Origin of the sequence: Thermodesulfobacterium thermophilum DSM 1276 (assembly GCF_000421605.1) — a bacterium.
Lineage (GTDB): Bacteria > Desulfobacterota > Thermodesulfobacteria > Thermodesulfobacteriales > Thermodesulfobacteriaceae > Thermodesulfobacterium > Thermodesulfobacterium thermophilum.
This window is the reverse complement of sequence record NZ_ATXI01000013.1, coordinates 1-57671: the sequence shown is the minus strand read 5'-3', so window position 1 is coordinate 57671 and position 57671 is coordinate 1. Positions and strand designations below refer to the sequence as shown.

Here is a 57671-nt window from a genome sequence, read left to right as displayed (position 1 = left end):
TTGTGGTTTTGATAGACATTACCAGGCAGAAGAGGCTTGAAAACATAGTTTTGATGCTTAAAGAGGTTAACCAGACGATAACCAGTTCTCTAACTGAAGAGGAGGTTTTTGAGAAGATTTGTAAGAACCTGGTGGAGAAGATAGGGCTTAGGTTTGTTTGGGTAGGATTTCCGGATTGGGAGACACTACTTATCAAACCTAAGTATTACTATGGATATGAGGCAGGATATTTAGAAAAAATCAAAGTTTCTATAAGTGCAGAGGTACTTGAAGGAAGAGGACCTGTAGGCACCGCCCTCAGAGAGAATATGGTTACCATGATTTCTGACATAAGAACTGACCCTCGTTTTTATCCTTGGAGGGAAGAGGCTTTGAAGAGGCAGTATCTTTCAGTAGCAGGGATACCTATCTATAAAGATGGTAATCCCTATTGTGTGTTAGGGCTTTATGCCAAGGAGCCCAATTTTTTTACCGATGAGACCTTAGGGCTTTTAGAGGAGCTTAAAGGAGACATAGAGTTTGCGTTAAAGAGGATAGAGGAGATTAGAAACAATGTTATCATCTCTCAAGCTCTTCTTAAGTCTCCGGCAATTGTAATGATTTTAGATGAGAAAGGTAAGATAGTTTTCTGTAACGAGAACGTGTTGAGGGAATGTGGTAGGTCTTTTGATGAGATTGTTGGGCAATCTATAGAGATGTTTGGTTTTAAGTTATCGGATGGTTCTGATTTTTATCCTGTATTTTTGAAGTTTGTATCTCAAGAAGGAGATAAATTTGAGGATGTATTGTTTTGTCCTATAAGAAAAAGCTATATGGAGATGAAGATTTATCCCATAGAGGTTGGAGGAGGGGTAAGAAGGTTTATTTTTTTAGGTAGGGATGTTAGTGAGGAAAGGGGGTTGATAGCCAAGTTAGAGAAGGTTATGTTAGGGGATCTTTTGACAGGTCTTTTGAATGTTGAGGGTTTTGAGAAAGAGGTTAACAAGCTTTTAGGTGAAGTGGTTGAGGGGTGTTTAGTAGTTATAGACATATTTAATTTTACCTACATCAACCGGACTTATGGTTTTGAGGTAGGGAATAGGGTTTTAAAGGAGATTGGTAAGGTTTTACAGGGTATTTTCCCAGAAAGTAAGGATTTGATAGCTCGACTTGGGGCAGATGAGTTTGGATGTTTTCTGAGGAAGGAAGATTATGGAGATGTAAGGGGGTTGATAGATAGGCTTGGTTTGGTTAAGGAGATAAGGGTAGAGGTAGATGGGCAGGAGATAGTGGTTGCTACTAACGTAGGTATTAGTTATTATCCAGGAGACGGAAAAAGTGTAAGGGAGTTGTTGGAGAAGGCTTCATTGGCGTTAAGTGAGGCAAAGAGGGGAGGGGCAGGAGAGTTTAGGTTTTTTGCTTCACATATGGAGTTAAAAGCCCAGGAGATCATCTCTTTAGACCAATTGTTAGAGAAGGCTTTAGAGAACAGGTGGTTTGTGTTTTTTTATCAGCCATATTTTAGGGCAGAGGATTTGAGTTTGGCGGGGATAGAGGCATTGGTGAGGATAAAGGTGGATGGTAAGATTTATAATCCTTCGGAGTTTATAGACTATTTAGAGAGGAGCCGGTTTTTACCTAAGTTTGAGGAGTGGATGTTTGAGGATATATTGGAGAAGGCAAGGAGGTTTAGGGTTCCGATTTCAGTTAATGTATCAGGGAGGTCGTTTAGTAGGAAGGGGTTTGTTGAGAGGTTTTTGAATAAGTTTACTGGTAAAGGAGTGAATTTAGAGATAACGGAAAGGGTGTTTATAGAGGATGTGGGGTATGCAAGTGATGTGATAAGGAGGGTAAGGGGGAGAGGGATAAAGGTTTTTATAGATGATTTTGGGACAGGGTATTGTGCGTTAAGTTATTTAAGGGAATTGGCTGTTGATGTGATAAAGGTGGACAGGAGTTTTATCAAGGATGTGGTTGAGAACAGGAGGGATAGAGATTTGGTAGAGGTGATTGTGTTGCTGGCAAGAAGGTTAGGGATAGAGAGTTTAGCAGAGGGGGTTGAAACAGAGGAGCAGCTTGCTATAATAAGGGAGTTAGGTTTTAATTATGTGCAGGGGTTTTTGTTAGAGAGGCCGTTGCCAGAGGAGGAGCTTCTTTTAAAGTATCCAGAAATATTATCCAGAGATAGTTAGAAAGACATAATCACATTAACCTTGAATTTTCTGTTTTTTTAATTAAATTTTTAGCCAGTCTTTAACAGGTTTAAAGACTAAGATGAACTCTAAAGTGTTTTTATTTAAAAATTTAGAAAAAATTTTTAATAAAAATCAATTTAAACTGTCTTTAAATTCTGATAACATTGGTTTTTTGGCTTGTTTTGTAGCTGAGGCTATAAGAGGTCCTTTCCCTAAGGACCAGGTTGTTTGGGCTATTTTTCCAGAATTTAGTCAAGCAGAAGAGTTTTTTCAAGCCTTTAAAATTTTTTCTGAAGAAAAGATCGGATTATACCCGGAGATAGATTTACTTCCGTTTAAAGACACCTTGTCTTACTCTCAGGAAGAAACCGAAAGATTGGGGATTCTCTGGAACTTTAATCAATATAAAGTGATAGCAGGAGATGTTTGCAGTTTTTTAAAAAGAGTGGTTCCTAAGGAAGTGCTTAAAAAAGAGTATGTCTATCTTATCTTAGGAGAAAAGGTAGATAGAGAAGATCTTCTTTTACGGCTTTTAGACCTTGGATACGAAAGGGTAGGAGTTGTTAGGGAAAAAGGAACCTTTACGGTTAAAGGAGGTGTAGTTGATCTCTGGTCTTCTAACTATGAATATCCAGTAAGACTTGAGTTTTTTGGAGACCAGATAATAGCGTTAAAATATTTTAATCCCGAGACCCAAAAAAGCTTTTTAAACTTAGAAGAAGTAAGTATCATCCCTTGTAAAGAGGTTTTTTTGCCAGAAGACTTAAAATCACTTTATCAGAGAATTTTTAGTTTGAAAGGAAAGATACCAGAGGACTATCTGTCTAAGTTGCTAACCCAAATAGAGCAAAAAAGTTTTACCGAAAATCCCGAGTTTTTGTTGCCTATTTTTTATGCTCAACTATCTTCTTCTTTTGATTATTTAAAAAGAACACCCTGTTTTTTGGTATACGAACCGGAGTTAATAGAAAATAAGATAGAAAGTTTTTGGGAAAAGATTCGTATAAATGCCCTTAAAGCTAAGGAAAAGGGCAAATTTTTTTTTGAACCAGAGGATGTTTATTTAACTACTCAAGAATTTTTTAATTACCTGGAAAAAGGTAGTTTAATCAAGGCTGGCAAACTTTTTTGGGTTTCTTCTGTTAATGAAGAGACTTTAAGCCTTGAGGTAGGGCAAAAGGAAATAGGGATATTAGCTCCTAATGAAAGAATTGAGGCTGGTTTTAACCTTTTAAAGGCCTCTTTAGAAGAGGGAGATAGGGTTTGGTTGGTTGTAGGTGATTCTCAGATCTCTCAAACCATTTTAGAGGGGTTAAAGGTAAGAGGGGTAGAGGATCCTAAAGGGTTAGAGTTTAAACAGGGTTATTTAAAACGAGGATTTTATCTAAAAGACCAAAAGTTTTGGGTCACTTCAGAGGTTGAACTTTTTGGAAGAAGCTATTTTAAAGAAGGGAGTTCTAAGCAAGGTGTTAAAAGGGCCAAAGGTTATTTTAGGAAGTTTGAAGATTTAAAACCAGGAGACTTAGTGGTTCATAGGGTCTATGGTATAGGAAAATACTTAGGGCTAAAAATATTAAACATTGAGGATGTAGAAGGTGAGTTTTTAGAGATTGAATATGAGGGAGGAGATAAACTTTATTTGCCGGTATTTAGGTTAGACGAACTCTATCCTTATGTCAGTTTAACCGAAAAACCTCCTAAGTTAGACGCTTTAGGGAAGAAAGCCTTTCTAATAAAAAAGAAAAAAATAGAAAAAGAGCTTACCGAAGTAGTACAAGAACTGTTATCTCTTTATGCAGAAAGGAAGGCTTTAAAAAGCTATTCTATTCCTTTTCCTGCTTTAGCTTATGAAGAGTTTAGGGCCACCTTTCCTTATGAAGAAACTTCTGACCAGAAGATGGCTATAGAAGAGATTTTACAGGATCTTTGTAGTGATAAACCGATGGAGAGGCTTTTGGTAGGGGATGTGGGTTTTGGAAAGACAGAGGTAGCCTTGAGGGCTATTTTTGTTGCGGCTTATTCAGGAAAACAGGTAGCCTTTCTTGTTCCTACTACCATTTTAGCAGAGCAACATTATCGTAATTTTAAACCAAGGCTTGAACCTTTTGGGATAAAGGTTGGGGTTTTATCAAGGCTAAGAAGCGAAAAAGAACAAAAACAAACTTTAAAAGCTCTGGCTGAAGGTGAAATCAAGGTAGTTATAGGTACCCATAGACTACTTTCCCATGATGTAGAGTTTAAGGATTTAGGGCTTATAGTTATAGATGAAGAACACAAGTTTGGGGTAAGACAAAAAGAAAAATTAAAACAATTGAAGAAAAATGTAAAAGTTCTTTCTCTTTCAGCTACCCCCATACCAAGAAGTTTACAGTTAAGTTTACTTGGGGTTTTTGATCTTTCTGTGATTGAATCTCCTCCTGAAGGGAGAAAACCTATTAAAACTGTTCTGGCAAAATTTGACCCAGAGGTGATAAAATACGCGATAGAAAAAGAACTGGAAAGAGGGGGACAGATTTTTTTGGTAAACCCAAGGATACAAGGTCTAAGTTCTTTGGCCAACTATGTTAAAAAATTATGTCCAGGAGTTAAAGTAGAAATCATTCATGGACAGATGCCGTCAGAACTTATAGAGAAAAACCTTTATAAATTTTTAAACAAAGAGATAGACATGTTGGTTTGTACCCCTATCATAGGAAGTGGGATAGACATCCCTTCGGCTAATACTATCATCATCAACCGGGCTGACATGTTAGGGGTGGCTGACATTTATCAATTAAGGGGCAGAGTTGGACGTTCTCAAGAAACAGCCTATGCTTATCTACTTGTACCATCGTTAAAGAATCTTTCCGAAGACGCACAAAAAAGACTTAAAGCTTTGATGAAATTTACTGATTTAGGTGCAGGTTTTAAGTTAGCTTTGAGTGATTTGAAGATTAGAGGGGCAGGGGAGCTTTTGGGAATAAAACAAGCAGGACATATCAATACGGTAGGATATGAACTATATTTAGAGCTCCTTGAAAATACCATAAAAGCTTTAAAAGGGGAAGATATAGAAGACTGGGAGCCAGAGGTTAACCTAAAGGTGCCTGCCTTTATTCCTAAGGAGTATGTTCCTGAGACTGAAGAAAGATTGAGTTTATACAGAGAGTTGGTGGTAAATAAAACCAAAGAGGATTTGTTAGAGTTTATAGAGCTTTTAAGAGATAAATACGGAGAGATGCCTGAACCTGTAAAAAATTTAGTTAAAATCTATCTTTTAAAAATATACATGAAAGATTTAAAGATACCGTTAGTAGAGTTAAGAGGAAACGAACTAATTTTTCTGGTAAAAAAGAAGGAGATATTGCCTCGATTTAGAGTCCTTAATAAAAAAGGACTTTCTTTTTATACCAAACAAGATAAAAAGGGGACAAAAATTAGTTTTAAACTTCAAGGTAAAAACCCGATAGACCTTGCGGTTGAAGTTTTAGAAAGTTTAAACGAAGGTGGAAAAAGTTAGTAAAGATTTTATCTTTTTCCAAATTTCGTTTTTAAAAGAAAGTAGAAACATAAAATGGAAATAGGTTGAATTTTGTTCGTATCTAAGATTTCTAAGAGAAGAAAGCAATCCAAACTTGATTTTTTTTTCTTTTGAAGGTATTTCAAATTTTAAATAAAACATAAAAAGTTGGTCTAAATCTTCTTTAGAAAAGGATAATAATAAACTGGGGACCTTAACACAAGCCCCTCCACTACTTATGTCTACCAAAACTCCCATCAAGTTATTTTTAGAAATATAATTTTTAAATACAGGGTCAACGTTATTTTGATTATCTATAACCAGGTCATAAAAGTAGATTTCTTGTGTTTCCTCAAAAAATTTAATATCAAAGTTACTTTCTCTTATCAGGTAATAATCTGATTGCAAAAATTGATTACCTATATTTTTTTGCATTATAGACATAAAAACTGGAATGTTCCCGGATATTTTTATCCTTTCGTCATATCTTGGAGGTAAAATTTCGACCTCTAACCGATTGTTTTCTATTTTTTTGACAAGACATTGGAAAATATATCTTATTTGCCCTTCTTGGAGGATTATCAGTATTATTTTTCCTATCTCAAACTTTGAACTATCAAAGACTTGTATTTCGAGGCTGTTACCTGTTATAGGTTTTATGGTAAGATACTCTACTTTGTGTTGAGAATAAAGAAGAATAGCCTTTTTTAAATGAAAATCAAGATTTTGTTTAATATGTGTGGGAAGGTATTCTAAAGATCCTAAAGAAATGTTTCTTTGTAGTACACTTAAAGTAATTTTTTTTGAAAGTTCAACCCGTTCAAGCATAAGTCCTTAGTTTATAACTTTTTCTAACTTTGTGTACTTCAAATTGAGAAGAGTAGGGCCTTTTTGCGTAAAATTTACCCTAATTTTTTCTTCACTAAGGACCTCCATCACCTCTCCTAAACCAAAGTGAGGATGTTTTACCATATCTCCTACCCTAAAACGAATAAATTTTTCTGTAAAGCTGGTTTCACCTATTTTTTTACCGTTCCCCGAGTCTTTGGTATATCCTTTTTGGTCCTCTTTTTTGTGATAAACCCTTATCAATTTAGAGGGCAAATCTTTTACAAATTGAGAAACTCGAGCAAGGGTTTTTCCTTCTCCTCTTACGTATGTGGTTAGAGGGGAGATAAGAAATAGGTTTTCTCTTGCTCGGGTTACCGCTACATAGAAAAGTCTTCTTTCTTCCTCTAATTCTTCTTCGTTTTCTAAACTGTAAACCGAAGGGAACCTACCTTCTATAAGTGAAATAATAAAAACAGTATGCCATTCTAATCCTTTGGCGGAATGTACGGTAGAAAGGATTAAATGGTCGGTAAGACTATCAGTGTTTTTTTCTGCTATTTCTATAGGTTCTAACATTAAGTCTGTTAGAAATTCTTCTAAAGTATCGTATTTTTCTGAAAGGTCTATAAGGGCTTCTATGTCTCTTTCTCTTCGGTGATAATCCTCATAATATAATCTTTGGAACACAGGCTGATAAAACTCCCAAACCTTTAGTAAACACTGAGAAGGTTTTTCTTGAAATCCACTAACTCCAGTTATGAGAGAAATAAGATTTTTAAACTCTAAAAAAGAAAATTTATGCGTAAGTCTTTCTAAAGAAAAGAACAGGTTGTTAGAGGCTTGTTTGATAGCTTCCAATATCTTTTCTGCTGTTCTTGGTCCGATACCTTCAAGCAATAAAAGTACCCTGTTCCAAGACAAAAAGTCCTTAGGATTAACCAATATCCTTAAGATAGAAATGAAATCTTTTATATGAGCTGCCTCTAAAAGTTTTAGTCCTCCATATTTTATAAAAGGTATTCCTCTTTTAGCAAGTTCCATCTCTAAATCAAAGGAATGAGAAGCAGACCTAAAAAGCACTGCCATCTGTGAAAGTTTTATCCCTTTTTCTCTTAGTTCTAAAACTTTTTCTGCAACAAACCTGCTTGAATCTGCTTCATCTTCAGCAAAAAATAAAACAGGTTTTTCTCCGGTTTTTCTTAGAGTAAATAAAGTTTTGGTATATTTTAGTTTAGATTTAGCGATGATATGGTTGGCTAAGTCTAAGATAGGTTGTGTGCTTCGGTAGTTTTGTTCCAGTTTTATGATTCTAGTGTTAGGGAAAAGTTTAGGAAAATCAAAAATATTTCTATAATTAGCTCCTCTAAATCCATAAATACTTTGAGAATCATCCCCCACTACCATTACGTTTTGATGCTTTTCTCCCATATATCTGATGATCTCACCTTGAAGAGTATTGGTGTCTTGGTATTCATCTACCATGATAAACTCAAAACGTTTCCCTACTTCCTCTCTTACTTGAGGAAAGTTTTTAAGTATGGTAAGCCAATTTACTAAAAGGTCGTCGTAATCCATTAAATGATGTTCTTTTTTATAGTTTTGATATTCTATCAAAAGCCTTTCTATCTCGTAATAAAAATCTAAAAACTGGGGATAATGGTTTTTTAAAAGTTCTTCTAAGGTTTTTTGTTGGTTTATCATTTTACTGTAAATGTTGGCTAAAGTCTCTTTTTTAGGAAACCTTTTTTTGGCCTCAGCAAGTCCTAAGCTATTCCGCAAAAGATTTATCAAATCTTCAGAATCTCCTCTATCAATAATGGTAAAGTTAGAAGGATAACCCAGAAGATAGCCGTAAAACCTAAGCATGTATTGAGCTATAGAATGAAAAGTTCCTCCCATGATCTTATCACAGTCTATTTTTAAAAGAAGTCCAGCTCTTTGAATCATCTCTTTCGAAGCTCTTTTTGTAAAGGTTAATAGCAATATTTTTTCTGGAGGAACTCCTTGTGCTACTAAATAGGCCATCCTTGAGGTAAGAGTTTTAGTTTTTCCTGAACCTGCCCCAGCTATTACCAAAAGAGGACCATAAATTGTTTGGACTGCCTCAAGTTGGGCAGGATTTAAGTCTTTTAAAAAGTCTAATTGGGGTGTTTTTAACACTTTCATGGGTGTTATTATAACGCCTTCAAGAGGTTTTTACAAGAAGCCTAAAAGGACCTTAAGAGTACTATAGGATCCACCTTAGAGGCTTTATAAGATGGATAAACCCCTGCAAAAATCCCAAAAATTATCGTTAATCCTGTAGAGGTAAGGATAGGAATGACAGGAAATATCAAAGGATAGTTAAAGACAGGCAACAGGATAAGGGTTAAACCCACCCCTAAAACTACACCCATAATACCTCCTAATAGGGTAACGATTACACTTTCTATCAAAAACTGTAACAATATATCTCGTTCTTTAGCCCCGATAGCCTTTCTTATTCCTATTTCTTTTTTACGTTCATTAACCGCAAGGGTCATGATGGCTGTTACTCCTAAAGCACCAACCACTAAACAAAGAACGGAGATACTTTTTACTAAAGAAGAAAAAAGGTTGGTTGTTTGGGTTTTAGCTTGAAGAATATCTTCAGCCTTAACTATGGTAAAATCTTTGTTTTTTTCCGTAACCTTATGCCTTTTAGACAAGATTGAATCGATTTGTTTTTCGATAAAGGGAAGATTAGAAGGGTCTTCTACTGAGATAAAAATACCTCTTATGTAATCAACGTTGTAAATCGCAGAAATAGCTATGGTATAAGGTATAAGTACCTGATCATCCTGGTCTGCATTGCTAGCATCTATCCCTATAGGACTTAAAACCCCGATAACCTTAAAAGGGAGTTTGTTTATAAGAATGGTCTGTCCTACAGGATTTTCTTTTCCAAAAAGTTGTGCTTTGACCTTATTTCCCAAGATTACCACTTTTTTATAGCTTAAAATCTCGTCTTTCAGAAAGTTTCTACCTTCTTCTAAAGAAAACTTTCTTAGTCTTAGATATTCTTCGTTAACCCCGTTTAAAACGGTACTTACCGTGTTTCCTGCAAACCTTACGATAGCATCTCCGGTAAAATAGGGAGAGATAAAGCGGATACCACCTATCTTTCGTAAAGCCTCTGCATCTTCAGGTTTAAGAGTAGTGGTTACTTCTGTTTGAATGGCTCTTCCTGCAGAAACCCTTACGTTTCCAGCAACTACCATCAAAACCTCTGGACCGAAGGTTTCTATTTCTTTTAAAGTCCTGATTTTAGCCGCTTCTCCAAAGGCGTTCATCAAAAGCAAAGAAGAAACTCCAATGATGATACCGATGATAGACAAAACCAGCCTTAACTTTTTATAAAACAACCCACCCCAAAGTAGTTTATATTTTAACATCATAGGCTTTTTAATAAGATAGAAGGTTCTATTTGGGTGGCTTTATAAGCTGGGATAAGGCTAAAAATGATGGTGGTCAACATAGAAAAACCAAGGCTTATAAAAAAGGTAGTCCAGGAAAAAAGAGGTTTTAAAGGACTAAAAAAGGAGATAAGTTGCATCAGCCCTAAACTTAACCACCATCCGATAAAACCACTTATTAAAGCTACTATTAAGGCCATGGTAAGATAATGTTGAATGATGTTAGAAGGGGTTGCCCCTAAGGCTAATCTTAACGCTATCACCGGGGCACGCTCTTCTATATTAGCATACATCAAGTTCATGATGATCACCCCACTTATCACCAAACTGATTACTGAAATAGCTAATAAAAACACGGTAAGTATCCTAGTGGTTGCTGTAAATCTTTCTATGGCCATATCTGGGGTGATAAGTCTAAAATCATCAGGCTGAATACCATAAAGGTTATGGTTTTGTCTTAGTATGCCACGGATAGTTTCTTTAGCCAGCTCTATGTCTGTGTTTTCTTTAAAAAGAATTTTCATCGCATCCAAATAGTCCTTGTTAAACACCCTTCTCATCGCTGTGGTTAAAGGGATTAAAATCCTTTCATCATGTCTAAAATGTCCAAACGAAGGCTTTGGTTCTAAGATTCCTATAACCTCAAAATATTCTCCACCAATTTTTATTTTTTTACCTATAACCTGTTTAGCTTTAATTTTTTGGGGTACTTCTGCTCCTAAAACGCATACCTTAGCCATGTTCTTTAAATCTTGTTCACTAAAGAACCTTCCTTCTTTGGTATACCAGTTGTTAGCTAAACTATAAGACGGGGTCACACCTTCTATCCTCATTTTTTCAGAAAAACCTTCATAGGAAACTTCAAGGATACCTCTTACCCAAGGAGAGACAAGCTTAACAAACTCAAGTCTTTCTATGTTTTCTACATCCTTCATTTTCATGGTATCTGTTCTTGTGGTAGTAACCCCTATGATTTTTCCCCCTCCAGCAATAACCAGCATGGCATCTTTACCAAACTGAAGGTTGGCTAATACATCTAAGACTTGTTTTTTCGCAGAGGCTCCCAAGGAATAAATGGTGTTTAAAGCCGTTAAACTTATGATCAAAGCTAAAAGCATGAAAACCAGATTTACTTTGTTAGCAAGAAGTTCTTTTAATATGTCCTTTAAAAAGATTTGTTTAAACCTGTTTTTCATCTACAAAAATTCCGTCTGCTATGACTTTTATTCTTTTTCCGTTTTTGGCAATTTCTGGGTCGTGAGTAACCATTATAATAGTAAGTCCTTCGGCGTTTAATTCTTTAAATATGTTCATCACTTCTTTACTGCTTGCACTGTCAAGATTGCCTGTAGGTTCATCTGCTAAAAGTAGTTTAGGATTGGTGATCAAGGCTCGGGCTATTGCCACTCTTTGTTGTTGTCCTCCTGAAAGTTCCTTAGGTTTAGCATGAATTCTTTCTCCTAACCCCAATCTTTCAAGCAAAGAAATAGCTCTTTTTTCATCATCTTTAGAAAATCCTTCCGGTCTATAAAGTAAAGGTAACAACACGTTTTCTAAAGCGGTTGCCCATGGGACTAAGTGAAAGGCCTGAAAGATAAACCCCAGTTTCCTATTCCTTATATAAGCCAATTTTTTACTGTCAAACTTACTGACCTCTTCTCCTTCTAAAAAATACCTGCCTGAGGTAGGTTTATCAAGAAGACCTATGATGTTTAAAAGGGTCGTTTTCCCACTCCCAGAAGTTCCCATGATTACTAAAAATTCTCCTTGTTCTACCTCTAAGTCTATTCCTTTTAGAACTTGATAGGAAACCTTCCCAATTTGATAGATTTTTTGAATATCTTCAAGGATTACTATTTTGTCTCCCACAAACCTACTTCCTCACCTTCTTTCAGCCCTTCTACTACTTCGATTTTTCCTTTGGATTCCCAGCCTATTTTAATTAATCTTTTTTCCCATTTATCCCCTTTTTTTACCATCACAAAATAATTTCCTTGGGGGTCTATCTTTACTGCTTTGGAAGGCACCAAAAGTACGTTTTCTTTTTTCCCGGCTATGATGTTAACCTGGGCTGTCATCTCAGGACGCAGTAGATTTTCATAGGGGTCTAAAATTTCAAGCACCACATCATAAAAAACCACGTTATTTTTGATGATAGCACCAGGGTATATCTTTTTTACTTTAGCCCTAAAAACCTTGTTGGGATAGCTGTCTACGGTAAAAGTAGCCTCTTGACCTACTGAAATTTTTCCTATGTCTGTTTCATCTACATAACATTCTACTTGAAGTCTTGAGAGGTCAACCACCGTAATAAAAGTAGGGGCGTTTAACCCTGCTACCACAGTTTCTCCTTGTTGGGTTGTAACCTCTGAAACCACCCCAGAAATAGGGGAGTAAATAAAGGCATAATTAAGTTTAATCTTAGCTGCATTCCAAACATTTTTAGCAGCCTCTACACTGGCTCTGGCGATGGATAACTGCTTTTCATACTCAGATTTTAAAGCCTCAAGATTAGCTTTTTCATATTCTAAAGTAGATTTTTTTACCTCATAATCTCTTTCTAACCGTTCGAGATCATTTTTTGAAATAAGACCTTCCTGGAAAAGCATCTTGTTTCTTTGAAGTTCTCTTTCTATTTGAAGGAGTTCTGCCATAGATGATTTAACTTTTTTAGTTTGTGCTGAGATCTGATGAGGATAAACCTGTTTTATCTTTTCTAAATTGGCTAAGGCTTCTTTATATTCGTTAAAAGCTCTGTTAACCTCTTCCTGAAGGTCTTGATGTTCTATGATGGCTATAAGTTGACCTGCTTTAACCTTATCTCCTGTGGTAACAAAAAGTTTTTCTACCCTTCCTGAAATCCTTGAGCCTACTTTTACTTGAGCTCCGACCTGAGGTTTTACCGCTCCGGTAGCTGTTACCTCTAAATAAATTGTTCCCCTTTCTACCTTGGTAGAAGAAGAAGGTAAAAGGTTAGCCTTTTTTTCTGATTTTTTCTGACACCCCAAAAAAAACAAACAAACGATCAACCATAAAAACACCCATTTTTTCATAAATCTAACTCCGGAATAACACCAGTCATTCTATAAAGTTCGTAGAAGGAATATATCAAGTTATACTTAGACACTGCTACCTTCGACCTTGCTTCTGAAAGCCGGGCTAAAAGGGTGGTTACATCTACGATGCTTGCTAATCCGGTTTCGTATTTCTTTTGAACTATCCGATAGTCTTCTTCCATACTTTTTAACCAGGCAAGGGCGCTTTCAAAGTTTTCTTTAGCTGTTTGATAGTTTTTATAACTGGTAAAAACTTCCTGTTTTATCTGAAGTTCGGTATTTAACTTTTCTAATTTTTTTTGCTCTAACCCTGTTTTTTCTTTATTTAATTCTGCTATTCGTTGGAAACCTGTAAAAATAGGTAGGGTTATCCGAAAACCTGCCGTAAATTCGTTTTGTTTATCAGGAAAAAATTTACTATCTAACTGATAATAACTACTAAAGAAGTCTACGGTAGGGCCAAACTTTCCTTTTATGCTTTTGACCCGATCTTCTTGAGCTAAAACCTCATTTTCTTTGGCTTTAACCTCTGGCCTTTTTTCGAGAGCGGTTTTAAGATAAAAATTTAAATCTTTTATCTCTATGTTTTTTTCGTCCAAAGGTAAAAATTCTATTTCTTCTGCCTTAAGGACATCATAGTTTATTAAGGTAAGAACCTTAGCTTTGGCTATGTCTGCGGTATACTTATAGTTAGTCACGTTAAACTCTGCCTGTTTAACCTTGGCTTCAGCATCAAGCACATCTGCATAAGGAGAAAGACCAACCTCGTATTTCTTTTTGGCTAACCTTAAAAGGGTTTTAGCGTCTTCCAGGTCAACCAACGCAGCTTCATACAAGGCCTTTTGTTTAAAGTATTCTAAATAAGCCTGGATAATGTTTAAAGATACATCTAAGATGGTTTTTTTTACCATAAAATCTTGGGCTGATATCAATTTTAAGGCCTCTTGATAGGCGTACCAGGTAGAAAAGCTTGAAAAAACATTCCAGTTTAAATAAGGACCAAAAGAATGCACCTCCTGATTAGGAAGCCCCTTACCTGGATCTTGTCTGTCAAACTCGTACTTTAAATATAAAAACGGGAAAAAGCCTGCCCTAACATAGTCTTTATAAAAAACAGAACCTTCCTTACTTTTTATCGCAACCTGTATTTGAGGGTTGTTTTTTAGCCCTATAACAATAAGCTCTTTTAGAGATAATACTTCTTTAGCAAAAACAGAGTTTTGAAAGCTTAACAGCCAAAAAAAGAAAAACAAAAAAAGACCGATTATTTTCTTCATAAAATCCTCTTATTTTTCGGCTCAAAAATATGTAAGTAATCACTTAAATATTTATCCTTAAAATCGATTTTGTCAATCTGATTTTAAGGTTGTTTTAGAGTTGAAATGTTTTTTAAACTTAACCAAGACAACCTATTTCGTTTTAAGGTTCATAGAGCTATTTTTATAGCCATACAAAAAGTAGACTAAAATCCCTAAGAAACTCCATAGAATAAACCTTATCCAGGTATCCATAGGTAACCCGCTCATGATAAAAAGCAAAAACAAAAGGTTAATTGGGATTATTATATGGGCATATGGAATCCTAAAAGCAGGTTGATAATCAGGGCGGTATCTGACTAAATAGATAGCTACACCTACTACAAAATAGGCAAAGAGAGTCCCGATGTTTATAAGCTCTGCCAATATTTTTAAAGGAATAAACCCAGCAAAGAGGCAAAGGATTAATCCACCGGTTATAGATGCTTTATATGGAGTATAAAATTTTTTATGTATTTCGGCAAAAGGCTTAAAGATAAGACCATCTCTTGCTAAAGCGTAAAGAATCCTGGTAAACCCTATGGCCATAACCAACATAACCGAGGTAATCGTAATTACCGCACTTAAAGAAATAAAGTCTGCTACCGGTTTTTCGTTTATCTTGTACATGGCGTAGGCTAAAGCATCAGGTTTTCCTTCATATTCCCAGTAAGGCAAAATTCCTACCAAAACAAAGGCTACTGAGATATACAGGAACGTGATGACTATAAGAGAAAGGATTATACCTTTAGGTAAGTTTTTTTTAACGTCTTTAGTCTCCTCTGCTAAAGTTGCTAACGCATCAAAACCTAAGTAAGCAAAAACAATAAGAGCAGCTCCTCTCCAGACTCCTTCCCATCCAAAAGGCAAGAAGGGTTGAAAGTTTTCCCATTTAACATGTTTTAACCCAAATAATACAAAAAATAACAAGGTTATTATCTTTAACACCACCACCAAGTTATTAAAAAAAGCACTTTTTCTAATCCCTATGGTTACCAAGATGAAGATTACTAAGACCCCTAAAAGGGCAAAAAGGTCCACAAAGGTCCCTTGGTTAGGGTTAAAAGGACCTGAAAGGGCTTTAGGTAAGACCCACCCCAAGTTATTTTCTAAAAAAGCCCTTAGATAACCAGACCAACCGGTAGAAACAGCTGCGGTAGCAATCCCGTATTCTAAAAGTACATTCCAACCAACCAACCAAGCCCAAAATTCTCCTAAAGCAAAATATACATAATTATAGGCTCCTCCAGCTAAAGGAAAGGCTGAACAAAACTCTGCATACACCAAAGCAGTTAATCCTATTCCTATTCCTGCAAGGATAAAAGAAAGCAAAATCCCAGGTCCAGCATAAGAAGCTGCAGCTTGCCCGGTTACCACAAAAATACCTGCCCCAACTACCGCCCCTATCCCTATAAAAACGATGTCTTTTAACGAAAGAGCACGTTTAAGTTTAGAGGTTTGCTGAACAGCATTAAACGGTTTTTTTCTAAAGATATCCATGGTTGTATATTATAAAAAAATTTTTTAGATTGAAAACACCTATTTTACTAAAATTTCGTTAAAAAACTTCTTTTAATCCCTTGAGGATGTATTCTATAGCAATACTTGCCAGAATAAGACCTAAAATCCTCACCACAGCCTTAGTCCCAAGTTCTCCCAGATGTTTGAAAATCTGGGTTGAGGCTTTAAGAATAAGATAGGTGATGACTATCACCAGAAAGATCACCCCTGAAAGGGCTAATTTAGTGGTTAACTCAGGGGTTTCTCCTAAGATGATGGTGGTGGTAATCGCCCCAGGACCTGCTAAGTAAGGAATCCCTAAAGGAACTACAGAAGGGTCTTCTAACTCTCTTACCTGGGTGGTTTCCTGTTCTGAAGTTTTTACCTGAGTAGTTTTACCAAAAAGCATCTCTAAGGCAGTTATGAAAAGTAGAGTCCCTCCTGCTATCCTAAAAGAGGAAAGAGAAATTTGAAATAAAATAAGAATGTATTTACCTAACCAAAAAAATAGTAAAAGGGTAATCAAAGCTGTAACACAGGCTTTTAAGGCTATCCTTTGCCTTTCTTTTTCAGAATAACCGCTGGTTATACTTAAAAAGAAAGGTGCCCCAGCTATCGGGTCTATGATCGTAAAAAGAGCGATAAAACTTTTAAACAAAAGGCTTATTTCCATGAAACCTTTGCCTTTAGATAAAAATATAACCCAGGAAGGGCAGAAATAAGGATTAAACTATACCCTAACATCCCTAATAAAAGACCATGTTCTATGGAAAACCCTAACAAAGAAACAAAATAACTTAAACCTCCCTCCCTTACACCTAAACCTGAAATACTAATAGGCAAGGCAGCAAGAAAACTAATGATAGGGATCATCACAAAATAATATACATAACTTATGTTTAAATGTAAGGCTTTACCCAAAAGAACAAACTGAAGAACAAAAAAAAACTGGATTAATACCCCAAGAAGTATCGGAAATAGATTATAAGGTAAGGAAAGAGGTCTAAAATAGTCCGTAGAATAGATTTTAGTAAAAAATACCGAGATTAAGAAAAAACTTAAAATTGTAGAATAGGTAAGAATGGTAGAAAAATAGTAAAGTTTTTTAGGTAAAAATTGTCCATATAAAGGAAGAGAAATAGAGAGGATAAAAAAAATACCTAAAAGTCCATAAAATCTATCGATCATAACGCTAAAGGTGGCTTTTTTAAAGGGAAGGCCCTGTTTGGTTAAGAGAAAAGTCCTTAAAAGGTCTCCTCCCACTATCCCTGGCATAACCGTATTTAATGAAAATCCCATCAGATAGCTTTTTAAAAAGAAAAGATAGCTTTGTTTAAAACCCCAAGTTTCACAGATTTTCTGCCATCTTAAAGCTACCATAAGCTGAAAACTGTTAAAACAAAGAAGGGCAGTTAGATAAAAAGGAAGCGACAGATTTTTAAAAATCTCTTTTAGCTTAACAAAATCGGTTTTTTTAAAAAGAAAAAACAAAATGCCAAAGGTAATGATAAATCTTAAAGCCAGACTTAAGAGATGTTTTATTCTTTTCATTATGGTTAGTCTTTAAAGACTCGAAAATATTTTATATACTCACTGGAAAGGTTTTTTAACGGATTTTCGATGATAGCAATCAACTTACCTTTTGGGTTTAAAATCCTTATCCAGTCATGACTGGGAGATAAAGTAAGTTTTTGAAATTTTATAAAAGAGATAAAAGAAGAGGTATGCATAGTTCTTCCCTCTTGTATACGTTTAGAAAAATCTTCACTTACAAGTATCTTGGGTAAAAATTCAAGGGCCCTTTCTACAGAGACTATTTTTTTTAATAACTCTTCATAGTTTTCTTCAACAACCTGGGCTATCTCTTCTAAGGTTAAAGCTTCTTCTATTTTAAACACACTTTTTTGTATTCTTCTAAGCTTAGTCAAAGTTGCACCACATTCAAGCTTTTCTCCAAAACTGTTCACTATAGACCTGATATAGGTTCCTTTAGAACAGTGGACCTCAAACCTCACATAGGGTAGGTTGACTTCTAAAATGTCAAACCGAAAAATTTTAATTTTTTTAGGTTCTTTAGGGATAAGAAGACCATCTCTTGCATATTTATAAAGCGGTTTCCCTCTAAACTTGGCAGCAGAAAAAGGAGGGGGAGTCTGGTCTAATTCTCCTAAGAAGGTCTGAGCAACCTTTGTAAGATCTTCTAAAGAAAACTCAGGGACAGGTTTTTTAGCAACCACCTCTCCGGTAATATCAAAAGTAAGGGTGCTAATTCCTAACTGCATCTCCCCCTGGTAAATTTTATCACCTTCTAAGAAGATTTGGGCTACTTTGGTGGCCTTGCCAATTAATATAGGTAAAACTCCTGTAGCTATGGGGTCAAGGGTTCCTCCATGACCAGCCTTTTTAACCTTTAAAATTTTTTTAACCTTTTCTAAGGTTTGGGTAGAGGTTAACCCCTCAGGTTTATCCACTACAAGAATTCCGTTTAATCCTTCATTTTTTTTCATAAAAACCCCGCAAAAACTCCTTTAAATCTGTCAAAAAAGCCTGAAGGTTTTCTATCTTAAGTTTAAAACCACTGGCGTATTTATGTCCGCCACCACCAAAATGTTTAGCAATCCCTAAAACCTCAAAAGGTTCTTTGCCTCTTAAACTTACAGCTATCCTTCCTTTCTCAATTTCTTTTGCGAAAGCTACTATATCAATCTCTTTTAAACTTTTTAAAAAATTGGCTATGTAACTAAGGTCTTCTACAGGACTGTTTTCTAATTCTTCAACGGTAAGGTAAGAAATACCAAAAGAGGGTTTATTTGATATTATTTCTAAACGATCAAGGGCTATTTTTAGAAGGTTGGCTTCCTGTAAAGAAACTTGTTCAAAAAGTTGTTTGGCTATATACGAAGGGTTGGCCCCCTTTTCGCACAGTTCTTTGGCCACTTCAAAGGTATAGGCTTTTGTATTTTCATATTTAAAACCACCTGTGTCAAAATAAAGTCCAGCTAAAAGATTTTCAGCCATCTCTGAAGTAATCTCAGCTTCTAATTTTTTTAAAATTTCAAAAATAATGGCTGAGGTAGAAGGTGAGTTAGGGTCTACGATAAATAAAGTTTCTCCTTCAAAGGTATTTTCTTCTTTTTGATGATGGTCTATGATTACATATTCCTTAAAAGGTTTCAATCTTTCAGCTATGTTAGGAGCAATCCTTTTCGGAGAAGAAGCATCAAACAATACAATCAAAGCTTTGTCCAGTTGAGGTAATTTTTCTGGTAGGATAAACCATTGATAACCCTTTAAAAATTTACTATTTTGGGGTATACGTTCTACCAAAGGGTAAAAACTTTTTCCTTTTTGTTTTAAAAAAAATCCAAAGGACAGCATAGAAGAAAGGCCATCTATGTCTGGGTTTACGTGAGTTACTAAGATAAAATGTTGGTTTTCTTCAATTTTTTGAAGAAGGGTTGTTAAATTAAACATCTTCTTTTGTTTTAGAGATTTTAGCAAACAACATGTCAAGTTGTTTTTCTTTTTCTTCTCTGTCGTCTAATCTAAATTCAAGGTCTGGCATGTATTTTATGGTAATTTTTTCTCCTATTAATTTCTTGATATAACCTTTGGCACGATTAAGAGCCTCCTGAACCTCATCAGGGGCAGTATCTCCGTATACCCTAAAAAAAACTGTCGCTTTTCTTAAATCTCCACCTATTTTAACCTCGGTGACGGTAATAAACTGTTTGAAAATTGGATCGTTTAGTTCATACATCAAAATTTCTGTTATAACCTGTTGTAAAAGACTGCCTACCTTTTCTGGTCTGTATGACATTGGTTTAAACCTTAATAGTTAATGAAATCTATCTCAGCTTTTATAATTTCTAACCTACCATCTTTTTGAATAAAAGTAAGGATGTCATTTATTTTACTATCAACTAATTTTTGGTCTTTTCCTACTACACTTAACCCTAAAACAGCTTTTTGCCAGAGGTCATGCTCGTCTACCTCGGCCAAAGACACCTTTCTGAACCTAGATTCTATCTTTTGAGTTAAGGCCTTTAATACTTGCCTCTTGGCTTTTAAAGAATTAGGTTCAGGAATAAAAAGTTCTATTTTTGCTATTCCAACTACCATTTAGAAAACCCTTTTAATTTAACTAGTTACTAGTTAAAGCTCCTGAGAAACCTTTTTCAACTCAAAGGTTTCCAGAAGATCTCCTTCCTTTATGTCATTAAAACCTTCTATTCTAACCCCGCACTCATATCCAGCAGCTACTTCTTTGACATCTTCTTTAAATCTTCTAAGAGAAGCTATTTTACCTGTATAAATCACAACTCCATCTCTTATTACCCTTACATTGTGGTTTCTGTTGATAACACCTTCTTTGACATAACAACCAGCAACGACTCCTACCTTAGGTACCTTAAAGATAGCTCTTACTTCCACCAAACCTTTAATCTCTTCTACGATTTCAGGTTCAAGTAATCCAGCCATTGCTTTCTTTACATCATCAGTAAGCTGATATATCACATCATAAAACTTAATATCTACTCGTTCTTTTTTAGCTAAATCTCGTGCTTGAGAGCTGGGTTTTACGTTAAAACCGATGACAATAGCATTTGAGGCTGAGGCTAACATTACATCACTTTCAGAAATAGCCCCTATGCCTGCACGGATGATGTTAACCTTTACTTTATCAGTAGAGAGTTTAAGTAAAGAGGCTTGTAAGGCTTCTAAAGTACCTTGGGTGTCGGCTTTTAAAACTATGTTTAATTCTTTAAGCTCACCTTCTTTTAGTTTTTCAAAAAGCTTTTCAAGAGAAATTTTGGCTTCTTTAGCTGTTTCAGCTTCTCTTGCCTTTCTTTGTCTATATTCTGCTATCTTTTTTGCTTTTTCTTCACTGTCTAGAACTATAAAGTCATCCCCAGCCTGAGGTAACTCTTCAAAACCTAAGACCTCTACAGGCATAGAAGGAGTAACTTCTTTAACCCTTTTCCCATAGCTATCAAACATTGCTCTTACTCTTCCATAGGTAAGCCCGGCTACAAAAATATCCCCTTCTTTGAGGGTTCCTTCTTGAACAAGAACCGTAGCCACCGGTCCTCTTCCTTTATCTAATTTACTTTCTATGATCCTGCCTCTTGCAGGTCTATCGTAGGCAGCCTTGAGCTCTAACATTTCAGCTTGGAGAAGTACCAATTCTAACAACTCATTGATACCTATCTTGTTTCTTGCTGAAATGTTGGCCATCAAAGTGTCGCCACCCCATTCTTCCGGAATCAACCCTAACTCAGCTAACTGCGATTTAACTCTTTCAGGGTTAGCCTCAGGTTTATCTATTTTATTGATAGCTACCACTATAGGAACTTTGGCTGCTTTAGCATGTTCTATAGCTTCTCTGGTTTGCTCCATCACCCCATCATCTGCGGCTACTACCAAAATTACTATATCGGTAACCTGAGCTCCCCTTGCTCTCATCGAGGTAAAAGCCTCATGCCCCGGTGTGTCTATAAAGGTGATAAATCTTCCATCCTCTAATTTAACCGTATAGGCCCCGATGTGCTGAGTGATCCCTCCTGCTTCTCTACTGGCTACGTCTGTTTTTCTTATAGCGTCTAAGAGACTGGTTTTCCCATGGTCTACGTGCCCCATAACCGTGATAACCGGAGGACGGGGTTTTAGTTCTTCTGGTGAAGGTGGAATATACTGTAAAAGAATTTCTTCTTCTATAGGAGCCCTTTCTATCTGATAGCCAAATTCATCAGCCAGTATGGCCGCTGTATCTGCATCTATAGACTGATTGGCGGTAACAGGCATACCCATCTGTAAAGCCTTTTTGATGAGCTCGCCAACTTTAACTCCCATCATTTTAGCAAGTTCGCTAACCTGAATCGTTTCAAAGATCTTTATTTTTCTTTCTTTAGGAGGTAAAGTAGGTGGTCTATCAGAAACCTTTTCTTTTTTTTCTTTTTCCTTAGGTTTTACTACCTCTACTTCAGGTTTTTCCTCAAAAAGGGTTGCTGGCTCCTCTTCTATAAAGAACTCGTCAATCTTCTCTTTTTCTCTTTTACCAAAACCACCTTTTTTCTTTGCTTTTTTCTTTTCTTCTCTAAAATCTTTTTCTTTCTTTTTCTTTCTGAAATCTTCTTTTTCTCCTATCTTAGGTTCTTCAGGCAAGACAATTTCTTCTTTAGGAGGAGAGATCACTGGTTGTTCTTTACCTTTAAATCCTCTTTCTTTTCTTGGCTTAAACTCAGTAACCACTCTTTTTCCATAGGAGGGTTGGGCAGTTTCTGTTTGAGAAGGCTCTGTAGAGGGCGTTTCAGTTTGAGAAGGTTCAAACTGAGAAGCTTCTTGAATAGATGTTTCCAAACTTTCTACCTTTTTCTCTTCTAAATCTTCAACCTCTAAAGAGGCTTTACTGACTTCTTCGGTAGGCGGTTCTTCTATTAAAGAAGGTTTTTCTTCTTTGGTTTCTGAAATGGTTTCTTCCACTTTAGGTTGTTCTTCGATTTTAAGCTCTTCTGAGGTTTTTTTCTTCTTTAAGACAAGCTTTTTCTTTTTGGGTTGCTCCAGAGGTTGCTCTATACTTTCTACTTTAGGTTCTTCTGGTGTAATTTCTTCTTTGTTTTTTTCTTCAATCTCCTCTTTTCTAAACACGATTATTTCGTGTTTTTTACCATAAAGATTTCTTACCTTTTCGGCGTCTTCCTCCGACAAAGAGGAAAGAGTAGTTTTAACCGGAAAACCTTCGGCTTTAAGTTTTTTAACTAACTCTTTAGGTTCTATATGAAGCTCTTCTGCTAGTTCGGTAAGTTTAATCCTTTTTGTCATAATAACCCCTGTTTAAGTTTAAAGATACTTTTGGCTAAGGTTAAAGTTAACCAATTTAATTATATTATAAAAGATGACTTAAGTTTAATATCAAAGCACGAAAATTCAAGCCCTTCTTTTATTTTTATAAATTTAGATTAATATTATGAAACATGAAACAGGTGATCATCATCCCGGCACGTTATGGTTCTACACGTTTCCCAGGAAAGCCCTTGATCCTCATAGACGGAAAACCGATGATACAACATGTTTATGAAAGGGCTTTAAGCTCAAAAGCAGAAGAAATATGGGTAGCTACTGATGACGAAAGGATTTTTAAGGAGGTTTTAAGGTTTGGAGGTAAGGCCTTGATGACTGCTAAGACCCATATCTGTGGTACAGATCGAGTAGCTGAAGCCACCGAACTTCTTGGACTATCTCCAGAAGATATAGTAGTTAATCTTCAAGGAGACCAACCTTTTTTCCCTTCAGAATATTTTCAACTCTTGATAGAGCCTTTGCTCTCTGGAAAGGCTAAAATGGCTACCCTTGCTACTCCTATAAATACTGAAGAAGACCTCTATAATCCTAATAAAGTTAAGGTGGTTTTAGACTGTCAAGGCTATGCCCTTTATTTTTCAAGAAGCCTTATTCCTTATTTTAGAACTCCAGGAGACCCCCCTTTATACCTAAAACATATTGGTGTTTATGCCTATACAAAGGAATTTTTAGACCTATTTGTTAGACTTTCTCCAGGAACCCTCGAACTCACAGAAAAGTTAGAGCAATTGAGAGCCCTTGAACATGGGTATAAAATAGCTGTAAACATAGTGCCCGAAGATGTACCTGAAGTAGACACCCCAGAAGATTTAGAAAAACTTATAAAACTAAGAGGGATATCGTTATGAAGAGAGAACCCGCAGTAGCAGGATATTTTTATAGTAATAACCCTAAAGAATTAAAAGCGCATCTTGCCGAACTGATAAAGTTTTCAGAACCCAAGATATCTGCTAAAGGGATAGTGGTTCCTCATGCAGGATATTTTTACTCAGGGGCTGTTGCTGGAGCTGTTTATGGTAAGATAGTCTCCCCTGATATCGCTGTTATCCTTGGTCCTAATCATACAGGTATGGGAAAACCAATCGCTATCTTTAACGGAACCTCCTTCATCACCCCTTTAGGAGAGGCTAAAGTAAATAAAACCTTTGTTTCTCGTTTGTTAGAAATTTGTCCTTTGGTCTCAGAAGACCTTTTAGCCCATGCCCATGAACATTCTATAGAAGTTCAGGTACCTTTTTTACAGTATCTAAACCCTGAGATAGAAATCGTAGCGATTTGTTTAAGATGGATTTCACTTAAGGAAATAAGAGAAGTTGGAGAGGCGTTGGCTAAAACCATACAGCTTTTTCCAGAAAAGAAAATTTTAATCGTAGCAAGCTCAGATTTTAGTCATTATGTGCCCCATGGCACAGCCAAACATAAAGATTCTATGGCTATAAACGAAATCTTATCCTTGTCTGAAGAAGGTCTTATAAAGACGGTAAAAGAAAACAACATATCTATGTGTGGAGTCATTCCGGTAGCAATAGCCATAGTTGCTTGTAAAAAGCTCGGAGCCACTCATGGAGAACTTATTGCTTATGCCACCTCTGGAGATATAATCAGAGATTACTCCTCAGTGGTAGGTTACGGAGGAATAATTTTATATTAAATCTAAAGGGGGACTGTTGATGGCTGAGATAGTTACACGTTTCCCACCAAGTCCAACAGGACATTTACATTTAGGGGGAGCAAGGACTGCACTTTTTAACTGGCTTTATGCAAGGCATCACCAAGGGAAGTTTGTACTAAGATTAGAAGATACAGATAGAGAAAGGTCTAAAGAAGAATATGTTGTTTCTATCTTAGAGGCCTTAAAATGGTTAGGTCTTGACTGGGATGGAGGTCCTTATTTTCAAAGTCAAAGGGTTGAACTTTATCAACAATATGCTCAAAGGCTTTTTGAGGAAGGCAAGGCGTATTACTGTGAATGCCCTAAAGAGGTTTTAGAAGAAAAAAAGAAAAAAATGTTAGAAACCGGGCAAAAACCAAGGTATGACAAAACCTGCCTAAATAAAAATTTGGGTCCAGGGGAAGGGAGAGCCTTAAGAATTAAGGCTCCAGAATTTGGTGAAATCGTCTTTGAAGACCTTTTAAGAGGTAAGATTGTTTTCCCTGCCGAAGAGGTGGATGACTTTGTGATTTTACGCTCAGATGGGACCCCTACTTATCAGTTTGCGGTGGTGATTGATGATATCACTATGGGGATAACCCATGTAATAAGAGGAGATGATCATATTTCTAATACCCCAAAGCAGTTGATTATCTATGAAGCCCTTGGAGTTGAACCTCCTAAATTTGCCCATATTCCTATGGTCCTTGGCCCTGATGGGGCTAAACTTTCAAAAAGACATGGGGCTAAATCCATCCTTGAATACAAAGAAGCAGGGTTCTTACCTAATGCTTTGATAAACTATCTGGCAAGGCTTGGTTGGGGTTTTGGAGATCAGGAATATTTTACTGTAGAAGAACTTATAGAAAAATTTGACATAAAAGACGTAAACCTATCTCCTGCGCGTTTTGACCCAGATAAGCTTTTAGCGGTTAATGCCTACTGGATAAAAAATAGCGATAACCGTTTTTTACTTGACCATCTTAAACCTTTTCTATCTAAGAAATATAATCTTGATCAATTTTCTGAAAAATATTTGTTAGAGGCTATCGAGACCGTAAAAACAAGGGGTAAAACTTTAGTAGAACTTGTAGAAATGATGGATTTTTATCTCATAGAAGAGGTTATTTATGATCCAAATGGTGCAAAGAAGTTTCTCACACCTCAGATAGCTCCGGTATTAGAAAAGGTCTGCGAAGATTTAAAAACGTTAACTTTAGAAGATAAGGTTTTAGAGGATTATTTTCGAAATTTGGCTGAAACCCACGGTTTTAAACTAAAAGACATAGCCCAGGCCATAAGAATAGCCCTTACCGGAAAAACCGTTAGCCCCGGACTTTTTGAAATTATAAGGGTTTTAGGTAGAGAAAAAACTATTTATCGTATTAAGAAGGCGTTAGCTTATATTTTTGAAAATAGTTTTTAGATTATTTTACCACTTCCTTAAGTTTTCCGGTTAAGCTACCTATAAGGGGGAGTTTCCCCCTTATTTCTATAGGATATTTTTCTTTTTTAAGTAGATACACGGTAACCTTTCTGTTTCTGCTTAAAAGTTCACTGGTTTCTGGAAGTGTTATGTTGAGCTCTAAACAGGGTTCCTCTTTACCTTCATACATGCACGAGGTTTCTTTACTTAAGGCTATTTTGACAAATTTTCTACTTTCTTTTATATACACAGGAAACTCTACTTTAGGTTGGTTTAGATAGTCAACCAACCACGAATTTATAAAAGAAGTAAGTTCATCGTAGATAGGGTAGGTTACATTAAAAGTTTCTCCTAAATTTTTTTCTATATCGCCTTTTTTTATATTTACTACTTGTCTTTCTTTATCAAAAAATATGGATTTCTTCCTTTCTTTTTCTCTGTCCTTTGAATAGATGTTTGTTTTAAAAGGATTTCCTTGGTTATCTAACCAGGTTTCCCATTTAGCATAATAGGGATAAACTACATTACCCAAGCCTGTGGTGTAAACTATGGCTGAATATTTTGAATTTTCTATCAATATTATCGTTTCTCCCAGCTTAAAAGGTCCGTAAAAAATTTCATATACAAGTTTTTTAGGTAAACTTACGATATCCTTAGACAATGTCGGTTCAGAAGCTTTTGTTTTTTCAGAAGCTTTCCAAAGCTCTGCTTTTTCGGTTAAGGTATCTTTTTTTTCTTGAGGGATGTTCTCTGTTTCTGAAACCGTTTTAGGTGTATCGATATCAGGTTGAGTAGAAGGCTGTTCTGAAGGTTGGGAGTTGTCTTTATTAAAAGGTTGAGGTCCAGAAGATGGAACCTCTTCTTTAAGGTTTTTCGTTTCAGATTCTTGAGAGGTTTCTTTTTTTGAGATGATTTTTGAGGGTTGAGATATAGTTTCTATTTCTTTTAAGTTTAAGTCTAAAAAATCTTCTGTGTAAGATATTAAGAAATGTTTGAAGGTGGGTAGAGCAAACATACCGAGGAATAGAGAAATATGTATAATTAAAGAAAAAATGAGAGAAGAAAGAAAAGGATGAATTTTATCTTTGACATCGGTTTTCATGATATAATTTTAGCAAAAGTTTTTAGTTAAACCTTGACAAAACTATAACTTACTATAAATTTTAATCCAAAACTAAACAAAGGAAAGGGAGGGTAGTGAAGTGCCACATCACAAGTCTGCCAAAAAAGAGTTAAGACAAAGCGAAAAGAGAAGGTTAAGAAATCGAGCCTTCAAAAGTAGGGTGAAAACTGAGATTAAAAAGTTTTTAAATTATTTAAACGCTCATGACTTAGAAAAAGCTGAAGCCCAATTAAGAATCGTCCAAAGTTTGCTTCATAAAGGGGTTTCTAAAGGCATTTTCCATTGGAAAAAGGCTGCTAATAAAATCTCTAAACTTTTTAAAAAGTTCGAATCAGCCAAAAACAAAGCTACCACCCATTAAAAATTAAAGGGGATGTAGCTCAGCCTGGGAGAGCGCCGGAATCGCACTCCGGAGGTCGGGGGTTCGAATCCCCTCATCTCCATTAGGTGGATCTAATTTTTTATTTTTTCAGTTGTTACCAATTCTATTGGTAGTCATTTTTAAATTTTCTATCGATTAAAGTTACCTTCTATGCTTTTTAGTTTATCATTTTTTTTTATTAAACTAAAAAATTTTTGACAATTCAAAAAATTTTGGTATATTTATAAAAACTTTATAAGGTGCTTTATGTTTGATTTTTTAAGAAAAGGCGCTACTTCAGTCTTTGCTAAAATCTTTTTAGCGGTAATTATTATAGTTTTTATCTTTTGGGGTATCGGAAGCTTTGTTACTTCAGAAAAAGACCTCGTTGCTAAGGTAAACGGGATCTCTATCACAGCCAAAGAATTTCAAGAGTTTTACAACTTTCAGTTGCTTCGTTTAAAGCAAACCTTTGGCGAAATTAGCGAAGAAGACCTTAAAAAACTTAATCTCAAAAAAGAAGTCCTCGATGAACTTATAAAACTAAAACTTTTAGAAGATTATGCCAATAAAATAGGTGTTAAGGTTTTACCAGAAGAGGTAAGCCTTAGCATAGCTCAAATTCCATCTTTCCAAGAAAATGGAAGGTTTAGTCCCCAAAAATATCAGATGGTATTAAGAGAGTTAGGTACTACCCCAAAGTTTTTTGAAAAACTTGTTTACTATGACATTTTGCAACAACGATTAAAACTTCTTTTGACAACTCCTATTGTGGTTTCAGACGAAGAAGTTAAAGATTATTTGAGGTTTGCAAAGCAGGAAATTGAGTTGTTAGAAGGTGTTTTACCCTTTAAAGCTTGTATAGAAAAGATTAATTATACAGAAAAAGACTTGGAAAATTATTATCTTGCCCATAGAGATATTTATAAAGAAGAAGAAAAGGTTAAACTTGCTTATATAGTTATTCCTTATGAAACTTCTTTGGAAGTAACAGAGGTTGAGCTTAAAAGGTTTTATGAACAAAATTTAGATCGTTTTAAGAGGCCTTTTAGGGCTAAGATTAAAACTCTGTTGGTCGAAGGCACAGATGATACTTCCTTAAAAAAAGCTCAAAAAATCAAAGAAGAAACCAAACATGTCAAGGACCTTAAGGTTCCTGCTAAATGGGTAGAAGAAGGGGTACTGTCAGAAGAAATAAAAACTGCACTTAAACAAAGTAAGGAAGGTCAAGTTTTAGGACCTTTTAAGGTTTCTTCTGGATATTTAATCATAGGAGTTGAGGCTATCAAGCCAGAAGGAATAGCTTCCTTTGACGAAGTAAGAGAGGATATTTATAAATTTTTAAAAACAGAAAAAACAAGAAAGGTTACCCAGGAAAAGGCTAACAAGATTTATTCTGAAATTATGAAAGAAAACGATTTAAAAATATGGGCAGAAAAAAATAAAATCAAACTTTTTGAAACCAATTGGTTAACTAAAAAAGAATTTTTAGACCAGTTTCAAAATCCTCAACTTGCCAAAAAGGTTTTTGAAGCCCCAAAAAGAGAATTTTTTGCTCCTTTTGAAACCTCTAAAGGGTTTGTGATCTTAGAAATTATTGATAAAAAACCTGCAAGGTCTTTAGATTTTGCTGAAGCAAAAGAAAAGGTTATGCAGGACTATCTTAACAGCAAAGGAAAAGAGTTGTGTGAGCAAAAAGCTAAAGCCCTTTTAGAAAAATTAAAATCAAAAACAGATCTAATCAAAGAAGTTTTTGAAAACGAAGGATTCCAGACCAAGGAATATCGTTTGAGCCGGATGGAGATTCCTCAAACATTTTCTTCTAACATAGCCCAATTGATTGCTAACACAGGTTCTTCTAAAGTAATAGACAATATCGTGTGGGACAGAGGGGATCTTAAAATTTTTGTCATAAAAAGCATTAAAGACTTTAACGGCACGATTGAAGATGCAGAAATTCAACAGGCATCTTCGGTTCTTCTAAATCAAAAAAGAGATAAGTGGTTTAAGGAATGGTATCAAAACCTATTTAAAAAATCTAAGATAAAAACTTATACTTTATTTGAAAAGTTTTAGCTGATACTTTTTATGAAAAATTTTAAAAATAGATAAACAGGGGTTTTTTATGCCTAAAAGGACAGACATAAAAAAGATTTTAATCATAGGTTCAGGGCCTATTGTTATAGGGCAGGCTTGTGAGTTTGATTATTCTGGAAGTCAGGCTTGCAAGGCTTTAAAAGAAGAGGGTTATGAAATAGTGTTAGTTAATTCTAATCCAGCTACCATCATGACCGATCCTGAGATGGCAGATCACACATATATAGAACCTCTGACTCCTGAGGTAGTGGAATACATTATAAAGGAAGAACGGACTGATGCTTTACTTCCTACCTTAGGAGGTCAAACAGGTTTAAACATAGCCTTTGCTTTAGCTAAAAAAGGAGTTCTTGAAAAGTTTAACGTTGAACTGATAGGAGCAAACGCTAAAGCTATAGAAAAGGCTGAAAGTAGAGAGCATTTTAGAAAAGCGATGGAAAATATAGGATTAAAAATACCAAAGAGTTTCATAATCACTTCTTTAAACGAAATAGAAAAGGCTGCCAAAGAACTTGGTTTTCCTATTATAGTCAGACCAAGTTTTACGTTAGGCGGAACAGGAGGAGGGGTAGCCTATAACATAGAAGAGTTAAGAGAAATTACAGAAAAAGGTTTAGAGATGTCTCTTATCCATCAAGTAATGTTAGAGGAGTCAGTTCTTGGATGGAAAGAATTTGAGCTTGAGGTGATGAGAGACTTTAAAGATAATGTGGTTATCATCTGTTCTATAGAAAACTTTGACCCTATGGGAGTTCATACCGGAGATTCTATTACTGTAGCCCCGGCGCAGACCTTATCTGATGTAGAATATCAGAGGATGAGGACAGCTGCACAGGCTATCATCAGAGAGATAGGGGTAGAAACTGGAGGGTCAAACATCCAGTTTGCGGTTAACCCTAAAAACGGGGAAATGGTTGTAATAGAGATGAACCCCAGGGTTTCCAGGTCTTCGGCTTTGGCAAGTAAAGCTACAGGATACCCTATAGCCAAAATTGCCGCCAAACTGGCTGTAGGTTATACCTTAGATGAGTTACCTAACGACATCACTAAAGAGACAAAAGCCGCCTTTGAACCTACGATCGACTACGTGGTGGTAAAGATACCCAGGTTTACCTTTGAAAAATTTCCAGAATCCCCAGACGAGCTTACTACTTCTATGCGTTCTGTCGGAGAGACGATGGCTATAGGCAGGACTTTTAAAGAGGCTTTACAAAAGGCTATAGCAGGGCTTGAGATAGGAAGGTTTGGATTTGGGGCTGATGGAAAATCTCCTTCAGACAACGATGTAATACTTCCTAAAGAGATCATCAAGGAAAAGTTAGTCAAACCTAACAGTCAAAGATTGTTTTACATAAGAGAGGCCTTTAAGTCAGGATTTAGCATAGAGGAAATCTACAATCTTACTTACATCGATCCTTGGTTTTTATACCATCTAAAAGAAATTTTTGATAAAAGCGAAGAAATAAAAGGGAGATCTTTAGAAAGTTTAACCGCAGAGGAGCTAAGGGAACTCAAACAGATGGGATTTACTGATTACCAAATCGGATTTCTTACTAATACCAATCCTCAAAAAGTAAGAGAATACAGAAAATCTTTAGGGGTAAAACCTACCTTTAAACTTATAGATACCTGTGCAGCTGAGTTTGAAGCCTATACCCCTTATTTTTATTCTACATATGAAGTTGAAAATGAAAGCCGGGCTACAAAAAATCGAAAAGTTCTTATCATAGGTGGAGGGCCTAACAGGATAGGGCAAGGTATTGAGTTTGACTATTGTTGTGTTCATGCTTCTTTAGCTTTAAGGGAAAAAGGTATCGAAGCTATCATGGTTAACTCAAACCCTGAAACAGTCTCTACCGATTATGACATTTCAACCAGGCTGTATTTTGAACCTTTAACCTTAGAGCATATCCTGAACATCTATGAAGAAGAAAATCCAGACGGGGTAATAGTTCAGTTTGGAGGGCAAACCCCTCTTAACCTTGCGTTACCGCTTTACAAAGCAGGAGTAAAGATACTGGGTACATCTCCTGAAAACATAGACAGGGCAGAAAACAGAGAAAAGTTTGAACAACTTCTTGAAAAATTAAACCTTAGAAGGCCTAAAGCAGGGACTGCTTATAGTGAAGAAGAGGCTATTAAAGTAGCTAATCAAATCGGTTATCCCTTGCTTGTCCGTCCTTCTTATGTGTTAGGTGGAAGGGCGATGAGAATAGTCTATTCAGAAAAAGAGTTGAAAGAGTTTATAGCTACAGCTGTTAAGGTAAACCCAGAACATCCGATTTTAATCGACAAGTTTTTAGAGGATGCCATAGAAATCGACGTAGATGCTATCTCCGACGGAGAAACGGTGGTAGTAGCAGGTATTATGGAGCACATAGAAGAAGCAGGTATTCACTCTGGAGATTCTGCTTGTATCTTACCTCCTCTTCATATCTCACCTAAACTTTTAAACGAAATCAAAGAAGCTACAAAATTGCTTGCTAAAGAATTGGAGGTAAAAGGTTTAATAAATATTCAATTTGCTATCAAAGACAACGAACTCTATGTGTTAGAGGTGAATCCAAGGGCTTCAAGAACTGTACCTTTTGTGTCCAAGGCTATCGGGGTACCTTTGGCTAAACTTGCTACCTGGATTATGTTAGGCTATTCACTAAAAGAAATAGGTTTTACGAAAGAAGTGGTACCTCCTTATTACTGCGTAAAAGAAGTGGTCTTTCCTTTTAAAAGATTCCCTAAGGTAGACGTAATCCTTGGCCCTGAAATGAAGTCTACAGGGGAAGTTATGGGGATAGATTGGGACCCAGCTTTAGCTTATGCTAAAGCACAACTTGCTGCAGGTATGAAGCTTCCTACTTCTGGGACGGTGTTTATTTCAGTAAAAGACGAAGATAAACCTCTTACGATACCTATAGCTAAAACCCTACAAGAATTAGGATTTAACTTGGTAGGTACAGAGGGAACCTGTAAATTTCTCTCCTCTTTTGGAATAAAAATAAAAGAAGTACCCAAGATCTCAGACTTAAAAAGACCTAATATTTTAGACCTTATCAAGAATAAAGAGATAGTGCTTGCGATAAATACAGCTAAAGGTAAAGAAAGCAAAGAAGATGCCTACCTTATAAGAAGGTATACGATGGAATTAGATATTCCCTATGCTACTACTTTGTCTTGTGCCAGGGCTATGGTTGAAAGTATTAAACGGCTAACGATGAAATCCTTCTCTTTTTCTTCTCTACAAAAATATTATAGCTACCTTGATTATAGTTTTTATAAAAGATAAAGGATTTCTCCAGTTGAAACCTCGATAAGACCTTCCTCAGAATTTAGGATTAAACTCCCATAGGGAGTAATTTCAGTTACTTGAGCTATGAGGTAATCATCTAGATCTATATTGTATCCGTAGCCTACACACCTTCCTAAGGTATCTGTAAATTGTTTGAAATCTTCTATTACCAGATTAGTTACTGGCTCTTCATCCCGGATTTTTTGTTCAAACCATCTTAAAAATCCAAAATAATATCTCAGCCAATAGACTAAAACTTCTAACAGTTCTAAGATAGAAACTTCTTTTTTTAGTAAGTTGCCAAAACTTTCCGAGGGTATATCTTTAGGAAGAGGGTTGTTAACGTTTATACCTAATCCTATAACATACCATTCATTATACCTTTCGATCAAAACTCCACCCAGTTTTTTTCCGTTTATATGAAGGTCGTTTATCCATTTAACCTTAGCTTTAGCAATCCCCAAATGTTTAGCACATCTTACCATCGCAAGACCAGGTATTAGAGATATCAAAGAGGCATGTTCTTCGAAAAACTCATCGTACAAGCTTAAGGATAACCAGAGTCCCCCTTTTTCAGCAAACCATTTTCTGTCAAACCTACCTTTAGCCTCAAGAAGTATATCTGCTCGTATAATCCTTCCGTTGGCTGTTCGGGGATATAAGTTTATGAAATTTTTAGCTGCTTCCATAGCTCGAGGAAGGGTAGGGAAATGCCAGATTTCTTGACCTATCTCTGGAAAAAGTTTAGAAAAATCAAACTCAAAAGGATGATTTATAAGGGCCACTCTTCCCTTATACGGGAAACTATCTTTTCTAAGTAAGGAAGTTGCTCTTCAGGACAAAGTCCAATTAGGGGTTGTCCTCTCTCAATAAGTTGAAAGGGTTTGAAATAGATATTATAGATTAAAAACACACCGTCTTCTTCAAAAAAAATAGGGGTCTCGCGCTTCATAAAGGTCATGATTAAAAGTTCATCTCCCTTTTTTATTTTCACCTTATGGAGTCCTTCTTTTTCTATTTTGGCCGCTAACCCAGGGCTTAACACATACTTTGCCGTTTCAGGAGCTTTTACAAGGTAAAGCGCAGAAAGTAAAATTTCAGAAATTATTTCCTGTTGAGAAAGTGGATGTTTAATCTCAAGTATCGTTTCCTCAGCCTCAACAAACCTATTTAAAAGGTCTGTCCTTAAGTTTTGTACCCATCCATTTATATGAGCTCTTATAGTTTTTAAATTTTTTTCCCTTTCTAACACAAAGAGAGAGGTCCCTGGTTTTTCTAACCACTTTCCAGAAGGACCTTTTACCTCATCTCCTTCTTTTACCAAAAAATCTCTTATATAACCGGTATGTATGGTATTTACTTTGAAAATTTTATAGGGGTTGGCTTTAAACTTTTGGAGAATAACGTTAAGGTGTTCGTACTCGATCTTCATGGTTTATTACCTACCATCTGTAGTATAGGTTTTTGCCTCCCATCGTAAGTAAAGCGGTAAAAAGCTTTTTCCTTAGTTCTCTTCTGTCCCAAATACCCTGGATATGTCCTCTTTTTAATGCGTTTTCTGCACTATGATAATCTGGAGGAACGTCTTGTCCTGTGGTTTCTCTTATCACTCGAGGCCCTGCAAAACCTAAACGAGTGGATTTTAAGGCAAACTGATAAGGTGCTGATCCTAAAAAGCTGGCCACAGGTCCAGCATAGGAGTTGTTATCATAAACAACGATGTAAAGCCCTCCCTCATCTACGTAATCCCTTACTGCCATAGTACATCTTGGCATTTGTACCACACCAATAGTTCCTTCATGTATCCTTATGCCTCCGGTAGTATGCACCAAAGCTAAAAAGGGACGTCTGGTGAGTTTAGCTAATTCTATCGCTCTTATAAACTTTTCACCTTCTGCTACCCCGACTGTACCTTGTCTAAATTCAGCTATCAACATTACCGCTATCAAAGATATACCACCAATTTTGGCCTCAAAAGATATAAGACTGGAATTTAGCCCTGTTTTTTCTCTTGCTGCCTTTAGTTTTTCCGCATATCCTTCAAACTCTAAGGGATTGGTTGAAGTAATTTCATCGTTAAAGGTACGGATACTGTTTTTATCAAAAATGTTGTTAAGATACCATTTATACTCTAAAGGAAAATGATATCCACAGTTAGGACAAACCCCACAAAACTCTCCATAAAGGTCTGGTACCCAAAGGTCAGGGCAACTATATTTTTCAGACTGAGGACAAGTAATCGTTTTGTCTTCTAAAGCTAAAGGACTTACGTAGGTTGGGATGTCATCATCTTGTAAAGAAGGGGTGATAAGTTTAGGCCCAGTTTTTTTTCCTACGATTAGGTTATACACTGTTTTTATAGGATCGGAAACAGGTTTTAGAAGTAAGGTCGATTCACTGGTTAATTCGTTTAGAAACTTTTTGAATGTTTTTTGTCCTTGTTTTAAAATTTTATAATTTATTTCATTTTTAAGTTTTACGCTTATGGTATGTCCTAAATCAAAGAAAGATTTGAAGAGGGTTTTGTTTTCATGTACAGCCCATTGGGTCATTTTTCTATATTTTTTATATCGATTTTCTATTAAGATTTCAATTTCATCTTCGTCTAGATCCCAGTTTACGTAATATTTAAAATTTTCTGTTTCTTGTTTAGAAACCGCATATTTTCTTAAAAATTTAATACTTCTTGTTTGAAGGATAACCTCATCTGTAGCTCTTATCAGTTCAATCTTTAATCTTTTAAAAAACTCACAATCCTTTCTTCTAGCTCCAAGAGGGGGTTCTGGTATAATTTTATCAATAGTTCCAAACCTAAGATTATCTTTTGCAGTAAGTTTGAGAGATCTTGCACATTTTTCTACCAACTCTCTAGGAGGACGTCCATCTTTTATTTTTGCTTCTATCGCAGCGGCACCTTCTGGACTTATGACCGAATAGTATCCTTTTTCAGCCATCAATCTCATATCTGCAAGACCAATAGCTTCGGCTCCTCCGGAACCTCCTTCTGAAATAAAAGCTATGGTTGGCACTCTTAGTTTTGCCATATGATAAAGATTTTTGGCAATCTGCTGGGCAGCACCTGGATAATCTTCGATGGGATAAGCACCAGGAGTAAAAATAAAGAAATGAATAGGAATACCTTCTGTTTCTGCCATTTTCATATAACGCAAGGCTTTTTCATTCCCCCAGGGTTTAGCACTACCTCCTTCTCTAAACTCCTCTCCATGTCCTTTTTCATGCCCTATTACCATTACCTGATGGAAGAAAATCTCGTCTCCTACTTTTCTCACAAGCATAGCCTTAGCACATACTACCGCAGGATCTATGTTGATTTCTCCTTCCCCACCAAGTTCCATATATGAATCATAAACGTTTTCTAAAATGTCTTGCAAGGTGAACCTTTGAGGATGCCTGGTTATTTTTACTATTTCATAAGGTGTGAGAGTTTTTTCTCCTTGATCTAAAAGGATATCAAGTTGTTCTTTGGTTTTTTTAACAAAGTTCTCTAAATAGGATGGCTCATATTGATAAAAATTATCGTAAACCTCAGAAATTTTATTTATCAGAGAGGTTATCTCAAAAAAGTCTTCTCCTTTGATGTCCCTGATGTAAGTAGCTGTTTCTAAAAGGTTTTTTAAGGTTTTATATAGTTCTATCTTCATAGGCCTTAAGCCTCGAGAAATTTATAAAGAAATTCTGTTTTTTCCTTTAAAAAAGAAAGGTTGGTTTCTAACTCTTTTCCATCAGGGGTAACCCCTTCTATGATAACTTGGTCTAAAAGGGTTAAACCTCTTTTTTTGGCTTCTTCAAAGTTTTCTCCGTAAACGATAGCTAAAGCAAGGTTTGGGTCAAACTGAGTAGGAATGGTGTAGGGTTTATCTTGAGGTACATGGGTTCTCATCGTAAGCCAAGGCACTTCCGGCCAGCTAAACTTGGTTATAGTCCCACTTAAAGGGATAAAACCTCTTTTAGTATCTTCTGCAATCAAACGGTATTCTATACTTGTTCCTTTAAACTCGATGTCTTTTTGTGAATATCCTAATTTTTCTCCAAAAGCTACCCTTATCTGTTCCTTTATAAGGTTTACCTGTTTATTCCTAATAAAGGATATCTTGGCAGAAATTTCATTTTCCACCTGAATCCTGGTATTAACCTCCATCAGGTAGTACTTACCATCGGGAGTAACCAGCCATTCCCAGGTTCCTACGCTGTCATAATTAAAGGCTTTAGCAAGTTTTATAGAATAATCAATTATTTCTTTTTCTACTTTATTAGGGTCAAAGCTGTAGGTTTCTTGAGAAGAAAAACCTGGGGCTATTTCTATCCTTTTTTGTTTATGGGGACTTTGAATGGTACAGTTTCTGGTTCCAAAGTGTACATATTCTCCATGTTTACTTCCTAAAAGCTGTACCTCTAAATGTTGAAAAACAGGTATTTTCCCTTCTATGATAACTCCTTCGTCCCCAAAAAGTCTCTTGGCATAAGCCTTGATTTTTCTAAAGGTAGGTCTAAGTTCTTCCAAACTTTTAACCTCTTCGATCCCCATTCCTCCGCCACCAGCCACAGCCTTTACCAGAAGGGAAGGTTTTTGAATCCCTAAGGAAGCAAGTTCTTCCAAAAGCTCTTCAGCTTTAAGCTCAGCCTCTATTTCGTTATATACAGGCTCTGTTGTTCCTGGAATAACAGGAATGCCAAGGTCTTTCGCAAGTTTTTTCATAAAAAGTTTATTTCCCAAATCCCTGATTGCCTCCCAGGAAGGCCCTACAAAAATCAAAGGTCTTGACCTTTTTACCACCCTTCTTGCAAACCGAAAGTTTTCTGAAAGAAACCCATATCCTGGATGTACAGCCGTACATCCAGACTCGTCTGCTACCGCCAAAAGGTCGTTCATATCACGATAATCACAGATACGGTATTTTTCTTTGGCATATCTCACATGCAAAGACTCTACATCTTCCTTAGTATAAATCACTACATAATCAATCCCTAAATCTTTACAAGCTTCCATGATACGGAGTGCAATTTCTCCTCTGTTGGCAATCAATATTTTTTCTTTCATGAACCAACCTTATTTATTAAAAGGATTTTTTAATAAAAAACAACTCTCCCTTTCAGGACCAAGGGATAAAAGGGCTATAGGAACTTCAAGATACTTTTCTATAAATTTAATGTAGTTTTTAGTTGTTTCTGGGAGTGCATCGAAATTTTTAATCTGGCTAATGTCTTCTTCCCAACCAGGAAGTTCTTGATAGATAGGTTCTACTTTTTTAAGTTTTTCAAGGTCTGACGGAAAGAAATCTATGGTTTGACCTTCATATTTATACCCTACACAAAGTTTTATGCTTTTGAGCCCAGACAACACGTCAAGCTTGGTAATAGCTATGTTAGTAAGCCCGTTTAGTCGTACCGCAGTTTTTACCATCACCAAGTCTAACCATCCACACCTTCGTGGTCTACCGGTGGTAGCCCCGTATTCTCCCCCTCTTTCTCTTAAAAGCTCTCCTGATTCATCATTTAGTTCAGTAGGAAAAGGGCCTTCTCCTACTCGAGTGGTGTAAGCTTTGACTATTCCTAAAACTGAGTTGATCTCTGTAGGACCTAAACCACTTCCGCAACAGGCATTTCCTGCTACAGTATTAGAAGAGGTCACATAAGGGTAGGTGCCATGGTCTATGTCTAAAAAAGTTCCTTGAGCTCCTTCAAAAAGGATATTCTTGCCAGCTTTCTGAGCATTCCATAACAGTTGAGAAACATCTGCAAGATAGGGTTTTAAATATTCTCCAAAAGCCAAGTATTTTTCGTAAATTTCTTCAAACCTTAAAGGCTCTGCATTTAAATAACTTAACAGAAAGTTTTTTTCCTCTAAAACTTTTTTAAGTTTTTCTTTAAAGGTTTCAGGATATGTAAGGTCTATTAACCTGAACCCTTTTCTTGCCACTTTATCTTCATAACAAGGGCCTATCCCTCTACAGGTAGTCCCTATTTTATTTTGAGCAGCTTTGGCTTCTCTTGCTATGTCCAATGCCTTATGATAAGGCATGATGGTATGAGCTTTTTCACTTATTACAAGTTTTTTAGGAGAAATGTCTAAACCTTCCTTTTTTAACTTTTCTATTTCGTTTATCAAAACCTCTGGGTCAACAACCACTCCATTTCCGATAACACAAACCGTATTGGGTCTGAAAATCCCGGAAGGTATAAGATGAAGTATATGTTTTTTTTGATTGATAACTAAAGTATGCCCTGCGTTGTTTCCTCCTTGAAACCTAACCACAAAATCTGCTTGCTCAGTAAGGACATCAACCACCTTCCCTTTACCTTCATCTCCCCATTGCGTACCAACCACCACTAAAGTGGGCATTATTCACCTCCAGTAAAATATCCCAAAAATTGAATTATACCATAAAAACTTTTAAAGCAAAACGTTAGATCATAAAAATGTCCCTGAAATAAGGGCTGTTAGATCAAAAATTCTGTCCCTGAAATTAAAATTTCCTCACTGATACCCCAATTTTTAAGGCACAGGGAGAAAAAATGGTTACAGAAAAGGAGTTTCAAATGAAGTTAGTTGAAAAATTAGCCCTTAAACACAAACAAGACAAATCCAAAAAAGTTAAAGTCTCAATTTCTATCACAATTTTGCAAACTCACCCAGGTCTTAAAAGAAACTGCTAAAAAACGCTTCCAAATACCATATCCTCCCCAAAGAAATCATTAAAATCTGCTGGAAAATCCTTCTTTACCCCTGTGCCGAAAGAATTCACCCTGTTCTCCTCATAACCATTGATACTTTACTCAAAGAAGGACTTTTAAAAGGAACCATAAAAAGAGTTCTTATCAAAAGCAAATTTGAGAAGTCCAGTTTCAAGAAAAAATATAAAGGTCAAGAATATAAAGGTCAAGCTCTCATCTATCATCAAGTTACAATTTTAGCTGGTTTTGGGAAGCATGCTCAAGTGGAGTTAGGCTATAATGCGGATGTGGAGCAAAAGGGAGGGGATAAGGGCAGGAAGCTTGTAGGGTATTGGAGGTATGATATCGAGGTAAAAAAGTTTTATTTTTTTAACACTTTCTCCGGAAGAAATTTTCCTGAAATCCAAACTTCTTTTAGTGAAAAACAGGTTGTTTTTAACAAAAAGATAAATAGCTAATTTACCTGCAGAGACTTTTAAGAAATGGGAAGGTAAACTCTACGAAAAGGATTTTTCAGTGTTTTTATTTTTTAAGGATAGACCTTTAAGCCCAAAAGGTGAATTATTGTTTTCTTGAAAGAGTTTCATTACCTCTGAAGTTTTTTCAATAAGTTTTTTATAGAAAAATCTTTGAGCTGAAGAAAAAATTTATGCTTAAATTTTCAGCTTTCAGTTTTTGGTTTTCCCAAAATCCAGAGCAAAAAGGGCAATAAATAGATTTGAACTCCTTCAATATTTACACCTTGACAAAAAGACAAAAAATTATATATTTTTACAAACTTTTAATAACTTGGGTGGAGGGGCTAATGGCAAGACATAAAAAATTAGAAAGACAAAAAGAGATCGAAAGAAGGAGAAGGAGAAGAGAAAAGTTAGCTAAGCTTCGTGCTAAAGGCCTTTTTCCTCGTCCAGAGGGATATGATACTACAGTCTATTCTTATGTAGCTTATGCTGTGGCCAAGGGTATTATGACCTTAGACGAAGCCTTGGCAAGGTTAGAAAAGGCTAAAATATCTTAAAATTTTAATTAAATTGTCTTTAAATTTTTAAACACATTCAAAAAAACCCCTAATCGAGTTTGTGATTAGGGGTTTTTATTATGAATAAAGTTCTCAAAACAGTCTCTCTTTCTAAGGTTTTTGGTTCTAAGAAAGTGCTCGAAGATGTATCCTTTGAGCTGGAAAAGGGGGATATTTTAGGGATAATAGGTCCTAACGGAGCTGGTAAAACTACATTACTTTATCTCTTATTGGATATTGTTCTTCCTACTTCTGGTCAGGTGTTTTATTTTGGTAAAGATTTTAAAAAACACAAAACAGAAATACTTGGTAAACTTGGCTTTGCTTCCCAATATCTTAATCTCCCTTATTCTCTTACCGTAGAAGAAAACCTAAAAGTTTTTGGTTATTTCTATGAAGTTCCTTCTCTGAATAAGAGAATAGATGAATTATTAGAGTTGTTTAAACTTTATCATAAGAAAAAGGTGTTAACCCGTTATCTATCTTCAGGAGAAATGATGCGTTTAAATTTGGTTAGGGCTTTTTTACATCGTCCAGAGATAGTATTTTTAGATGAACCTACTGCTGGTCTTGATCCTGAGTATGTAAAATATGTCTCTCAGATTTTAAAAGAAGAGGTGAGCTTAAGAAAAAATACCATCGTGCTTACCTCTCATCAGTTAGGTGAGTTAGAAAGGATAGCTAACAAGATCCTTCTGCTAAAACAAGGGAAGGTGGTTGGCTTTGGTGAGTTAAAGGATTTATTTGACTCTTTTCAGGTTAAATCTCTGGAAGAGTTATACTTTAAGGTGTTCTATGAAACAAGTTTTTAACGTTAAAAGGGTTTACGGGGTAGTTTTAAGGCATTTTTTTCTTTTAAGACATAGCCCCAGCCGATGGTTAGACCTTTTGTATTGGCCAACGGTTGACCTTTTACTTTGGGGTTTTATCACCGTCTATCTCCAAAAAGAGGCTTATTCTCACAATTTTTGGGTTTTTCAGTTTATAGGGGCTTTGATTTTTTGGAACATTTTAATAAGGGCTCAGCAGGGATTAGCTGTAGGTTTTTTAGAAGATGTTTGGTCTAGAAATTTGGTGTATATTTTTGTTTCTCCTCTAAGAGTTTATGAATATTTAGCTGGACTTATCGTTTACAGTGTTTTTAAGGCAGCTATTGCTTCTTTTCTTATGGTAGCTATAGCAGGATTAGTTTTTCATTTTAAGTTTTGGTTAACAGGTTTACAACTTTTTCTTTTGGTTTATGGCTTGTTGCTTTTTGCCTGGAGTATAGGGTTACTTACCATGTCTTTTCTTTTGTTCTTTGGACAAGAGGCAGAGATTCTTGCCTGGGCTCTGGCTTTGTTATTTCTACCCTTTTCTGCGGTGTTTTATCCAGTAGAAATTTTACCAGAACCTTTACGAAGTTTAGCCAAACTGGTTCCTGCTTCTTATCTATTTGAAACCATGAGACAAATTTTGATCACAGGACAATGGAAGATAGGGTGGGTAGTGAAATCTTATCTTCTTAATTTGGTATATTTAGGTTTTAGTTTAGGGGTTTTTGGTTATGCCTTTAAACTTGCGAAAAAAACAGGTAAACTTCCTAAAATAGGAGAATAGGTACCTTGTTTTTTCTGACAAGTTTGTTATTTTTTTAATGCTATGAAAAAGGAACCAAAGATTTTTCCCCAAGAAAAAATTAGAAATTTTAGTATTATCGCCCATATCGACCACGGTAAATCTACGCTTGCGGACAGGATTTTAGAGTTTACAGGTGCGGTTTCATCCAGAGAAATGAGAGATCAGTATTTAGACCGTCTGGACCTGGAAAGAGAAAGAGGTATTACCATCAAAGCTCAGGCAGTGCGTTTATACTACCAGGCTGACGACGGAGAGGTTTATCAGTTTAACCTGATCGATACCCCGGGGCATGTCGATTTTACCTATGAGGTTTCAAGAGCTCTTGCGGCTTGTGAGGGAGCATTGCTTGTGGTAGATGCTTCTCAAGGGGTAGAGGCTCAAACTTTAGCTAACGTCTACTTAGCTTTAGAGAATAATTTGGAAATCATACCGGTTATCAACAAGATAGACCTTCCTCAAGCAGACGTAGAAAAAACTAAAAAAGAAATAGAAGAGGTTATAGGGCTTTCAGCAGAAGAGGCCATTTTGGTTAGTGCTAAACTTGGAATAGGGATTAAAGAAGTCCTGGAGGCAATAGTTAAAAAGATTCCCCCTCCTGGTGGTTTTAGAGAAAAACCTCTTAGGGCTTTGGTTTTTGATTCTTGGTATGACCCCTATCTTGGGGTAGTAGTTTTAATCAAGGTAGTTGATGGCAAGATCTATCCAGGGCAAAAAATAAGGTTTTACTCTACTGGTAAGGTATATGAAGTTACCAAAGTAGGGGTTTTTGCCCCAGAGGCAACATCAGTAGACATGCTTGTAGCTGGAGAGGTTGGTTTTATCGCTGCGTCTATAAAAGAGGTAAGAGAGGCTAAGATCGGTGATACCATTACCGAGGCACAGGCTCAGGTAGAACCTCTTCCAGGGTTTAAAGAACAAAAACCTGTGGTTTTTGCAGGTATTTTCCCGGTTGATAGTGATGATTTTGAAGACCTAAAAGAAGCCATAGAAAAACTTTGGTTAAACGACCCAGCTTTTTCTTATGAAATGGAGACCTCTGCCGCCTTAGGATTTGGTTTTAGGTGTGGTTTCCAGGGACTCTTACACATGGAAATCGTGCAAGAACGTTTAGAAAGAGAATATAACTTAAACCTTATCTCTACCTCTCCCTCGGTTAAATATAAAGTAAAACTTAAAAACGGCAAAGAATTAGAGGTTGAAAACCCTGCAAAATGGCCTGATCCAGTGTTGATAGAGGAGGTACTTGAACCTTACATTAGGGCAGAAATCTATACTCCCAAAGAATTTTTGGGGCAACTGATAAAGCTTTGTGAGGAAAAAAGAGGTATTCAAAAAGAGCTTAAGTTTCTCACACCAGAAAGGTGTGTGCTTGTTTACGAAATTCCCTTTAGTGAGGTAGTGCTTGATTTTTATGATAAACTTAAAAGTTATTCTAAAGGTTATGCCTCTTTAGACTATCAGTTTATCGGTTATAAGCCAGGAGATTTGGTCAAGATGGATATCCTGATAAACAAACAACCGGTAGATGCTTTATCTTTAATAGTCCACAAGGATAAAGCTTATTACCGAGGAAGAGAACTGGCTGCTAAGTTAAAGGAGGTTATCCCGAGACAGCTTTTTGAGGTAATAATACAGGCTGCCATTGGGAGTAAAATTATAGCCAGAGAAAGGATTGCACCTCTCAGAAAAGACGTACTTGCCAAGTGCTATGGAGGAGACGTAACCAGAAAGAAAAAACTTTTAGAAAAACAGAAAGAAGGTAAAAAGAGGCTTAAATCTATAGGTCAGATAGAAATTCCTCAGGAAGCATTTCTTGCTGTACTAAAAATTTAAAAAATTTTTAACAGAGGTCTAAATGGATACCAGCAAAAACAAAGTTTTAGACTGGATAAAAAGTTTAGTTATAGCTTTGATCTTAGCCCTCTTTATCAGGACTTTTGTGGTTCAGGCTTATAAAATCCCTTCAGGGTCGATGATCCCAACCCTTTTAATAGGAGATTACCTTTTGGTAAACAAACTTTCTTTTGGAATAAAACATCCTGTTAAAGATGGGTTTTTGTATTTTAGAGAGTTACCCAAAAGACAAGAGGTAGTAGTTTTTACCTATCCTCTTGATAAAAAGTTAGATTTCATAAAGAGAGTTATAGGACTTCCAGGAGATACAGTGCAGATAGTAAACAAAAAAGTTTATGTTAACGGTAAACTGCTTTATGAACCTTACACTCAGTTTACTGACCCAGAAATATACCCTCGGGAGGTTAGTCCTCGGGACAACTTAGGACCTATAAAGGTTCCTCCAGGAAAAATTTTTGTATTAGGAGATAACAGAGATCAAAGCTATGATAGTCGTTTCTGGGGTTTCGTTCCGATAGAATATCTAAAGGGTAGAGCTTTAATCATATACTTTTCTTGGGATTCGGAGCATTTTAAAATAAGGTTAGACAGGATAGGAAGGTTGATAAAATAAGGGTTATTTGTGTGTCTATTTGGCTATCATTGCCCTCATAAGGTCTGCGGTGTTTTCAGCATGATGCGAGATCCCTAAAATCAGATCTATGAGCTTTAAGAAATAGAAAAGATGTAGAGGGTCCTCTATTTGATTAAAAATAGCTTTTTTAACCTTATTTCCATATTCTTCAGATAAATATTGAGCATATCTGATTTCTCTGATTAACTCCTTTGCTCTATTTCTACTTTCTTCATTTCTGGTTAAAATAAAGTCTGCGGAATATAAAATCATATCTTCTAAAAACTCAAGAGGCTTAATACTTTGGTTAAGTAATTCTTCTATTTGCTTAAAAAGCTCAAAAGATAAGGGAATATGTTTAAAAGAAAGCCAGTTTAATATCTCCTCAGCTACATCAGCAATAGCGTCCTGTTCTTTTAAATATAGAAAAAGCTCAAATCTCTCTACAGGCAATATAATTCCCTTGGGAAGGTGTCCTCTGATGTTCCTTTTAAGCTTATCAGCTTCTTTTTCTATTTCAAAAATATGTTGAGCTGTTTCTTCAAGTCCTTGCTGATTGCGGTGAAAATAAGCCTCTAAGGAAAGAGAAAGTCTTTCAACGCATTCTATAACTAACCGAGCATGTCTTCTTAAAAATTCAAACACCGGGAGATCTTTTAAAATTTCTTTTTTAAGAGTTATTAGAGAAACACTCTCCTTTTCAAGTTTTACTATTCTCCCTTCAGCAACGAATATTACTCCCTCTGCTATGTTAGTGGCTAAATCAGCTATCCTTTCTATGTTTTCTATTACCTTGATGTATTCCACACCTTGGTCTATGTTTTGAGGATTTTTCTTCATGCAGTTTTTAACATCTTCGATCAAATCTTGCTGCAAACGGTCTACTATGGAATCATATTCTATTACAGACCTTGCTCTCTTAGTGTTTTCAGTAACAAAGGCATTGATCGCTGAATGGAGCATGGTTAAGGCTTCATTTGCCATTTCCTCTATAGCAACTTTACATTCAGGAAAAGCTTTATTTTCTTGTTTAGATAAACTTTGGGCGCTGTAGGCTATGTTAACCGATTGATCTGCAGTCCTTTCTAAGTTTTTAGCTATATCTATAGCAGTGATAACAAATCTCAAGTCTTTGGCTACCGGCTGTTGTAAGGCTATGATCTCAAGAGCTGTTTGACATACCATATGTTCATAATAATCTATCTGGTCATCTGCCTTAATTACCCTTTCTGCTAACGTAGGGTCTAATTTATTTAAAGCTAAAATAGTACCATTTACCATTTCATCTACGTTTTTTGCCATATCAGTTATTAGGTTTTTTAAAATTTGTAACTCTTTGCCAAGAGCTATCCTTGTCATGAATCCCCCTTCAGCATAAAATAATCTTTAATTATTATAATATAACTTTTAAAATCAGTCAAAAAAACTGAGCTTAAATCATACAATCAAATTCCCAAAAAATTTAATGTTTCAACACGGGGTCTTGTCAAGAATAAAAATTAGGACAAAATAATTTAAATGATGGGACCTCTGGTTAAGAAAAAAAAAGAAGTATGGGAGCGTCTTGAACTTCTTGCTCAAGGAGCCAAATTTGATGTTTCCTGTGCCTCAAGTGGGGTTACAAGAAATAACAAAGCTTCATTCTTAGGGAATGCCTCAAGGTTTGGCATCTGTCATACCTTTACCTCAGACGGACGTTGTATAAGTCTACTAAAAGTACTTCTAACCAACCAGTGCCATAACGATTGTGCCTATTGTGTTAACAAAAGGTCTAACCATCACCCAAGGACGTTTCTATCGCCTGAGGAACTTGCTTATGTCACTTATCAATTCTATCGTCGAAACTACATCGAAGGTTTATTTTTAAGCTCTGGTATTATAAGAAGCGCAGACTATACTTTAGAAAAAATGATAGACACCGTTAAAATATTGCGCCGTAAATATGGTTTTGATGGGTATATTCACCTTAAGATTTTACCAGGAGCTTCGGAGGCAACGATCGTTGAGGCAATCCGATGGGCAGATAGAGTTAGTGTTAACTTAGAGCTACCTACTCCTCAATCTTTGGTTAAGCTTGCTCCTGAAAAAAACATGAAAGAGTTATTGTCAATTATTGAATTAATATCTAAAAAAATTGATGAGTTTAGAGAGAATCCCTCTGGTTATAATGCAAAGGGTGGTCAAAGCACTCAACTTATTGTTGGTGCCTCCCCAGAATCAGACCTTATCATCCTCACCCTAAGTCAACAGCTGTATAAAAAATATAAGTTGAAAAGGGTTTACTATTCTGCCTATATTCCGGTTAATCAAGATAGTCGTCTTCCCGCTGTCTCGACCCCTCCACTTATTAGAGAGCATAGGCTGTATCAGGCTGACTGGTTGATAAGGTTTTATGGTTTTACCGTTGACGAACTTCTCTCACCTGACAGTCCTAACCTTGAAGAAGGTTATGACCCAAAATTAGCCTGGGCTTTAAGAAACTTACACTACTTCCCGGTAGATATCATGAAGGCCTCTTACTACGAACTTCTTCGAGTCCCAGGTATAGGACCAATCTCTGCCAAAAGGATTCTTAATTACCGTAAACATACCTCCCTTAGTCTAGAAAGTTTAAAAAAACTTGGCGTGGTAATAAAAAGGGCTAAATATTTTATAACAATTAACGGCAAGATGATAGACCAAAAGGCTAAGGTAGATTTTCTTCAGAGTTTTGTCTTTAAACCTCAACCTAAGATGACTCAGCTTGAACTTTTCTTTTGAGGTTTTTAGCTTGAGAAAAGAAAACCACAGTTGGTTACAAGAGCTTGTGTGCAGGTTTGACCAAAATCTAAAAAAACAGTCTAAGTTAAGGCAAGATAGCCTTTTTAAACAGGAAATTTCAAGTTTAGCCCAGCTTTTAGCAAATGTTGATAAAGATGTGCTTAAGGTTTTATACTATTACAGCCTTTCTGAAAAAGATAGGTTCTTCGAAGATTTAAAACAAATTGTCTCTCTTGTTAGTGCAGGGAAAGAAAGATTAATTTTTTCGGACCCCGCTTTTTTCCACATATATAAAACAGCTAACAGGGTAAGAAGAGAAATTCATCGATATAAAGGCTTTTTGAGGTTTAAAGAGGTGAAAGGTGGTTATCTCTATGCCGCCTTTGAGCCGGAATTTAACGTGATCATACCTTTGGCCAGACATTTCGCCAACCGATTTAGAAACGAAAAAATTATCTTGCATGACCGTAAAAGAGGGCTGGCTGTCTTTTGTCATAAAGGACATATGATCCAAGCAGAGATTATAAAACCTATACCTCAAGAAACAGAAGAGGAGACATTTTTTTCGAACCTCTGGAAAAAGTACTTTGAAACCCTTGCTATTAAGGAAAGAGAAAACTTGACAGGCCAGAAAAGAAACGTCCCTTTAAAATACAGAAAGTTTATGGTAGAGTTTGAACCTTAGTTAGGGTTTTATATCTCCTTTTTAGTAAAAGGATGCTTATAAATTTTTAACCTGTTAGCAACCTTTCTGGAGAACTTATGTTGAAAGCTTTAAACCCTAATTTTCTAAGCTTTAAGGTGAGAAGATAACTTAGTCTTCCGGTATAGCAATAAAAAAATAAGGTTTTATTTCTGTAAGGTTTGAAAAGTTTAGACAGTTTTCGATAAGAAGCTTGCACTATCTCAGGATTAATCCATAACGCCCCGTCAAAACCTCCTTTTTCAAAATCCTCTTTTTCTCTAAGGTCAAAAACCATCCAATCCTCTTTGGGATGATTTTCGATAAACTCTCTAAACTTCTCTGGGGTTAATTCTAACTCTTTGTCTTCTAACTTTTCTATCAAAGAAACCCTTTTACAGCGACTACATATCTCGTCAGAAGAACTGGTAATTTCTCCACATTTAACACAACTTTTAAACTCAGAAGAAGAAAGTTTGTAATCAGGATGAGTTTTTAAAAGAGGTATAAGTTTTTTTAAGAACACAGAAAGAAGCTGATATTTAAACTGTTTATTTTCTTTTTCCCATTCTTCTATGATTTTTTTATTTTTTTTGCTTGGGGTAATCTCTCCATGAGGGCAGGTGCAAGTTTCTACAGGTATCTTGTTGAGAGCTGCATAGTAAAAAATCTCTTTTTCTGGGGTATGATAAAAAGGTTTAACCTTGGTTGCTTGCCCAGGATATAAAGGGGGCAAAACCGGTCCCAGTCTTACGATGCCCTCAAAATCTCCCTGGAAAAACAAGGTTAGCATGGTAGAAACCGTATCGTCAAGGTGATGTCCTGTAGCAATAACATCTATGCCCAAGTTTTTAGCAATTTTCGTAAAAAGATACCTTTTTATTACCCCACATACAGAGCAGATTTTGTTTTTAAACATAGTATGTACAAAATGGTCTATAGAGTAGCCTTCTTCCTTAGGTATATTATAGACATATAAAGGAACCTCGATTTCCTGGCAGAGCTTTCTAACCGTTTCCTCTGCAAGGTCTGAATAGTATTGTATACCTAAGTTTAGATGAATAGCTTGAAGAACCAGCTTAGGAAAAACCTTCTTTAAACTAAAAAGAAGGGCAGAACTGTCTTTCCCTCCTGAAACAAAAACACCCACCTTTTTGGCGTTACGAAACATCCTGTATCTTTCTATCGTGTTTTTAAGGCGGTTTTCAAAGATTTGATTAAAACATGTGAGACAAACTTTGATGCCTTGAGAAGGGATTTCTATGAGAGCTTCATTTCCTTTACACCTTTTACATTTAAACGGAAAAGGATTAAGGGTTAACTCGAAGGTCTCTCCACCGCATTTGTAATATTTCATAGTTGTTTAATTTTAACTCAAAAGTTTGTTGTGAAAAGGTTTATTTTATGTTAATATTTGAATAAAATTGAAATAGGTGGAAAGATGAAGCTTAGGTTATGGTTGTTAACGGTATTTTTAGGTTTATGTTTGTGGGGTTGTGCTACCAAACCCGGACCTAATTTAGCCTCAAAAGCCAGCCTTATCAAACCTAATCAGACAAACAAAATGGAAGTTATCCAGTTTTTAGGCCCCCCTGTGCAAATTTTTATATTTCCTGATGGACGAGAAGAATGGTATTATTACTATAGGGTTAAAAATTTTTGGGAAGACATCCCATTAGCCAACCGTTATAAAGGAGAAGATTATACCGAAATACTTAAAATCGTTATCTACAAAGACCAAGTAGTTGATTGTTATTATTACACGGTGGAAAAACCTAAAAAGAGGTAGCAGATGCAAGGTTTTTACGACAGAGACCTGTATAGGATCTCCCGAGAGAAAATGGTTAATTTTCAGATTGTAGCTCGAGGTATTAAAGATGATAAGGTAATTCAAGCGATGCTAAAAGTTCCAAGACATCTTTTCGTTGAAGAAGCCTTAAGAGATCAGGCTTACGGAGACTTTCCTTTACCTATAGGAAAGGGCCAAACCATCTCTCAACCTTATATCGTAGCTTTAATGACCGAGGCCTTGGAGTTAAAGGGGAAAGAGAGAGTTTTAGAAGTAGGAACAGGGTCTGGATACCAAACAGCTATTCTTGCAGAGATAGCTTTGTGGGTTTACACTATAGAAAGAGATCCTGACCTTTCTGAAAAGGCTAAAAAAGTGCTCCTAAGCTTGGGATATAAGAACATCTCTCTTAAGATTGGAGACGGAAGTTTAGGATGGCCTGAGGCTGCACCTTTTGATGCCATCATCGTTACCGCAGCTTCCCCACAGATCCCTCAGCCTTTGGTAGACCAGCTTGCCGAAGGGGGGAGAATAGTTATCCCTGTAGGGGATGAATTTTCTCAAGTTTTGGTAAAGGGGATTAAAAAAGACGGGATACTTAAAACTCAAACCTTAGAACCGGTAAGATTTGTAAAGTTGGTGGGGGCTTATGGATTTAAAGAATAGAAGGATAGCTGTGGTAGGGGCAGGGATTGCTGATGAGAGCACCTATCAAATAGCCTATACTATGGGAAAACTCTTGGGTGAAAAGGGGGCCATAGTTTATACCGGTGGTCTGGGCGGAGTAATGGAAGCGGCTTGTAAGGGGGCTTTTAAGGCTGGAGCTACCACAGTAGGGATTCTGCCAGGGCATAAACCTGAAGAAGCCAACCCTTATGTTAAAGTATTGGTGCTTAGTGATATGGGACATGCACGAAACGTAATCTTGATAAGGTCGGTTGAAGCGGTGATAGCCATTTCCGGTGGATACGGTACCCTTTCTGAGATAGCTTTAGCTTTAAAGATGTGGAAACCAGTGATAGGGATTAACACATGGGAAAACATTCCTGGTGTTAATTATGTCTCTTCACCTGAAAAAGCTCTGGCTAAACTTTTAGAGTTCTTTAGTTGAGCTACAAATTTAAAAAGATTTTGCAATTCAGACTTAGAAAGAGGCCTTATTTCTCCAGGTTTTAGGTCTCCAAGCATAAGGGGGCCAAACTGAACACGTAGCAGCCTGTGAACTTTACCTCCTAAATAAGCTACCATTTTTCTAACTTCTCTTTTTATCCCTTCTTTTACACAAACCTCATAAACATAGCTTTTATCCTCAGTTTTAACGAACCTAAAAACAAGAGGTTTAATCAGCTTCCCTTCAAGATGAATTCCATGTTTTAGTAAATTTTTTATTTTCGGTTCTTCCAATTTAGGACTTACCCAAACCAAATAACGTCTTTCTACTCCGTATTTAGGGTGAAGTAAAAAGTTTCCTAACTCCCCATCGTTGGTAAGCAAAAGTAACCCTTCGCTGTACTTGTCAAGTCTACCCACAGGAAATACTCTCTGGGGTAAATTTTCTAAAAAACACTTGATGGTTTCCCTGTGGTGAGGATCATAAAGCGAGGTCAAAAACCCTTTGGGCTTATAGAATAGATAATAAACTTTTTCTGGTAACGAGATTTTTTTGCCTTCTACTATCACTTCGTCTTTTTGAGGGTCAACTTTATAAGAAAGGTCTGATACAACTTCGCCATTTACCAAAACCTTACCTTGTTTAATAAGTTCATCTGCCTTTCTTCTGGAAGTAATCCCACAGGCAGCTAAAAATTTATTCAACCTTAACTTATCCACCGTTTATCTCCAGAAAAAAGAATTTTTGCTTTCTTTTCAGATAGTTCCAGTTTTGGCTTACCTTCTTTTTGAACCAAAAAAATACCGAGGATTATTATGAATCCTCCTAAGATTAACTGCAAGGTTATTTTTTCTGAAAGGAAAAGCCAAGCTAAAAAACTTGCTAAAATTGGTTTGATAAAAAATATGGTAGATCCTCGACTGGCGTTAGTCAGACTAAGTCCTTTAAAATAGGTATAATAAGCTACTCCAGTTACAAAAATTCCTATATAAAGTATAAAAGGCCAGGCTTGTTTAGGAACCGAAAAGAGAGGCTGATGAAGAATCAAGAGAATGGGTACCAAAAGCAGGCTTCCTATGAGAAAGGAGATAGAATTCATAACTAAATTGTCTATCTTATGGTTTATCTTTTGGGCAAAAGCGGTGTATATCCCATAAGTTAAAGCTGAAAGAAGCAGGTATAGTATCCCATAAGAATAACTATAGTCTATGTTTAAATCTTTATAAAAGGTAAAAATTAAGCCTGAAAAACCTACAACTAAACCCAAAAGTTTCTTATAGGTTAGTGGTTCTTTTAGTAAGAAATAAGCAGAAAGGGCTACAAAAATAGGGTTTGAACTAAATATCACCGCAGCTAAGCTGGCTTTAGTTTGGTTGATGCCAAGTTGTAAAAGACACATACTAAAAACTATGTTAATAAGACTTAAAAGGAAAAGATAAAAAAAATCTTTAAGACTAAGATTAAACCCTAAATCTTTAAACTTAAACAAGGCAAAAGGTAAAAGCAACATACCTCCTATTAAAAACCTTAGAAAAACGACCTGAAAAGGATTGACTAAACCGGTAAGTGTTCTACTTACTACCTCGTAGGAACTAAAAAAAAGAATGGTTATACCAAGATAAAAAAAAGCTTTGTTCACGACTAACTATTTTAGCACACTATCAAAAAAATCCAACTTTAGCTTAATAACAACACAAATTAATAGATAAGTTTAATAAATTTATTTAAATCGAGGTTTGACAAAAAATTTTTTTTTAATAAAATTTTGTTTATATAGGAGAAAATGTCATTAAAATGAGGGAGGTAGTTTTATGATGTTTGATGAAGATATTTTGCAAGACTTTTTAGTTGAGGCAAAAGAGGCAATTACTAATTTAGAAGAGGGGTTTCTTGAGTTAGAGAAGGATAAAGAAAATTTAGAGGTGATTCGTTCTCTTTTTAGAAGCATGCATTCTCTAAAGGGGGCTTCAGGATTTTTTGGTTTTAAGTCTCTTGAATCTATCGCTCATTTTTCAGAAGAGATCCTTTCAAGGATTAGAGATGGGTTACTTAAACCAGATGATAGCATCATAGACATGTTGCTTAAGGCGGTTGACTGGATAAAGTTTATCGTTCAGCATTTAGAAACCCATAAAGAAGAGCCCATAGATGATAATCTACTTGAATTTCTGGTAACCCTTTCTAATTTTACGGAAAAAGTCAAAAAAGGATTGGATAAAAAAGGTGATACAATTACTGAGAGTAGACCTGAAGAGAAACCTGTAGAAAAACCCTCTCAAGAAACTTCTGAAGAAATTCCTGAAGAAATCTCCCAGGAAATCTCTCAAACACCTTTTGAGGAAGTATCTGTGGAAACATCTGAGGATAATACCCAGGAACAGAAGGAGAAAAAGAAAGAAGAGAAAAAACAGGAAATAGTGGAGAAAGTTAAGGTTGAAGAAAAGAAAAAAGAGACAACCCAGGTAGCAACTCCTCAAGTAGAGTTAACAGAGACCCACATAAAGGTTGATGTAAAGCTTTTAGACCAGCTTATGAATTTGGCAGGAGAACTTGTTTTAGCAAGGAACAGGGTGGTTCAGCTTTCTCAAAAAATAATGGATGACGACCTTACAAGAAGTGTTCAAGCACTTTCTATGATTACCACTGAGATGCAAGAAACCATAATGAAAACAAGGATGCAACCCATTGGGACAGTTTTTAACAAATTTCCAAGGATAGTTAGAGATCTTGCAAAATCCTTAGGGAAAAAGGTAAATCTTCATCTTGAGGGTACAGAAACAGAGCTTGACCGTTCGATAATTGAGGCTATAAAAGATCCTCTTACGCATTTAGTTAGAAACGCAATCGATCACGGGATAGAACCACCTGAAGTGAGGGTGCAGGTTGGTAAAAGAGAAGAGGGAACGGTTTATTTAAGGGCTTATCAGGAAGGTGGTCAGGTAGTGATAGAAATCGAAGATGACGGAAAGGGTATTGATGTAGAAAAAATTCGTAAGAAGGCAATCGAGAAGGGTTTTATGACAGCAGAGGAAGCCCAAAAAGCAAGGGAGAGTGATTTACTTGCTTTGATTTTTAAACCTGGATTTTCTACGGCTGAGAAGGTTACCCAGGTGTCTGGTCGTGGAGTTGGGATGGATGTGGTAAAGACAAACATCGAAAAACTTGGAGGAACGATTGAGATAAACACCATCTATGGTAAGGGGACAACGGTTAGGGTAAAAATTCCTCTTACCCTTGCTATCATTCCTGCACTTATCGTTAAGTCAGGTGGTTATAAGTATGCTATTCCTCAGGTTAATCTTAAAGAGCTTGTAAGCGTTGACCCAGATAAGGACCTTTTAAAGGTAGGGTCTACAGATTTTTATAGACTAAGAGGAGAGATTATACCGGTATTGAAGCTTTCAGAGATATTGAGACAGAGCTCAAACGGAGAGGTTTTGTCTAAAAATCTTGTGATATTAACCACAGGAGAAAGAGTTTTAGGGTTGCTTGTAGATGAGATTTTAAATTCAGAAGAGATAGTGGTTAAGCCTTTAGGTAAGTGGTTTAAAGACATACCGGTTTACAGTGGAGCAACGATTATGGGAGATGGAGCGTTAGCTTTAATTCTTGATGTGGTTGGATTATCAAAGTTTATTGGATTAAGTGTGGAAGAGGTAGAAAAGAGGCTTGATGTTGACAGAATTACGATTAAGACCTCAAAAGATGAAACCTATTTCTTGTTGTTGTTTGATGTAGGACAAGACCGACTTGCATTACCTATAGCACTTATTTCAAGGCTTGATAAAGTTAAGGCAGATGGCTTACAGATCGTAGGTGGTAAAGAGGTTATCATCTATGAGGACCAGGTAGTTCCTGTGATAAGATTAGAAAATTATTTGCCCTTGCAAGGGCTACCTTATCAAGATAGTTACATAGTGCTATTCTTTACAGAGAGAAGCAAAACTTGTGCTATTCTTTGTTCAAGCATAGTTGATACCATTGAGACCACCCTTGAAATAGAGGAAGGGCTTTACAACAACCCTGGGATATTAGGGCATAAAATAATAGACGGAAAAACTGTGCTTTTTATAGACATTTACAAGGTGATAGAGATGTATGACCCAGAGTGGTTTGTGGTTAAACTTAAAGAGGAGGTTCATACTGCTAAGAGGATTTTATTGGCAGAGGATTCACCGTTTTTCAGGAACATGATGAAGAACTATTTAGAGGCGATGGGTTTTGAGGTTGAGTGTGTAGAGAACGGACGTGAAGCGATAGAAAAATTACATAATGACCCTAACTTTGATTTGGTAATAACCGACATAGAGATGCCAGAGATGGATGGGTTTGAGTTGTTAAAAGAGTTAAGAGGAAATCCTCAGTTTAAAAACCTTCCTGTGATTGTAGTAACAGCCCTTGCAGGGGAGGAAGTCAAAAGGAAGGTATTTGAGTTTGGGGCAAACGGCTATGAAGTGAAGCTACAAAGAGACCAAGTTCTTGAAAGAATTAAACAACTCTTAAGTTAAAAAGGAGGTTTTAAAGAGATGAATCTAATGAAGAGAGAGGAAAAAAAGGTTATTTTATCAGAGGAAAAAGATCATAAGCTTGCAACCATTGACACCATAACCTTTGTAACGTTTTATTTAGGGAATTTTTTATGTGGGATACCGGCGGATATTATCATGGAAATAAACAAGGATACAGAGATAACGCCAGTTCCTTTGGCAGATGAGTTTATCTTAGGGATCATGAATTTAAGAGGGCAGATTGTTACGGTTATGGACCTTGCAAAAATGGTGGGTTTGAAGGAAAATATAAAACCCACCGTAAATCTTATTCTTAAAACTGAAGGAGAGGCACCGGTTTCTTTTGTGGTGGAGAGAATTGGTGATATAATGGAAGTGCCTGTAAATAAGATAGAGAAAACACCGGAGAGAATGGAAGGTATCTCTAAGGAGTACGTAAAAAATGTTTATCAGCTACCTGATAAAATATTGCTTATCTTTGATGTAGATAGATTGCTTCAGTTTTAAGCTAAATATCAAAATTTTAAAGAAATAAGAGGAGGGTAGAAACCTATGAATGCTCAGGCTATTGCTGATTCTGTAAAAAAAGCTGTAGAAGAAGTATTAGGAATGTATCTTATGGAGACACCGGTTTTAAAAGAGACCAAGGTAAGGCAGGATAACGAAGGGTTTAAAGATGTCTCAGTAATAGTGGGTTTAGCTTCAGATAAACTTGAAGGCGTACTTATCGTTAGCTACAACAAAGGTATAATTTTTGAATTCATGAAAAATATCTTAGGAGAAGAGGTAGCAGAACTTAACAAAGAAGCAGTCGATGCCGCAGGAGAGCTTACCAACCAGATAAGCGGTGTTTTTAGAAGAGAGCTTGAAAAATTTGGACTAAAACTTGAAGGTTCTACCCCTTCTATAGTAACTGGAGTAGACCATAAAATAGAAATACCCAGCAAAATCCCCAGAGTTTCCTTTTTGTATACTTTAGGAGACAATCTTGACCTGATAGTTGAGTTTGGTCTTGGGAAAAAATAGATATAACAACATAAATTTTTTCAAATAAAGGAGGAACACTATGTTCAAAAACTGGAGTATTACCAAAAAACTTATTGCTGGTTTTGGGGTTATTTTTTTGATAGTGGGCCTTGTATCTCTTTATACTTTATACTCTTTGTATGTTGTGAAAAAAGATGTTGAGGATTTGGGAGAAAGAGCAGATAAGATCAAATTTGCTGCAAAAATAAGAAAGGAGATTATGGAAAACGTTATTGGTAATGTTTCTCTAATGCTTTTAACCAATGAACCAGAAAAGAGAAAGGAGTATTACAACGAGATTTTAAAAGCCAGAGAAGAATATAGGAAAACAATAGAGGTTCTTAAGTCTAATACTCGTTCAGAAGAGGGAAAAAAATTATTGAAAGGTGTAGAGGATGTTATAATAATAGCTCGAGATATAAATAATAAGGTTATTGAGCTTGCTTTGACAGGAAAAACTGCTGAGGCTATCTTTTTGTATGAAAAAGATTTAACTCCTAAATTAAAGGTAATTGGGACAGAAGTGGATAAGTTGATTTCCTTTTATGCAAAAACTGCTGACGAAAGAGGTCATGAAGCTTTGAATTGCATCAAACGTCTTTTTGTTATTTTGTTTGTATTTGGAGGAATTTTTATAGTTATTTCTTTGGTTGTAGTTTTTGGTGTGACTACATCTATCAGGGGTTCTATCGAGAGGTTAAGGCAGGCTTTGGCAAGGGTAAGGGAAGGGGATCTTGCGGTTGAGATAGCTGTTGACAGTCGAGATGAAATAGGGTTGATGAGTGCTGATCTCAGAGAGGCACTGGTTAGCCTCAGAAATCTTATAGAGGAGGTTAAGCATGTGTCTGTTGCCCTTGCTGGTTCAAGTGAGGAGTTGTCTGCCATAACCAAGCAGTTTAGTGCAAGTATTGAGAACCAGACCCAAAAGGCAACCCAGATAGCAAGTGCAGCTGAACAGATGTCTATTACGGTGGTTGACATAGCTAAAAACACAACCAACATACTTGAAGAAAGTAAAAAGACAGCTGAGATTGCAAGGGAAGGAGAAAACTATACATTGAAAACTGCAAATGAGGTTAAGGTAATAGAAAGGACCGCGGATAAGTTGAAGGAAGTTATGCAAACTTTAGAGGAGAGGACCAAGGCTATTGAGAGTGTGGTAGAGTTTATCAAGGATGTGGCAGAGCAGACCAATTTACTTGCTTTGAATGCAACGATTGAGGCAGCCCGAGCTGGAGAGCATGGAAAATCTTTTGCGGTTGTTGCAGGGGAGATAAGAAAATTAGCAGAAAGAACTAACAAATCAACCGATGAGATAGCAGGTGTTATAAGGGAGATAAAGGGAGTGGTAGAGGAGGTGAGTAGGGAGGTAGAGGAGATAGGTGCTAAGGTTGAGAGTGGTG

The 57671-nt window shown here is 36.2% G+C and carries 48 protein-coding genes and 1 tRNA gene (1 of these 49 running past the window's edge); 24 read left to right on the top strand and 25 right to left on the bottom strand.

All coding sequences use genetic code 11. The features are described 5' to 3' along the window. Nucleotides 1-2171 carry part of the coding region annotated (locus H529_RS0107115) for a sensor domain-containing phosphodiesterase (RefSeq protein ID WP_022855835.1) on the top strand (this coding region is incomplete at its 5' end). Its footprint begins 85 nt before the window's first position, so 2171 of the 2256 annotated nt are shown. An 82-nt stretch (nt 2172-2253) separates the two neighbouring features. Continuing rightward, complete coding sequence (gene mfd / locus H529_RS10510) at nt 2254-5673, top strand: transcription-repair coupling factor (protein ID WP_022855834.1); 3420 nt, start codon at nt 2254-2256, stop codon at nt 5671-5673. Here mfd and H529_RS0107105 read toward each other — a convergent pair. From H529_RS0107105 to infB, 15 genes are all read right to left on the bottom strand, one after another. Further along, nucleotides 5650-6501 carry a PilZ domain-containing protein gene (locus H529_RS0107105; RefSeq protein WP_022855833.1) on the bottom strand — a complete coding sequence of 284 codons (852 nt, stop codon included), beginning with the start codon at nt 6499-6501 and terminating at the stop codon, nt 5650-5652. The two genes, mfd and H529_RS0107105, sit on opposite strands and share 24 nt — an antisense overlap. A 6-nt stretch (nt 6502-6507) precedes the next feature. Further along, nucleotides 6508-8670 (bottom strand): ATP-dependent helicase, encoded by a 2163-nt coding sequence (locus tag H529_RS10505; RefSeq protein WP_022855832.1) that lies wholly within the window; start codon nt 8668-8670, stop codon nt 6508-6510. A 41-nt stretch (nt 8671-8711) separates the two neighbouring features. Further along, complete coding sequence (locus tag H529_RS0107095; RefSeq protein WP_022855831.1) at nt 8712-9917, bottom strand: ABC transporter permease; 1206 nt, start codon at nt 9915-9917, stop codon at nt 8712-8714. Then, a complete protein-coding gene (locus H529_RS0107090; protein WP_022855830.1) occupies nt 9917-11134 on the bottom strand; it encodes an ABC transporter permease in 1218 nt (405 codons plus the stop codon). The genes H529_RS0107095 and H529_RS0107090 overlap by 1 nt, the downstream gene beginning before the upstream one ends. Continuing rightward, nucleotides 11118-11807, bottom strand: coding sequence for an ABC transporter ATP-binding protein (locus tag H529_RS0107085; RefSeq protein ID WP_022855829.1), 690 nt, complete (start codon nt 11805-11807; stop codon nt 11118-11120). The genes H529_RS0107090 and H529_RS0107085 overlap by 17 nt, the downstream gene beginning before the upstream one ends. Next, nucleotides 11792-12991, bottom strand: coding sequence for an efflux RND transporter periplasmic adaptor subunit (locus H529_RS0107080; RefSeq protein WP_022855828.1), 1200 nt, complete (start codon nt 12989-12991; stop codon nt 11792-11794). Before H529_RS0107080 ends, H529_RS0107085 begins: the two co-directional genes overlap by 16 nt. Beyond that, on the bottom strand, nt 12988-14271 hold the full coding sequence (locus H529_RS0107075; RefSeq protein ID WP_022855827.1) for a TolC family protein: 1284 nt from the start codon (nt 14269-14271) through the stop codon (nt 12988-12990). The genes H529_RS0107080 and H529_RS0107075 overlap by 4 nt, the downstream gene beginning before the upstream one ends. Before the next feature lie 132 nt (nt 14272-14403). Continuing rightward, nucleotides 14404-15789 carry an amino acid permease gene (locus H529_RS0107070; protein WP_022855826.1) on the bottom strand — a complete coding sequence of 462 codons (1386 nt, stop codon included), beginning with the start codon at nt 15787-15789 and terminating at the stop codon, nt 14404-14406. A 58-nt stretch (nt 15790-15847) separates the two neighbouring features. Next, nucleotides 15848-16462, bottom strand: a complete 615-nt coding sequence (locus H529_RS0107065) for a MarC family protein (protein ID WP_022855825.1) — start codon at nt 16460-16462, stop codon at nt 15848-15850. Then, nucleotides 16453-17340: a lysylphosphatidylglycerol synthase transmembrane domain-containing protein gene (locus H529_RS0107060; RefSeq protein ID WP_022855824.1), complete on the bottom strand. Its 888-nt coding sequence runs from the start codon at nt 17338-17340 to the stop codon at nt 16453-16455. Before H529_RS0107060 ends, H529_RS0107065 begins: the two co-directional genes overlap by 10 nt. Nucleotides 17341-17345: 5 nt before the next feature. Next, nucleotides 17346-18296 carry a tRNA pseudouridine(55) synthase TruB gene (gene truB / locus H529_RS10500; protein WP_022855823.1) on the bottom strand — a complete coding sequence of 317 codons (951 nt, stop codon included), beginning with the start codon at nt 18294-18296 and terminating at the stop codon, nt 17346-17348. Then, nucleotides 18283-19263, bottom strand: a complete 981-nt coding sequence (locus H529_RS0107050) for a DHH family phosphoesterase (RefSeq protein ID WP_022855822.1) — start codon at nt 19261-19263, stop codon at nt 18283-18285. Before H529_RS0107050 ends, truB begins: the two co-directional genes overlap by 14 nt. After that, complete coding sequence (rbfA, locus tag H529_RS10495) at nt 19256-19609, bottom strand: 30S ribosome-binding factor RbfA (RefSeq protein ID WP_022855821.1); 354 nt, start codon at nt 19607-19609, stop codon at nt 19256-19258. The genes H529_RS0107050 and rbfA overlap by 8 nt, the downstream gene beginning before the upstream one ends. An 11-nt stretch (nt 19610-19620) precedes the next feature. Further along, entirely contained in the window at nt 19621-19911 is a 291-nt protein-coding gene (locus H529_RS0107040; RefSeq protein WP_022855820.1) for a DUF503 domain-containing protein, read from the bottom strand. Between the two features lie 33 nt (nt 19912-19944). Beyond that, a complete protein-coding gene (gene infB, locus H529_RS0107035) occupies nt 19945-22611 on the bottom strand; it encodes a translation initiation factor IF-2 (protein ID WP_022855819.1) in 2667 nt (888 codons plus the stop codon). Nucleotides 22612-22763: 152 nt separating this feature from the next. Here infB and kdsB point away from each other — a divergent pair, with 152 nt between their 5' ends. Genes kdsB through gltX form a run of 3 tightly spaced genes read left to right on the top strand, consistent with a single transcriptional unit; the run spans nt 22764 to nt 25727 of the window. Next, the gene (gene kdsB / locus H529_RS0107030; RefSeq protein WP_022855818.1) at nt 22764-23498 is read left to right on the top strand and encodes a 3-deoxy-manno-octulosonate cytidylyltransferase; all 735 of its coding nucleotides are present in this window, start codon (nt 22764-22766) and stop codon (nt 23496-23498) included. Next, the gene (gene amrB / locus H529_RS0107025; RefSeq protein WP_022855817.1) at nt 23495-24301 is read left to right on the top strand and encodes an AmmeMemoRadiSam system protein B; all 807 of its coding nucleotides are present in this window, start codon (nt 23495-23497) and stop codon (nt 24299-24301) included. Before kdsB ends, amrB begins: the two co-directional genes overlap by 4 nt. Nucleotides 24302-24320: 19 nt before the next feature. Next, a complete protein-coding gene (gene gltX, locus H529_RS0107020) occupies nt 24321-25727 on the top strand; it encodes a glutamate--tRNA ligase (protein WP_022855816.1) in 1407 nt (468 codons plus the stop codon). Nucleotide 25728: 1 nt separating this feature from the next. On the opposite strand, the gene H529_RS0107015 is transcribed toward gltX, so the two are convergent. Further along, nucleotides 25729-26829: a DUF3108 domain-containing protein gene (locus H529_RS0107015; RefSeq protein ID WP_022855815.1), complete on the bottom strand. Its 1101-nt coding sequence runs from the start codon at nt 26827-26829 to the stop codon at nt 25729-25731. Between the two features lie 100 nt (nt 26830-26929). Here H529_RS0107015 and rpsT point away from each other — a divergent pair, with 100 nt between their 5' ends. The 4 genes from rpsT to carB all read left to right on the top strand — a co-directional run bounded on the left by rpsT (nt 26930) and on the right by carB (nt 32591). Then, entirely contained in the window at nt 26930-27211 is a 282-nt protein-coding gene (gene rpsT / locus H529_RS0107010) for a 30S ribosomal protein S20 (protein WP_022855814.1), read from the top strand. An 8-nt stretch (nt 27212-27219) separates the two neighbouring features. Beyond that, nucleotides 27220-27293 (top strand) — tRNA-Ala (locus tag H529_RS0107005). Nucleotides 27294-27478: 185 nt separating this feature from the next. Then, nucleotides 27479-29287, top strand: a complete 1809-nt coding sequence (locus tag H529_RS0107000; RefSeq protein WP_022855813.1) for a peptidylprolyl isomerase — start codon at nt 27479-27481, stop codon at nt 29285-29287. A 49-nt stretch (nt 29288-29336) separates the two neighbouring features. Continuing rightward, nucleotides 29337-32591 carry a carbamoyl-phosphate synthase large subunit gene (carB, locus tag H529_RS0106995; RefSeq protein ID WP_022855812.1) on the top strand — a complete coding sequence of 1085 codons (3255 nt, stop codon included), beginning with the start codon at nt 29337-29339 and terminating at the stop codon, nt 32589-32591. Here the strand turns inward: carB and H529_RS11280 are convergent. The 5 genes from H529_RS11280 to H529_RS0106970 are packed head-to-tail and all read right to left on the bottom strand — an operon-like array spanning nt 32579 to nt 38955. Beyond that, on the bottom strand, nt 32579-33379 hold the full coding sequence (locus H529_RS11280) for a biotin--[acetyl-CoA-carboxylase] ligase (protein WP_022855811.1): 801 nt from the start codon (nt 33377-33379) through the stop codon (nt 32579-32581). The two genes, carB and H529_RS11280, sit on opposite strands and share 13 nt — an antisense overlap. Continuing rightward, nucleotides 33367-34026 (bottom strand): biotin/lipoyl attachment domain-containing protein, encoded by a 660-nt coding sequence (locus H529_RS0106985; RefSeq protein WP_022855810.1) that lies wholly within the window; start codon nt 34024-34026, stop codon nt 33367-33369. The genes H529_RS11280 and H529_RS0106985 overlap by 13 nt, the downstream gene beginning before the upstream one ends. A gap of 10 nt (nt 34027-34036) precedes the next feature. Continuing rightward, the gene (locus tag H529_RS0106980) at nt 34037-36256 is read right to left on the bottom strand and encodes an acetyl-CoA carboxylase (RefSeq protein ID WP_022855809.1); all 2220 of its coding nucleotides are present in this window, start codon (nt 36254-36256) and stop codon (nt 34037-34039) included. 5 nt (nt 36257-36261) lie between these two features. Beyond that, entirely contained in the window at nt 36262-37653 is a 1392-nt protein-coding gene (locus H529_RS0106975; RefSeq protein ID WP_022855808.1) for a biotin carboxylase N-terminal domain-containing protein, read from the bottom strand. A 9-nt stretch (nt 37654-37662) separates the two neighbouring features. Then, on the bottom strand, nt 37663-38955 hold the full coding sequence (locus H529_RS0106970) for an adenylosuccinate synthase (RefSeq protein WP_022855807.1): 1293 nt from the start codon (nt 38953-38955) through the stop codon (nt 37663-37665). 173 nt (nt 38956-39128) lie between these two features. Here H529_RS0106970 and H529_RS11885 point away from each other — a divergent pair, with 173 nt between their 5' ends. From H529_RS11885 to lepB, 6 genes are all read left to right on the top strand, one after another. Further along, nucleotides 39129-39269, top strand: coding sequence for a hypothetical protein (locus H529_RS11885; RefSeq protein ID WP_022855806.1), 141 nt, complete (start codon nt 39129-39131; stop codon nt 39267-39269). An 823-nt stretch (nt 39270-40092) separates the two neighbouring features. Next, on the top strand, nt 40093-40305 hold the full coding sequence (locus H529_RS0106950) for a hypothetical protein (protein ID WP_022855803.1): 213 nt from the start codon (nt 40093-40095) through the stop codon (nt 40303-40305). Between the two features lie 80 nt (nt 40306-40385). After that, nucleotides 40386-41117, top strand: coding sequence for an ABC transporter ATP-binding protein (locus H529_RS0106945; protein WP_022855802.1), 732 nt, complete (start codon nt 40386-40388; stop codon nt 41115-41117). Then, complete coding sequence (locus H529_RS0106940) at nt 41101-41904, top strand: ABC transporter permease (protein ID WP_022855801.1); 804 nt, start codon at nt 41101-41103, stop codon at nt 41902-41904. The genes H529_RS0106945 and H529_RS0106940 overlap by 17 nt, the downstream gene beginning before the upstream one ends. A 42-nt stretch (nt 41905-41946) precedes the next feature. Then, the gene (lepA, locus tag H529_RS0106935; protein ID WP_022855800.1) at nt 41947-43758 is read left to right on the top strand and encodes a translation elongation factor 4; all 1812 of its coding nucleotides are present in this window, start codon (nt 41947-41949) and stop codon (nt 43756-43758) included. A gap of 22 nt (nt 43759-43780) precedes the next feature. After that, nucleotides 43781-44392, top strand: a complete 612-nt coding sequence (gene lepB / locus H529_RS0106930) for a signal peptidase I (RefSeq protein WP_022855799.1) — start codon at nt 43781-43783, stop codon at nt 44390-44392. Between the two features lie 15 nt (nt 44393-44407). On the opposite strand, the gene phoU is transcribed toward lepB, so the two are convergent. Continuing rightward, nucleotides 44408-45751, bottom strand: coding sequence for a phosphate signaling complex protein PhoU (gene phoU, locus H529_RS0106925; protein WP_022855798.1), 1344 nt, complete (start codon nt 45749-45751; stop codon nt 44408-44410). 159 nt (nt 45752-45910) lie between these two features. Between phoU and H529_RS10485 the strand changes: the two genes are divergently transcribed. Both H529_RS10485 and H529_RS11275 read left to right on the top strand, forming a co-directional pair. Further along, on the top strand, nt 45911-47152 hold the full coding sequence (locus H529_RS10485) for a putative DNA modification/repair radical SAM protein (protein WP_211209648.1): 1242 nt from the start codon (nt 45911-45913) through the stop codon (nt 47150-47152). Further along, nucleotides 47136-47837 carry a TIGR03915 family putative DNA repair protein gene (locus H529_RS11275; protein WP_022855796.1) on the top strand — a complete coding sequence of 234 codons (702 nt, stop codon included), beginning with the start codon at nt 47136-47138 and terminating at the stop codon, nt 47835-47837. Before H529_RS10485 ends, H529_RS11275 begins: the two co-directional genes overlap by 17 nt. Before the next feature lie 46 nt (nt 47838-47883). On the opposite strand, the gene H529_RS0106910 is transcribed toward H529_RS11275, so the two are convergent. Next, on the bottom strand, nt 47884-49191 hold the full coding sequence (locus H529_RS0106910; RefSeq protein WP_022855795.1) for a PP-loop family protein: 1308 nt from the start codon (nt 49189-49191) through the stop codon (nt 47884-47886). A gap of 84 nt (nt 49192-49275) precedes the next feature. On the opposite strand from H529_RS0106910, the gene H529_RS0106905 reads away from it, so the two are divergent. Genes H529_RS0106905 through H529_RS0106895 form a run of 3 tightly spaced genes read left to right on the top strand, consistent with a single transcriptional unit; the run spans nt 49276 to nt 50734 of the window. Continuing rightward, a complete protein-coding gene (locus H529_RS0106905; protein ID WP_022855794.1) occupies nt 49276-49623 on the top strand; it encodes a hypothetical protein in 348 nt (115 codons plus the stop codon). 3 nt (nt 49624-49626) lie between these two features. Next, nucleotides 49627-50289, top strand: coding sequence for a protein-L-isoaspartate(D-aspartate) O-methyltransferase (locus tag H529_RS0106900; protein WP_022855793.1), 663 nt, complete (start codon nt 49627-49629; stop codon nt 50287-50289). Further along, nucleotides 50273-50734, top strand: coding sequence for a TIGR00725 family protein (locus tag H529_RS0106895; protein ID WP_022855792.1), 462 nt, complete (start codon nt 50273-50275; stop codon nt 50732-50734). The genes H529_RS0106900 and H529_RS0106895 overlap by 17 nt, the downstream gene beginning before the upstream one ends. On the opposite strand, the gene H529_RS0106890 is transcribed toward H529_RS0106895, so the two are convergent. Both H529_RS0106890 and H529_RS10475 read right to left on the bottom strand, forming a co-directional pair. Next, nucleotides 50680-51453 carry a pseudouridine synthase gene (locus H529_RS0106890; RefSeq protein WP_022855791.1) on the bottom strand — a complete coding sequence of 258 codons (774 nt, stop codon included), beginning with the start codon at nt 51451-51453 and terminating at the stop codon, nt 50680-50682. The two genes, H529_RS0106895 and H529_RS0106890, sit on opposite strands and share 55 nt — an antisense overlap. Next, nucleotides 51441-52373: a DMT family transporter gene (locus H529_RS10475; RefSeq protein ID WP_022855790.1), complete on the bottom strand. Its 933-nt coding sequence runs from the start codon at nt 52371-52373 to the stop codon at nt 51441-51443. Before H529_RS10475 ends, H529_RS0106890 begins: the two co-directional genes overlap by 13 nt. 172 nt (nt 52374-52545) lie before the next feature. Between H529_RS10475 and H529_RS0106880 the strand changes: the two genes are divergently transcribed. From H529_RS0106880 to H529_RS0106865, 4 genes are all read left to right on the top strand, one after another. Next, entirely contained in the window at nt 52546-55242 is a 2697-nt protein-coding gene (locus tag H529_RS0106880) for a hybrid sensor histidine kinase/response regulator (RefSeq protein ID WP_022855789.1), read from the top strand. Nucleotides 55243-55260: 18 nt separating this feature from the next. Further along, nucleotides 55261-55749 (top strand): chemotaxis protein CheW, encoded by a 489-nt coding sequence (locus H529_RS0106875; protein ID WP_081642278.1) that lies wholly within the window; start codon nt 55261-55263, stop codon nt 55747-55749. Between the two features lie 45 nt (nt 55750-55794). Next, nucleotides 55795-56268, top strand: a complete 474-nt coding sequence (locus H529_RS11270) for a chemotaxis protein CheX (protein WP_022855787.1) — start codon at nt 55795-55797, stop codon at nt 56266-56268. A gap of 40 nt (nt 56269-56308) precedes the next feature. Beyond that, on the top strand, nt 56309-57671 hold a 1363-nt coding region (locus H529_RS0106865), incomplete at its 3' end, for a methyl-accepting chemotaxis protein (RefSeq protein ID WP_022855786.1).

What these genes read in the sequence shown, in the direction of transcription:
- mfd (WP_022855834.1), top strand. Translation starts at nt 2,254, where the DNA reads ATGAACTCTAAAGTGTTTTTATTTAAAAATTTAGAAAAAATTTTTAAT.
- H529_RS0107105 (WP_022855833.1), bottom strand. Translation starts at nt 6,501, where the DNA reads ATGCTTGAACGGGTTGAACTTTCAAAAAAAATTACTTTAAGTGTACTA.
- H529_RS10505 (WP_022855832.1), bottom strand. Translation starts at nt 8,670, where the DNA reads ATGAAAGTGTTAAAAACACCCCAATTAGACTTTTTAAAAGACTTAAAT.
- H529_RS0107095 (WP_022855831.1), bottom strand. Translation starts at nt 9,917, where the DNA reads ATGTTAAAATATAAACTACTTTGGGGTGGGTTGTTTTATAAAAAGTTA.
- H529_RS0107090 (WP_022855830.1), bottom strand. Translation starts at nt 11,134, where the DNA reads ATGAAAAACAGGTTTAAACAAATCTTTTTAAAGGACATATTAAAAGAA.
- H529_RS0107080 (WP_022855828.1), bottom strand. Translation starts at nt 12,991, where the DNA reads ATGAAAAAATGGGTGTTTTTATGGTTGATCGTTTGTTTGTTTTTTTTG.
- H529_RS0107075 (WP_022855827.1), bottom strand. Translation starts at nt 14,271, where the DNA reads ATGAAGAAAATAATCGGTCTTTTTTTGTTTTTCTTTTTTTGGCTGTTA.
- H529_RS0107070 (WP_022855826.1), bottom strand. Translation starts at nt 15,789, where the DNA reads ATGGATATCTTTAGAAAAAAACCGTTTAATGCTGTTCAGCAAACCTCT.
- H529_RS0107065 (WP_022855825.1), bottom strand. Translation starts at nt 16,462, where the DNA reads ATGGAAATAAGCCTTTTGTTTAAAAGTTTTATCGCTCTTTTTACGATC.
- H529_RS0107060 (WP_022855824.1), bottom strand. Translation starts at nt 17,340, where the DNA reads ATGAAAAGAATAAAACATCTCTTAAGTCTGGCTTTAAGATTTATCATT.
- truB (WP_022855823.1), bottom strand. Translation starts at nt 18,296, where the DNA reads ATGAAAAAAAATGAAGGATTAAACGGAATTCTTGTAGTGGATAAACCT.
- H529_RS0107050 (WP_022855822.1), bottom strand. Translation starts at nt 19,263, where the DNA reads ATGTTTAATTTAACAACCCTTCTTCAAAAAATTGAAGAAAACCAACAT.
- rbfA (WP_022855821.1), bottom strand. Translation starts at nt 19,609, where the DNA reads ATGTCATACAGACCAGAAAAGGTAGGCAGTCTTTTACAACAGGTTATA.
- H529_RS0107040 (WP_022855820.1), bottom strand. Translation starts at nt 19,911, where the DNA reads ATGGTAGTTGGAATAGCAAAAATAGAACTTTTTATTCCTGAACCTAAT.
- infB (WP_022855819.1), bottom strand. Translation starts at nt 22,611, where the DNA reads ATGACAAAAAGGATTAAACTTACCGAACTAGCAGAAGAGCTTCATATA.
- kdsB (WP_022855818.1), top strand. Translation starts at nt 22,764, where the DNA reads ATGAAACAGGTGATCATCATCCCGGCACGTTATGGTTCTACACGTTTC.
- amrB (WP_022855817.1), top strand. Translation starts at nt 23,495, where the DNA reads ATGAAGAGAGAACCCGCAGTAGCAGGATATTTTTATAGTAATAACCCT.
- gltX (WP_022855816.1), top strand. Translation starts at nt 24,321, where the DNA reads ATGGCTGAGATAGTTACACGTTTCCCACCAAGTCCAACAGGACATTTA.
- H529_RS0107015 (WP_022855815.1), bottom strand. Translation starts at nt 26,829, where the DNA reads ATGAAAACCGATGTCAAAGATAAAATTCATCCTTTTCTTTCTTCTCTC.
- H529_RS0107000 (WP_022855813.1), top strand. Translation starts at nt 27,479, where the DNA reads ATGTTTGATTTTTTAAGAAAAGGCGCTACTTCAGTCTTTGCTAAAATC.
- carB (WP_022855812.1), top strand. Translation starts at nt 29,337, where the DNA reads ATGCCTAAAAGGACAGACATAAAAAAGATTTTAATCATAGGTTCAGGG.
- H529_RS0106985 (WP_022855810.1), bottom strand. Translation starts at nt 34,026, where the DNA reads ATGAAGATCGAGTACGAACACCTTAACGTTATTCTCCAAAAGTTTAAA.
- H529_RS0106980 (WP_022855809.1), bottom strand. Translation starts at nt 36,256, where the DNA reads ATGAAGATAGAACTATATAAAACCTTAAAAAACCTTTTAGAAACAGCT.
- H529_RS0106975 (WP_022855808.1), bottom strand. Translation starts at nt 37,653, where the DNA reads ATGAAAGAAAAAATATTGATTGCCAACAGAGGAGAAATTGCACTCCGT.
- H529_RS0106970 (WP_022855807.1), bottom strand. Translation starts at nt 38,955, where the DNA reads ATGCCCACTTTAGTGGTGGTTGGTACGCAATGGGGAGATGAAGGTAAA.
- H529_RS11885 (WP_022855806.1), top strand. Translation starts at nt 39,129, where the DNA reads ATGGTTACAGAAAAGGAGTTTCAAATGAAGTTAGTTGAAAAATTAGCC.
- H529_RS0106950 (WP_022855803.1), top strand. Translation starts at nt 40,093, where the DNA reads ATGGCAAGACATAAAAAATTAGAAAGACAAAAAGAGATCGAAAGAAGG.
- H529_RS0106945 (WP_022855802.1), top strand. Translation starts at nt 40,386, where the DNA reads ATGAATAAAGTTCTCAAAACAGTCTCTCTTTCTAAGGTTTTTGGTTCT.
- H529_RS0106940 (WP_022855801.1), top strand. Translation starts at nt 41,101, where the DNA reads ATGAAACAAGTTTTTAACGTTAAAAGGGTTTACGGGGTAGTTTTAAGG.
- lepA (WP_022855800.1), top strand. Translation starts at nt 41,947, where the DNA reads ATGAAAAAGGAACCAAAGATTTTTCCCCAAGAAAAAATTAGAAATTTT.
- lepB (WP_022855799.1), top strand. Translation starts at nt 43,781, where the DNA reads ATGGATACCAGCAAAAACAAAGTTTTAGACTGGATAAAAAGTTTAGTT.
- phoU (WP_022855798.1), bottom strand. Translation starts at nt 45,751, where the DNA reads ATGACAAGGATAGCTCTTGGCAAAGAGTTACAAATTTTAAAAAACCTA.
- H529_RS10485 (WP_211209648.1), top strand. Translation starts at nt 45,911, where the DNA reads ATGATGGGACCTCTGGTTAAGAAAAAAAAAGAAGTATGGGAGCGTCTT.
- H529_RS0106910 (WP_022855795.1), bottom strand. Translation starts at nt 49,191, where the DNA reads ATGAAATATTACAAATGCGGTGGAGAGACCTTCGAGTTAACCCTTAAT.
- H529_RS0106905 (WP_022855794.1), top strand. Translation starts at nt 49,276, where the DNA reads ATGAAGCTTAGGTTATGGTTGTTAACGGTATTTTTAGGTTTATGTTTG.
- H529_RS0106900 (WP_022855793.1), top strand. Translation starts at nt 49,627, where the DNA reads ATGCAAGGTTTTTACGACAGAGACCTGTATAGGATCTCCCGAGAGAAA.
- H529_RS0106895 (WP_022855792.1), top strand. Translation starts at nt 50,273, where the DNA reads ATGGATTTAAAGAATAGAAGGATAGCTGTGGTAGGGGCAGGGATTGCT.
- H529_RS0106880 (WP_022855789.1), top strand. Translation starts at nt 52,546, where the DNA reads ATGATGTTTGATGAAGATATTTTGCAAGACTTTTTAGTTGAGGCAAAA.
- H529_RS0106875 (WP_081642278.1), top strand. Translation starts at nt 55,261, where the DNA reads ATGAATCTAATGAAGAGAGAGGAAAAAAAGGTTATTTTATCAGAGGAA.
- H529_RS11270 (WP_022855787.1), top strand. Translation starts at nt 55,795, where the DNA reads ATGAATGCTCAGGCTATTGCTGATTCTGTAAAAAAAGCTGTAGAAGAA.